The following is a 57,671-nucleotide window of genomic DNA, read 5'->3' on the forward strand; positions in this document are numbered from 1 at the left end:
AATGCATCTATAGAACTAGGAAATGCTTAAAGGTGAAAGTATAGATGTTATCTATAATAACGCTGCTCATGATCGCTTATTGGCTTAAAAACCTTATTCAGTTTTGAGTTAATATCCTCATTAGCTCTGCCTATCAGTTAAGAGTAGATTAACAAAACGGTAATTAAATAAAGTGATCTATATCACGAAAACGCCAAGCTGACTCCTTTCAGCACGTGTGTATATGCACAAGTTGAATAAATGTTGTTCATCTATTACTTAATTTAATATTATCAAAACAATTTGTGCAGATAATTTATGTATACCTAACTAAATGCTAAGCAAATTTAGCAAGTTGAAGAAAATATTGTTTTGCTCAAGGAAATTAATAACATCGGTGGTAAAATCATAAAAGATATCAATGAATCTCTAAAGAGAACTGCTTAAGGAAATGAATGGGTGAGTAGCGCATTACTTGATTTATCGGGTTATATAAAATTCTTTATTGGCTTGTTTGCACTTGTGAACCCAGTTGGCATATTGCCTGTGTTTATTAGTATGACAAACTATCAAAGTAATGCCGGGAGAAATAAAACCAATACTATTGCAAATACATCAGTTGCTATCATTTTATGTACATCATTATTAATTGGTGACTCAATTCTGCAATTATTTGGTATTTCAATTGATTCTTTCCGTATTGCTGGTGGGATCTTGATCGTCACAATAGCGATGTCAATGATTAGCGGTAAAATTGGTGAAGACAAACAGAATAAGCAAGAAAAAACAGAAACTGCGGTTAGGGATAGCATTGGTGTTGTACCTTTGGCTTTACCCTTAATGGCAGGGCCTGGGGCAATCAGTTCTTGTATCGTTTGGTCATCTCGTTGGCATGGTTGGCAAAACTTTTTAGGTTTAGCCTTGACGAGTATCGCATTTGCTTTTTGTTGTTGGTTATTATTTCGTTCAGCGTCTTTATTGGTTCGTTACTTAGGTCAAACAGGGATCAACGTGGTGACGCGTATCATGGGCCTATTACTGATGTCGCTGGGGATAGAGTTTATTGTGACCGGGGTTAAAGCCATATTCCCAGGCTTATTATAATCTAATTTCTTCTCTTTTTATGGCTGCAAACTAAACCTATTTGCAGCCATATCTATCGTTAGTTCCTATCGTATTACATACATCAATTTTGCTCTTCAGGTAGTTTTAATTGGCTTATTAAAATTTTAGTCATCAATAATCACGTATGAAAAAAATGTTCCCTGTAATTATATGTGGCATTTTTTGCTAAAACAGGGATAAAAAGTAAGGAATTGTGAGCTACGTAAATTTATTCACTATTCTAATTGGCGTTTGTTAATGATATGTTTGGATTCGAATTTGAGGTCTATCTTGTATTGTATGATTATTCTTTTGTAATGCATTGTAATTTAAAGATAAACATAATGTTTGGTTGTTATTTTTAAAAGTTATCAAAAGTTTTTAACTAGCGAATGTTAATTAATTGTTTTGAATGTTGGAGTCATAAAGTGGATTGCCCATAAGGAAATAACAGTCTTAGGGCTTAAATATCAGCGTAAATAAGGTTGCTAATGAGGTTATAGCGCCATCAATGAATCGTGAGGGATAGGATGTTCAAATCAACACTTGGTTATGGTGTGCTCTCGTTATTATTTGTTGCGTTACAAGCAAATGGCACGGAAAAAGTAAAACAGGTAATCACAATTAATAATGGCTCAGAAGTAACATCTCTTGATCCCCATAAAGTGGAAGGGGTGCCAGAAAGCAATGTGATATTAAACTTATTAGAAGGCCTCGTGTATACCGATATAGACGGTAAGGCAGTTCCTGGCGTTGCTAAAAATTGGACCAATGAAAATTACACCTCTTGGGTTTTTACTTTGCGGGAAGATGCAAAGTGGAGTGATGGCTCACCTGTAACCGCTGAAGATTTTGTGTATAGTTGGCAACGTTTATCTGACCCTAATACAGGCTCTCCTTACTCAAGTTATCTACAAAATGCGTATATTTTAAATGCAGATGCGATTTTAGCAGGGAAAATGCCTGCAACAGCGCTGGGGGTGAAGGCACTTGATCCGCAACATCTACAGGTTACGCTAAGCCACCCGGTACCTTATTTTGTCGATATGCTTTCTCATACGTCTATGAAGCCTGTGAATAAGTCTGCAATTCAACGACATGGTGATAAATGGACTCAACCCCAAAATTTTATTGGAAATGGGGCATACATATTGGATAAGTGGGTGGTAAATGAACGTATTGTTATCAAACGAAACCCATTTTACTGGGATAATCCCAATAGTCGTATTGAGCAAGCGACCTTTCTAGCGATTAGCTCCGAAGTGAGTGATATTAACCGTTACCGTAGTGGTGAAATTGATATTTCAAATTCTGCAATCCCACCTGTTTTATATAAAAAAATGCAGCAAGAAAGGCCCAATGAATTATATGTTCGGCCATATTTGTGTACGTTCTATTATGAAATAAATAATCAAAAAGCGCCGTTTAATGACCCAAGAGTACGTGAAGCAATAAAATTGGGTTTAGATAGAGAAATAATTACCAATAAAATTATCGCTCAAGGGCAAAAAGTCGCTTATGGTTTTACGCCAAGCTTTATCAATAATGGTGACTTTGCATTACCTGAATGGGCTAATTTATCGGCAGAACAACGTTATCAGCGCGCTAAAGATTTACTTTCACAAGCGGGTTATAACAAAGAAAACCCATTGAAATTTGACTTATTGTATAACACTTCAGATCAAAATAAACAGCAAGCTATTGTTGCAGCATCGATGTGGCAGAAAAATATTGGTGCGCAAGTGACGTTGCAAAACCAAGAATGGAAAACATCATTACAAAGTCGTCATGAAGGTCATTACGATGTTGCTAGGGCAACGTGGTGTGCAGATTACAATGAACCAACTGCATTTTTGAATATGATGTTGTCTCAAAATAGTAATAATACCGCTTTTTATAATAATTCGGACTTTGATGCCTTGCTTGAGCAAGCGCTGACAGCTCCAGATCCTTCATCTCGCCATGCAATTTATCAACAAGCGGAAACCTTGCTAGACAAGAATTCGGCTATTGTTCCTGTTTATTATCGCGTTAGTGCTCGAATGATAAAACCGAGTGTTCGCGGATTTAAAGGTAATGACCACCTTGATTATACGGATATTAAACGGTTATATATAAGTGAACCTAATTAATAATATCTAAATAATTATAAAAAGTGTTCATCTACTGGGTGAACATATATCAACACACAATCATAATAATTATGTATGGGAGTAACCGATAAGATGAGTAAATTAATCAATAAATCGATTATTGCGCTTAGCGTAACGGCTGGGTTAGCAATGGGCTCTATAGCAACAAGTTTTGCAGCAACGGTTCCCGCAGGTGTTGAACTGGCTGAAAAACAGTTAATGGTTCGTAATAATGGCTCAGAACCTCAGTCATTAGATCCACATAAAATTGAAGGGGTGCCGGAATCTGCTTTAGCGAGAGACCTTTTTGAAGGGATCACAATTGTGGGGCCTGATGGTGAAATTTTACCTGGTTCAGCAACAAGCTGGGAAAATAAAGATTTTACAGAATGGACATTTAAAATTCGCGAAGGTGCTAAATGGTCTAATGGTGACCCTGTCACAGCCGAAGATTTTGTGTATAGCTGGCGACGATTGGCTGATCCTGATACTGCATCACCTTATGCGAGTTATTTACAATATGCCCATATCAATAATATTGACGATGTTATCTCTGGAAAGAAAAAACCTGAAGAACTTGGTATTAAAGCTCTCGATGACAAAACCCTAGTTATTACACTGAGTGAAGCTGTTCCTTATATCCCTAAATTATTAGCTCACTCATCTATGTCCCCAGTAAATAAAAAAACTATTGAACAACATGGTGCTAAGTGGACGCAGCCACAGAATTTTGTGGGTAATGGGGCATATAAATTGAAGGATTGGACAGTTAATGAGCGCATTGTATTAGAGCGAAGCCCAAGCTATTGGGATAATGCGAATACCATTATTGACCAAGTGACTTTTTTACCGATTTCCTCAGAAGTTACAGATGTTAACCGCTACCGTAGTGGTGAAATTGATATGACATACAGTAACTTACCTATCGAACAGTTCAAAAGTTTGCAGAAAAATATGCCGAATGAGTTACGGGTAAGTCCATATTTGTGTACTTATTATTATGAGATTAATAATGAAAAACCCCCATTTAACGACCCTCGTGTACGTGAAGCGTTAAAGCTATCTATGGATAGAGACACAATTACGTATAAAGTTAAAGCTCAAGGGGATATTCCTGCGTATGGTTTCACTCCACCATTTACCAGCGGAATGAAAACAGAAAAACCAGATTGGTACGCGAATATGACCCAAGAGCAGCGTAATGAAAAAGCGAAACAGTTGCTAGAAGAAGCGGGATATAACAAAGGGAATCCTCTAAAATTCAATTTATTATATAACACCTCAGACTTACATAAGCGTATTGCGATTGCAGCGTCTTCTATGTGGAAGAAAAATATTGGTGCGGAAGTGAAATTAGAAAACCAAGAGTGGAAAACATTCTTAGATAGCCGACATCAAGGCAACTATGATGTTGCACGCGCGGGGTGGTGTGCGGACTATAACGAGCCTTCATCCTTCCTCAATATGTTACTTTCCTACAGCAGTAATAATACCGTTCACTATAAAAATACAGATTTTGATGCGGTGATGAAGAAAACATTGCAAGTCAAAACAGATGAAGAACGAGCAGAACTCTATCAACAAGCTGAAAAATTACTCGATAAAGACTCAGGGGTTGTTCCGCTTTACTACTATGTTAATACGCGTTTAGTGAAACCTTATGTGGGTGGCTATAGTGGCAAAGACCCATTAGATAATCTGCATACTAAAGATTTATATATTATTAAACACTAATATAGTTGCTCTGGCTCCATTTATTGGAGCCAGATATTCGCCTATTTAGGCAATAGAAGTAGGAAAGAGCGATGTTGAAATTTATTTTTCGTCGGTTGTTAGAAGCCATTCCGACTCTTTTGGTTCTGATTACCATTTCATTTTTTATGATGCGATTAGCTCCAGGGAGCCCATTCACTGGCGAGCGGAAATTGCCACCGGAAGTAATGGCAAATATTGAAGCGAAATATCATTTAAATGACCCTATGTATAAGCAGTATTTTAATTATTTAATTCAGCTTTCCAAGGGTGACTTTGGCCCATCATTTAAATACAAGGACTACAGTGTTAATGATTTAGTGGCTAAAGCATTCCCTGTCTCTGCAAAATTAGGGGCTACTGCATTTATTGTTGCTGTGTTATTTGGGGTATCCGCAGGGGTGATAGCCGCACTCAACCAAAATACCAAATGGGACTTTACAGTCATGGGGTTTGCCATGACGGGGGTTGTTATCCCAAGCTTTGTTGTAGCGCCGTTATTGGTGCTAATTTTTGCCATTCACTTGAAATGGTTCCCTGGTGGTGGCTGGGATGGCGGGAACCTAAAACATATGGTTCTGCCCATGGTTGCGCTTTCATTAGCGTATATCGCGAGTATTTCCCGTATTACACGTGGCTCGATGATTGAAATTATGCATTCAAACTTCATTCGTACTGCCCGTGCAAAAGGATTACCACTAAGAACCATCATTTTACGCCATGCCCTTAAACCTGCGTTGCTTCCTGTGCTTTCCTATATGGGGCCTGCTTTTGTAGGGATCATTACTGGGTCAATGGTCATTGAAACCATTTTTGGGTTACCGGGGATCGGTCAACTCTTTGTTAACGGTGCACTTAATCGTGATTATTCGCTGGTATTGAGCTTAACAATTTTAGTTGGGGTACTGACAATTGCATTTAATGCGATTGTCGATGTTTTGTATGCCGTTATTGACCCTAAAATTCGTTACTAAGTCGGAGAAACACGATGCTATCGAACCAAAAAAATAGTGAAGCTCTGGCGAACTTTTCAGAGCAGCTCGATATTGAAGGGCGCAGTTTATGGCAAGATGCTAGGCGCCGTTTTATGCACAACCGTGCAGCAATTTTTAGCTTATGTGTGTTGTTCTTAATTACTTTATTTGTCATTTTTGCGCCCATGTTGTCGCCTTTTTTGTACGACGACACCGATTGGGAAATGATGTCAATGCCACCTGATATGGCAACTGGACATTATTTTGGTACAGATGCTTCAGGCCGAGATCTATTAGTGCGTGTTGCGATCGGTGGGCGAATTTCCTTAATGGTGGGGGTTGCCGCTGCGTTAGTCGCAGTTGTGGTAGGCACACTGTACGGCTCATTAGCTGGTTACGTAGGTGGAAAAGTGGATTCCATCATGATGCGTATATTAGAAATTTTAAACTCCTTTCCATTTATGTTTTTTGTGATCCTGTTAGTCACCTTATTTGGTACCAATATCTTATTGATTTTTGTGGCGATAGGAATGGTGTCATGGTTGGATATGGCGCGTATTGTTCGCGGGCAAACACTTGGATTAAAACGTAAAGAATTTATTGAAGCAGCGCTTGTTTGTGGTGTGAGTACACGGCAGATTATTCTACGACATATTGTTCCTAACGTTTTAGGTGTAGTAGTCGTTTACGCCTCATTATTAGTTCCAAGTATGATTTTGTTTGAATCATTCTTAAGCTTTTTAGGTTTAGGGACACAAGAACCGTTAAGTAGTTGGGGGGCGTTATTAAGTGATGGGGCGAACTCAATGGAAGTGACGCCTTGGTTACTACTGATACCAGCTGGTTTCTTAGTCATCACGCTATTTTGTTTTAACTTTATCGGTGACGGGCTGCGTGATGCGCTCGACCCGAAAGATCGCTAGAGGGAATAATATGTTAAATAACCCAATGAAAAGCCCTCTGTTATCTGTGAAAGATCTCAGTGTGACATTCGCGACCCAAGATGGTGATGTTACCGCTGTAAATAAATTGAACTTTGAATTAAGTGCGGGGGAAACGCTTGGAATAGTAGGCGAATCAGGTTCAGGAAAATCACAAACCGCTTTCGCACTAATGGGCTTGCTTGCCAAAAATGGCAAAATTAATGGCTCTGCCATGTTTAATGAGCGTGAGATTTTGAATCTAAGAGAAAAAGAATTAAACCGTATGCGGGCGGAAGAGATTTCCATGATTTTCCAAGACCCAATGACATCATTGAATCCTTATTTGAAAATTGGTACTCAATTATCGGAAGTTCTCATGCTACATAAAGGTATGAGTAAAAGGGAGGCTTTCGAAGAATCCGTTCGGATGTTAGATGCCGTTAAAATGCCGGAAGCACGTAAGCGGATGAATATGTATCCACATGAATTTTCAGGAGGAATGAGACAACGAGTCATGATTGCAATGGCACTGTTATGCCAACCAAAGCTGTTAATTGCTGACGAACCCACAACCGCACTTGATGTGACAGTACAAGCGCAAATTATGACGTTGCTCAATGAGTTAAAACAAGAGTTTGATACTGCAATTATTTTGATCACCCACGACCTTGGGGTCGTCGCAGGGGTATGTGATAAAGTTCTAGTGATGTATGCAGGACGTACGATGGAGTACGGTACTGCGAAGGATATCTTTTATCATCCATCTCACCCATATTCACTTGGCTTATTAGCTGCGGTTCCACGCCTTGATGGTGATGACGAGAGTTTAGCAACCATTCCCGGCAATCCGCCTAATTTATTACGTTTACCCAAAGGCTGCCCATTTTCACCTCGTTGCCAATATGCAGTTCAGCAATGTGTTGACCAAGAACCTGCATTAACCACATTTGGTCAAACGCGGTTACGTGCCTGCTTTAAGCCACTGGAGGAATTGGTATGAGTACCCATGAAAATAGGCCAGTTTTACTCGAAGTGAATGACCTTAAAGTCCACTTTGAGATCCGAGATAAAAAACAGTGGTTTTGGCAACCAAACAAAAGTCTTAAAGCGGTAGATGGCGTAACACTGCGTTTATATGAAGGCGAAACATTAGGGGTAGTCGGGGAATCCGGGTGTGGTAAATCCACTTTTGCTCGTGCACTCATTGGGTTAGTCAAAGCGACAGATGGCACAGTAAGTTGGCTTGGGCAGAACTTGTTAGGTAAAACTGACAAAGAATGGCGTAGCATTCGCAGTGATATCCAAATGATTTTCCAAGATCCTTTGGCTTCACTTAACCCGCGAATGACCATCGGCGATATTATTGCCGAGCCATTGAAAACCTATCATCCTAAAATGTCACCATCACAAATCACAGAAAAAGTGAAAAAAATGATGATGCGGGTTGGGTTATTACCAAACTTGATTAACCGCTATCCCCACGAATTTTCGGGAGGGCAATGCCAGCGCATTGGTATCGCAAGAGCATTGATTTTAGAACCAAAACTTGTGATTTGCGATGAGCCAGTTTCTGCATTAGACGTGTCAATTCAAGCGCAAGTTGTTAATTTACTCCAAGAATTACAACGTGAAATGAAGCTATCACTGATATTTATCGCACATGATTTGGCGGTGGTTAAGCATATTTCTGACCGTGTCTTAGTGATGTATTTGGGGCATGCGGTGGAGCTTGGTACCTATGATGAGGTATACAATAATCCCTTACATCCTTATACGCGTGCATTGATGTCTGCGGTTCCAGTTCCTGATCCCGATAAAGAAAAAAATAAGGTGATAGAGCTTTTAGAAGGTGAATTGCCATCGCCAATTAACCCGCCTTCAGGTTGCGTATTTAGAACCCGTTGCCCATTAGCAGATGAAGAGTGTGCAAAAACAAGGCCATTATTAGAAGGGAGTTTCAAACATGCGGTGTCTTGTTTGAAAATTGATCCACTGTAATGGTTTTCTCATGATGGTCAAAAGAGGGCTTTTACTTTAATTAATCTAAAAGGGACAAAATGTCCCTTTTAATCGATTATTTCTTCCACAAAATATGGTGAAACGGTTTGGAAGGGTGGCGGCTAATCAATACGCGAGCAAAAATATCGTCTAATTCGGCATCCGGGCTTTGAGCTAAGCCGATAACGACTTCACTTAGTTGCTCTAATTCAATGTTATCATTAATAATATCTTGCCAGTTATGACTAAAAGGCACAATTTCTGCGGCGCCTAGCTCTTCAAACTGCAAAGCAAAAATTAATTGGTCAGCGGGCTCTAGATTCTCCATTGCCCCGTCAAGAAAAAGGTCATAAGCCATTTCAATGATGTCGTCTTCATCGATTAAAGATGTATTTTGTATTTTGGTCATGACCTTTCCTAATAAACTTAATTTATAACAATGGACTAAAGAAATAACAAATGCGCTCAACGACACGGTTCCAGAACGGGCGTTGTTCCCACTCTTCGATTTCTAAACGCGTTGAACGTGCAATATAATCATACTGAACTAGCGTGAGATCGCTACCAAAACTTTTATCATCAATGACCACGGTGATTTCAAAATTGAGCCATAAACTTCGCATGTCAAGATTGACTGAACCGACAAGGCTGAGCTCGCCATCGACTAATACGCTCTTGGTGTGCAATAAGCCATCTTCAAATTGGTAAATCTTAACGCCAGCAGCTAATAATTCACTGTAAAATGAACGACTTGCCCAGCGGACAAGGAATGAGTCATTCTGCCTTGGCATAATAATGCTGACATCTACACCCCGCATTGCTGCTGTACAAATTGCATGCAATAGGTCATCGCTAGGCACAAAATAAGGGGTAGTCATGATCAGTTGTTTGCGTGCAGAGAACATCGCGGTCATCAGCGACTGTTGAATCAACTCATCAGGGAAACCCGGGCCTGAGGCGATAATTTGTGTTGTATGCCCATTAGCCTGTTCAAAAGGCATAATATTACTATCAGGCGGTGGTGGAAGTACGCGTTGGCCAGTTTCCATTTCCCAGTCAAAAGCATACACAATGCCTAATGTGGTACTCACAGGGCCTTCCATACGCACTAAAATATCAACCCATTCGCCAACCCCTGAATCTTGCTTAAAATAACGGGGGTCAACCATATTCATACTACCAGTATATGAAATATAGTTATCGATAACGACTATTTTACGGTGTTGACGTAAATCCATACGACGCAAGAAGAAACGCATCAAATTAACTTTTAATGACTCTACAAATTCAATACCGGCAGCACGCATTTTTTCAGGGTAATCGCTACGGAAAAAATGCCAACTTCCCGCAGAGTCCACCATAATTCGGCACTTAACACCGCGTTTAGCGGCATTTAGTAAGGCTTCGGTAACTCCATCGACTAAACCACCAGGCTGCCAAATATAGAATACCATTTCAATTGAGTGCTGAGCATTATTGATATCATTGACAATTGCTTTTAATGAATCTTCACATGTGGTCAGAAGTTGAATTCTGTTACCTTTAACCCCCGCGATACCTTGGCGTTTTTCAATTAACTGAAATAATGGTTCAGCAACAGGGCTGTTATCAGTGGCAAAGATATGTTTTGAATTTCGCAGATTTTCTAACCATGTGGCTACAGATGGCCACATGTCATGAGCTTTATCGACTCGACGTTTACCAAGATGAAGCTCACCGAAGGCGACATATGCAATAATTCCGACCAATGGCAGGATATAAATAATCAGGAGCCATGTCATGGCTGAGGTGACAGGCCTTCTTTTGACTAAAATGCGAACTGTAATTGCTGCAATAATTAGCCAATATAGGAAGAACAGAAGCCAACTCATAAGTGTATAGACGGTTGCCATAACGGGTCAGATGCCTCACTGATAAGAAAAAGGTTCAAAAAAAGATAGTTTAGCTAAAAAACTGTTAGCAAAATATCAACTTAATAGAATTTAGCAAAATTCTGCAGTAAAAGCTTCGTGAAATAGCGTAATTTGTTAGGAAAAATAGTTTTATTAGTTGATCTTATCATCATGAAATTAAAAGTGGTGCACTGAAATGACATAAAAAGTTCCTCTTGGTTCTTTTTTTCAAAGGAATATAATATTTTTTTCTAATAATTTTTAGACGATAAAAGGACACAATTAAATGAGACGTAGTAGGCATGAAGTAGGGCGTTGGCGTATGTTAAGACAATCCCTACGTCGCCGTAGACGCTGGTTAGAAGGGCACTCAAGGCGGAACATGCGCATCTATGCAATGCGTAAAATTGACATTTACCATCGTCGACATTCCCTGCTTTTTACCCAATGGATTGAGTAAGGTTATTACAGCGTACACTCACATTTTTCACTTTGTATGACAAACCTTATTGAATATGATTGCTATTTGCATTTAAACTATCAGTCATATTCTTTTTGGTTGACAGGTGTAGGGTAGAAATTGCATATGCGTTGGATGCGTTGGACTTTAATTATCGTCGTTTCATTATCTATTCATGCGGGTCTTGCAATGGCATGGATTTTTAATCAACCTAACTTGGTCAGAGACCCTGAACCATTGACGATTGCTATGGTTGCTTTTGCCGCCCCTGAGCCTGCTTCTGAGCCCGTTGAGCAGGTTGAAACACCGGTAGAGCCCGAACCAGAGCCCGTTATAGAGCCCGAACCCGAACCGGTAGTTGAACCCGTCATTGCATTACCTAAGAAAAAGCCTGAGGTGAAGAAAAAGCCTAAGCCAAAACAGGAAGAAAAGAAAAAAATTAAAGAAGATGTTAAGCCAGTTGAGAAGCAATTGGCGATGAATAATCTTAAATCAGACGTCATTGCACCGAAAACGAATAATAGCCCAATAAAGACTGCAAACAATACAGGGGCAAGTAATAGTCAATCGACTAAGAAAGGTGGCCCTAGGGCTCTGCATAAACAAGCTCCTGCTTATTCAGAACGTGCGCGTCGTTTAGGTAAAGAAGGGTATGTGAAAGTTCGCTATGATATCAATGATGATGGCCGAGTGACAAATATTGAATTTGTTGAAGCTACACCTAAAGGGCTATTTGAGCGAGACGTAAAACGCGCAATGAACCGTTGGACTTTTGAAAAGCAACCCGCAAAAGGCTACGTGACTGAAATTTATTTCAAATTGGATGGCACTGTTAGTCAAGTCTAATGGATATTATTGGGCTGTACAAAAAAGCACCACAGCGATGATGGTGCTTTTTGTTTTTTACATAATGAGTGGAGTAGAAAACTTATGCTTCGTTAGTTTTTTGATCTGAACTTGCTAACTGAAAATGTTGTTTTTCTTTGGGTAATGAACGTGGGGTGCTATCGTCATTAACGGCAACATAGGTGAATACTGCATCAGTTGCACGATAACGTTGGCCAACAGGCTCCGTTGCGACTTTTTTTACCCAAACCTCAATATTAATGGTAATTGAGCTTTTCCCTGTTTTTAGACAGCGTGCATAACAACAAACAACATCGCCTACGGCAACGGGTTTTTGAAATTTAATGCCGTTTACCGCCACAGTGACCACACGCCCTAGCGCAATTTCTTTTGCTAAGATAGCGCCACCTATATCCATTTGTGACATCAACCAGCCGCCAAAAATATCACCATTTGCATTAGTATCTGCAGGCATGGCTAATGTACGTAAAACTAACTCACCGTTCGGCAATTGCATATCTGACTCGTATTAAAAGGGTTATTACTTTTGATTTTGCATTTATAACAAATTACATATGCAATAGTAAACTGGAACCACTCAGTTATTGATTGATAATAGCTATTTAATTGAATTGCTGCAAAAATAAGATAAATATGATACTCATTATTAATAAACGACGTCTAAATTTGGAAAGAAAATCAATTTTTGCAAAGAAACAGCAAGAAGTGTTTTTTATATTTAGTCAATTGATTGAATTGGCTATACTCAATAGTATGAAATTTATTTATTTACTTAGAGGTATGAAATGAGATTGTTATTGGCAATATTATTACCTTGGTTGCAATTTTTTACGATAGGGCGTCCTTTTGCTGGGATCATTTGCTTAATCTTACAAATTACGCTTATTGGTTGGTTACCTGCCGCTATTTGGTCGGTATATGCGCTATCACAGTACAATACAGATAAAAAGATTGAAAAAGCATTTGGTGACAAACGCTATTAACATATAAAAAAACCTGCTAATGGATATGCAATTAGCAGGTTTTTGACGCTATTTTAAATTATTCTTCGTGATTTTCTGCAGGCTCTTTAACCATATTTTTAAAAATATAGACCACACTCAATACTGTAAATATTAGTGTTCCTGCTGTCAGACCAAAGACTTTGAAATTGACCCAGATATCTTGAGCCATCCAAAAAGCAACGTAAATATTCAGCAATGCGCAGAAAATAAAGAAAATAGCCCATGCACTATTGAGTTTGGTCCAATAACTATCGGCTAATTTTATTTCTTGGTTACTGCCTAACATTCGCTGAATTAAAGGCTTCTCAGTAAACCATTGGCTGAAGAGTAGTGCGCCAGCGAATGCAGCATAGATAATAGTGACTTTCCACTTAATAAATGCATCACTATGGAAAATAAGCGTTAAGGCAGCAAAGCCCATCACGATTGCACAGGTAATTTTTGCAACTTTTTCAACCTTCTTATAGATAAGATAAGTTGCTAATAATGCTAAAGGGGTGGTCACCATTAATGCACCACTCGCATAGAAAATATCGTATCTTTTATAGACAATAAAGAAGATTACCAAAGGAATAAAATCAATAAGTTGTTTCATAACAGTGAATGCAGCGCCTCAACGTAAAGGTAATAGCCTAGTTTAACCGATTTTGGCATCAATTGTTAAAAGTTTGCACCTTTTTACCAATAAACATGCTTTGTTACCAATCATATTTGCACTATTTTACGATAATTTGACTTACTTCTAGATAAACTTTATTAGTTCGGATATATATAGTATAGAAAATAATTTAACTTACTAATTTATAGGTACTTTTCCCCCATGATAAAGGCAAGGCTATTTGTCTGGATGCCAGGTTTAAAAACACTGTTTAACTATCAACGTGCTGACTTAGGCCCTGATGTTAAAGCAGGGTTGTCTGTCGCTGCGGTTGCTTTACCTGTTGCTATTGCCTATGCCGAATTAATGGGGGTGAATGCAATTGTTGGATTGTATTCATGTATTTTACCCATGTTGTTCTATGCGTTATTTGGCACGTCGAAACAATTAATTATTGGGCCTGATGCTGCAACATGCGCGGTGATTGCAGCCGCTGTCGCTCCACTCGCAATGGGGGATGAAACTGTTCGTTGGCAGCTGATTATCGTCATGAGCTTTATGACCGGGGTTTGGTGTTTGATTGCAGCAAGATTTCGTTTGGGGACTTTCGCAGATTTTTTATCTAGACCAATATTGCAAGGCTTACTAAATGGGGTCGCCCTCACGATCATCGTTAGTCAAATTAGTAAAGTATTTGGTATTACGACCTTGCCTTCAGGGTTTATTGAGCGATTAATAGCTTTTCCATTAGCGTTAGTGGAAACACATATTCCGACATTATTAGTTGCTATTGTAACATTGGTAATTACCTTAGTGATTAAGCGAGTGCGCAGTAAGTGGCCATCTTTATTAATTGCAATGGTTTTGGCAACAGCAGCGAGTATTTTATTTAATCTTGAGCAATATGGTATTAGCACCGTTGGGGATTTAGGTGAAGGGCTCCCGCATATACCAATGCCTGATTTTCCACCAAGTTTACTCCGAGACCTTGTTATTCCATCATTAAACTTAGCCGTGATTAGTTTTGTCAGTTTTATGATGACGGCTCGCAGTTTTGCGAGCAAAAATGGTTATACCGTCGATGCAGATCAAGAATTAAGAGCGTTAGGGATGGCAAATATTGCTTCTGCTTTTGGCCAGGGGTTCGCGGTTAGTGCTGCGAGTAGCCGCACTGCGGTTAATGACATGATGGGGGGGAAAACGCAATTAGTTTCCCTTGTTGCTGCGGTAACTATCTTAGCTGTTTTACTTTTCTCCATAAATTTATTGGAATATATCCCTATGCCTGCTTTAGGGATGGTTTTAATTATATCTACTTATTCCTTACTCAGTTTCCGTAGTATTTTTTCGATGCGTAAACGCAATAGAGAAGCTTTTTTCTTATGTGTTTTCACATTATGTGCAGTGCTGGTTGTTGGCTTGATCAGTGGTGTAGGCTTAGCGGTTCTATTGGGTTTATTGCAGTTTGTCCGGGTCATATTTAGGCCGACAGACCAACTATTAGGCGTAGATGAACACGGTATGTTGCATTCGATGACATCAGAAAATGATATTCAAGAAGTTGATGGAGTCCTTATTTATCGTTTCAATTCTCCACTCACCTATTTCAATGTGAATTACTTTAAAGAGCGGTTAAATAAACATTTAGATAATCAACGGAAGAGGCCGGCTTGGGTGATTGTGGATGCTGCCGTCAGCTTTACGCATAATGATGTGAGCGTATTTTCCACATTGAATGACATTGTGACATCTTTGAAGGCGAAAGGGGTAACTTTGGTATTAGCGGGTCGGAGAACCTCGCTTAATCGTTGGTTAGAACAAAATAAAATTAATCGTTCAGATGATGACCTATTAGTGGTACCTGATATTTATTTTGCAATTCGTTTAATTCAAAGTAAGCAACAGATCCAAATGAAATGTGTTGAAGAAAGAAAAGCACAAGAGAGCCAAAGGGATTCAGGTATATTAGAGCATGATTGTGAGAATCGAATTACACCAACGGATACTTACTCAGATAACTCTTAAAAATAACGTAAATAGAAAGGTATCTTTTGATACCTTTCTATTTTACTTAATTATATTAATTTTTAGTGATCAACATATATAAACGATAAAAGTAAATTAAAGCGAATGCGGCTACAACATTATTGAGTAAAAAAGAGATGCCATTAATAAGGATATGATTCATATTAAGGTTACCCAATAGCACACTGATAAGCATTTGAGCTGCCATCCAAATTAAAATCATCGGTAAGACAACACGCCAGTTTGCATAGGCCAATTTCCAGCTTTTTCCCATCGCACTGAAGGAGTTGGTACTTTCTGTTATTAAAATTGCTGGCGCTAAGGAAAACCCAATGGCGAGAACAATGCCGGGTAGAACCATAATTGTGATGCCTAATTGGATCAGCAGTGAGCACACAACCAACAGAAGAAACATAGAAGGTGCTTTGTTCAGTGATGATGTTATCGCTTGAAGACCTGTCATATCTTCGCCACGTGACATCCCCGAGATATAGGATAATGTGCCACAAATAAGGAGCAAGCTGCCAAGAGTAACGGAAAGAATCAAACCAAAAGAAACACGCAAAATACTGCTTTTATCTTCTTCAGATAGACTTAGGATCCAGTCTTGTAAGCCCGTATTACCAGACTCAATCATCTTACTCTGTGCTTGTGCAAGAACACCTATCATCTGTTCATTGGGGATCATCATCGCATAAATGACAAGGCTTACCACGGTGGCTAAGAGCACAATGGTGAGGAGGCCACTCAATTGATTTTTAAAGAAATTGATACTATCACTAATGAGTGAGTTGGCCGAAATGGACATGACACTGCTCCTATCTACTAACGTGATCAAAATTTTAATCTAATTGTAACTGAGTATCTCGCCTAGAGGTAGAGAAAGATAATAAAAATCGGGAGGTTAAGAAAAATATATTGTTCATGATGCTCGAATTTAATTAACTAAAAAAATGAGCTTATATAAATTGTATTTTTTATGCATGTTTAAATATTGAAATAAATATTTATATTTAGAAATCAAATTTTTATTTTGTTAGTTACTTTATAAAAATTGATTTAAATCAAAAATAAAAAAACAATAAATGGAATAATAAATCCATATTTATTGGTTTACCTATAAATTAGTAAAAGATGTGATCTTGATTTGAACATCAATTTAAATAATACGGTATATTTTCCTAAAATAAAAACATAGGAATGGGATTGATAATGAAAAAACTCACTGCGCTTGTATTAGCTGCTGCAACTTTAGCTCCAGCAGTTTCTATTGCTCATGAAGCTGGCGACTTTCTTTTCCGCGCGGGTACTGCAACAGTCAGACCTAATGTCGGAGGTGATGATGTTAAAACGGATGCTTTAGGTAATTTGGGTACCTTTGGCGCTAATAATAATACTCAATTAGGTTTAACTTTTGGGTATATGATTACTGATAATATCGGTGTTGAATTATTAGCAGCAACTCCGTTTGAACACAAAGTTGGTACAGGCCCTACAGGTAATATTGCAACGGTAAAACATCTACCACCAACATTAATGGCACAGTATTATTTTGGTAGTAAAGAAGATAAATTACGTCCTTATTTAGGTGCTGGTGTTAACTATACCTTCTTCTTTGATGAGAAATTTAACTCAACAGGGAAAGCTGCTGGCTTATCTGATCTAGATTTATCAAGCTCATGGGGCTTTGCAGCACAAGCAGGTATGGATTACATGTTAACTGATAATTGGATGTTAAATGCCTCTCTTTGGTGGATGAATATTGAGAGTGATGTAAAATTTAAGCAAGATGGAAAGCAATATAAAGTTGATACGCGTTTAGACCCATTTGTATTTATGTTTGGTGCGGGTTACCGTTTCTAAGAATTTGATAGGACGCAATACAGGTACTACCTGAATTCTGAAGGATTAGAGAGAAGTAGGAAATCCGAGAATATTCGTATTCTCGGATTTTTCAATTACTATTAAGCTTGAACATATATTTATAATATATTAATTAGTGTTATAGAGTGATAATAAAGTAAAGGTATTTATTGGTTGTCACTATTTAGGTTGATTAATAAAAATTAAATAAAATATTGAGACTAATTACCTTGAAATAAAAAAGCCGAATACAGGAGCATATTCAGCTTTAAGATATTATTCAAATTTGCAATATTAAATTACCAAAACCATTGCACGTTTAACCCAGCATTGACACTGCTAGTTTCATATTCATCCGGCTTATAAAGTGGTACACCTAGAAATAAGTCATAACTGAATATATTAGCATTACCTCTCATGCCTATAGCCGTACCTAATAATTGGTCATCAGAATAGAGGCCTAGTGGATAAACACCTCCAAATATTCGGCCATAGTCAAGTGCGTAGTAGGGATAAAAGGAGAAGCCAGGGATATAAAAGTTAAATTCATTTCGTAAATAAAACCCCTTATCTCCGATTAGTGAAAACTCTTCATCAAAACCACGTACAGTCCAACGGTTACCTAACGAGAATTGATCTTGGATGGTTAAACGGTCTCGTGAATATTGTACAAATAATTGTGGGTTATAACTCATCACAAAATCATTGAACGCAAAAGGGAGCATTCCTGAAACATCGAGAGTGAATAGTCGCCCCATGGTGCTGACATCACCGTATTTCATATCCCAGCTTTCGTCGGCTCCAAACCAAGGTACGTTACGTTGATAGTAAATTGAAGCGTCAACAGTTGAGTTATCAATATTCTGTCGGTGGCTAACGCCAAGCTTCAGACTGGTTAAGTCGCGTTGTTGTGAAAGTAAGGTGATATCTTCTAATTTATATTTTGATTTACGCTTAATTAGTTGAATAGATGCGGTATCTTTATAAGTTTGTCCACGTAAAAATACATTACTTGCTGTCGTATTATAATATTTACTATCACCATAGTACTTATAACTAGCAATAGTATCATTAATGGTTTGTTTATATTCACTTTTGCTAGCATAGAGAGAGAAAAGCCAATAGTTATAAGGAACTGAATAATAAATCGCAGCATTACTACTATTGCGTGCTTGGTTCTTTAAATTTTTACCCACTGATACATATATAGTATCATTTAAGCTTGTTAGGTTGTTTCCATAAAGGGTAACGCCAACTTGGTCTTTACCCGTTTGCCGGCTGCCTGAGTTATTATAGTAACCACCAGTGTTAAAGTGAGGTGACTTTTCCCTTTGGATTGAAATATCTGAAGTTGAGAATTCTTTACCTGGCGCTAGCTCGATATTGACTTTGGCTCCAGGTATACGCTCAAGGTTTTCTAAACCTTGTTCAATATCGCGAATGTTTAGGATATCGCCTTCTCTAGCAGGTATGATTGCTCCTAAAGTAATATAGGTATCACTGCCTTCCGTTAATTTCACGTTAGCGACCTTACCAGGGATTATTTGCAAAGTTAACGTACCATCGCTAATGTTTTGTTCAGGAATATTAACCCGAGTTGTTACATAGCCTGACTTAATTATTTTATCCTGTAGGCCTTTAGCGAGTGTTTCTACACCGTTAATACCAATACAAACACCAACGACTTGATTTGCATATGTCTCTAAAGGTCGCATTGATGGGAACTTTGGCTCGGAAAGCAAAATAACTCGTTTCATTTCAAAGCAGTCTTTCTCATCATCAAAAACTAAAATATTGTTTGCTTGTTCTCTGTTTTTACCTAAAACGTCTTTAGTTTCTAATTGTGTTTGTTGCTGACGAGATCTATCTTGTGTTGCTTGATTATTGATCTGTTGATCAATGATTTGTGCAGTATTACCTGATACGTATAATGGAAAAGATAATAAAGTTAGTTGCATCTGCATCAACAAAGTTATTACCAGTAATAACATTAATTTCTTTAGCTGTAATATTTCCACGAATAACTGCCGAACGAGCGATGATATCTGTTGGTGAGTCTGACTGTAGACGGTTGTTAATCGTGATTTGGCCATTTGAAACGTTGTAGCCAAGAATATCACCAGCTGCAACAATAGGAATGCCCGTTGTTAAGGTTGCTCTATCTGTATAAAATAAGAGTAAAGCACCTATATTGCTATATATATAGCTATTTATACGTTTGATTATAAAATAATAAATGATATCAATGGGTAATATTTACTCTGCTATGGTTTTGGTAAGGGTAATTATCAAAGTGGTAATGCGTAGCCACTACTTTGAATAAAGCTTGATTTGGTAAGTTTTTTTTATGATTGAGTGAGCTAGTAATTATAATGAAAAATAAATTACGGTTATTTAGAGTATGTAAATATATGTAAGGGAATTTAAGTTAAGAAGTGATTGTGTGAAAAATGAACTTGTCATTTTATCTCTTTATAAAAATGTTTTGAAGCAATCAAGCCATTAATTTTAAATATGGCTTGATTACTATTTATTCTTTATCTATTTTTGTGTTGCTGCTTTCATTTTTACAACAAACTCAGTTAATAAATTAAGCATGATGTCAGGGCGACTAAGATTATTTTCAATAATTTTAACTACCGCAGAACCTGATATTGCACCAGCTGCACCATTTTTAATCGCCTCTTTTACCTGTTCAGGCTCTGATATTCCAAAGCCTTGTAGGGCGGGAGCTGCGCTATATTGGTTTAATTCACTCAATAAATGGGCCAATGGCGTTTCAGCACGTTTTTCTGTGCCGGTCACACCTGCACGTGATACTAAATATGTATAACCTTGGCTATATTTTCCAATTTGTTGAAGTAGCTCATCACTAGCATTTGGTGGACAAATAAAAATAGGCGCAATGTTGTGAGCTCGTGCAGCTTCACGAAATGGCTGTGATTCAGACATAGGAACATCTGCAACTAATACCGAGTCAACGCCTGCTTTTTCGCAGCGAATATAAAAATTTTCGATGCCATTGGTAAATACTAGATTTGCATATACTAATAACCCGATAGGAATAGTAGGGTGTTTTTCTCTAATGCGGCTGAGTAATTCGAAACAAATTGTCGGGGTGATTTCACTTTTAAATGCACGTAAATTCGCATTTTGGATAGTTGGGCCATCTGCCAGTGGATCGGAAAAAGGAATACCAATCTCTAATGCATCAGCACCACCAGCAATCAAGGCATCGACAATTTTTAATGATAATTCAGCATCCGGGTCACCTAAAGTGACAAATGGAACAAATGCGCCTTGGTGGTTCTGAGCTAAAAGTTCAAAAAGTTGGGTGTAGCGTTCCATTAGATTTCTCCTTTGCTGGCTAAAATATCATGTACTGTAAAAATATCTTTATCACCACGGCCAGACAAATTGACGATTAATAACTGTTCTTTATTCGGTTCTTTCTCCGCCATTTTTAATGCATAAGCGAGAGCATGAGATGATTCTAGCGCAGGAATAATCCCTTCCTTACGTGATAATAATTTAAACGCATTTAAGGCTTCATCATCGGTTATGGAAACATATTCTGCGCGACCAATACTGTTTAAATGGGCATGCTGAGGCCCAACGGAAGGAAAATCTAATCCTGCAGAGATGGAATACGACTCTTCAATTTGACCCTCACTGGTTTGCATCATCGGTGATTTCATACCAAAATAAATCCCTACACGACCATGTTTTAATGGAGCGCCATGTTGCCCTGATTCAATCCCTAATCCTGCAGGTTCAACACCAATTAATTTCACATTTTCTTCTGGAATAAAAGAGGCAAATAAGCCTATTGCGTTTGAACCGCCACCGATGCATGCAACTACCGCATCGGGTAAACGGCCTTCTTTTTCGAGAATCTGTTGTTTTGCTTCGTCACCAATCATGCGTTGGAATTCACGTACAATTGTTGGATATGGGTGAGGACCCGCCGCTGTCCCTAATAAATAGTGTGCTTTATCATAGCTGCCAGACCAGTCCCTCAATGCTTCATTACAGGCATCTTTCAAGGTTGCTGAGCCACTGTGAACAGGAATGACTTCAGCGCCCATCAATTTCATACGAAATACGTTGGGAGATTGGCGTTCAACATCTTTTGCGCCCATATAGATACGGCATTTCATGTTCAATAATGCACAAGCAAGCGCTGTTGCAACCCCATGTTGCCCAGCGCCAGTTTCTGCAATAATTTCGCTTTTCCCCATTCGCTTAGCCAGTAGTGCTTGGCCTAATACTTGGTTTGTCTTATGGGCGCCGCCATGTAATAAATCTTCACGTTTTAAATAGAGTTTTGTTTTTGTACCTGCCGTTAAATTTTGACATAACGTGAGTGCAGTCGGGCGACCTGCATAGTTTTTTAGCAAGTCGTGAAACTCACGAATAAATTCAGCATCATTTTGTGCGTCGATAAACGCATCTTCTAATTGGTTTAATGCGGGAATAAGAATTTCTGGGACATATTGTCCACCAAACTCGCCAAAATACGGATCTAATTTGCTCATTATCGATTGTCCATTTTATCAGTTACATTAATTGGTGTTGGAGTTTTATCTTTCGTTGTGTATTAGTGAGCCGTTGATTCGGCTAACAACGCTGACAACACCAAATTTATTTTTTGTTCGCTTTTTATACCAGGTTCAATTTCAACCCCTGAATTAAAGTCTAATCCGTTGCACAGTAACTTTGCCGCGTCTAGGCAGTTATCAGGGGTAAGCCCGCCCGCTATCATTAATTTCTGTGTTGTGAACGAGGGGGTTGCTGACCAATCGAAGGTTTTGCCAGTTCCACCGGAGCCATTATCCAGCAGTAACACATCAATACCTTGTGTGTCGTAGTCATTTAAAGTCGTTCGTGACATATCGAGTGCTTTCCAAACTTCACAGTAGCTTGGTAGAAATGTTCTTAACGTATTGATATAAGAAGCATCTTCTTCACCATGTAATTGCACAGCAGATAAAGCAAGCTGTTTGGCGATATGGGCAACAAAATCGGCAGATTGATTGCGGAAAACACCGACATATTTTAACGGCGCGGCATGGATGATATTTTGCGCCTGTGACAACGTCACTTTTCGGGGGGAGGTTTCAGCAAAAATCAACCCGCCGTAGTGTGCTCCTGCTTCAAATGCGGCTTTTGCGTCTTGTTCGCGGGTTAAACCACAGACTTTATGTTCTCCTACTAACAAGCTTCGAATGGCTTTATCTAGGTCAGCTTGCTCCATTAATGCACTACCAATTAAAAAACCATTCGCAAATTGTCTTAGCGACTGAATATGTTGATGCTGATGAATACCTGACTCACTGATCACAATGGTACCCTCCGCTAAGCGGGGGGCGAGTTTACGAGTTCGATTTAAATCAATAGAAAGATCACGTAAATCGCGGTTATTGATGCCAACAACCTTAGCTTTTAACCGAATAGCTCTCTCTAATTCTTCCTCATTACTGACTTCCGTTAATATTCCCATACTAAGTTGATGAGCAACTTCAGCTAATGCTATATATTCATCATCATTTAAGACAGATAACATCAGTAAGATAGCATCCGCTTGGTAGTAACGTGCAAGGTAGATTTGGTATGGGTCAATGATAAAATCTTTGCATAACACAGGTTGCTTTACGGTATTACTGACAATCGTTAAGTAATCCATTTTCCCTTGAAAATATTTTTCATCAGTAAGAACAGAAATCGCAGATGCGTAGGGCGCATAAGTTTTAGCTATCATTGCAGGGTCGAAGTCAGCACGAATCAACCCTTTTGAAGGAGAGGCTTTTTTGCACTCTAAAATAAAAACAGGGCGTTTTGCGCTTAGTGCGAGATAAAAACTACGCTGACTAGGCTGAATATCAGCAATAAAGCTCTCTAACGGTTGTTTGCCTTTGCGTTCGATTAAATAGTCAACTTTATCATCAACAATTTTTTGTAAGACTGTCGCTTTCATTTTATTGTTTCCTTGCCGCGAGTGCTGTAACGCGATCAAATGCTTTACCGCTACGAATAATTGCGAGTGCGTGTTCGCTGTTCTGTTTTAAGTCTTCATGGCCATTAATACGCATCAACATGGCAACATTGGCCGCTACAGCCGCTTCGTGAGCGGCTTGCCCATGGCCTTGAAGTAAATGACTAAGCAATATGCGGTTTTCATCTGGTGTACCACCTTCTAAGTCACGTAATTGATACGGTTTTAACCCAAAATCATCTGCAGTTAATTGGTAATGTTGTACTTTACCATCTTTTAGTTCAGCGACTTGAGTGACTGCATGTAATGAAACCTCATCCATTCCTCCACTGTGTACCACAGCTGCACGGGTGAAACCAAGCATCTGTAATGTTTCAGACACCGGTTTTACCAATGACGCTTGGTAAACACCGATAAGCGCAATTGGCGGACGAGCAGGGTTAATTAATGGGCCCAATACATTGAATAACGTTCGGGTTTTCAACTGAGTGCGTACAGGTGCAGCATGGCGAAACCCACTGTGATATTGCGGTGCAAATAAAAAGCAAACTCCAAGATCATCTAATGCGTCACGAGCACTTTGTGCACTGAGATCTAGAGCGATACCAAAAGCCGCAAGTAAATCTGAAGATCCTGAACGGCTCGAAACACTACGATTACCGTGTTTGGCAACTTTAATACCACATTCAGCAGCAACGAATGCGCTCGCTGTTGAAATATTGATACTATTTGCGCCATCTCCACCCGTGCCAACAATATCACTGAATGAGTAGTCAGGACGAGGAAAGGGTTGTGCATTTTCTAAACAAGCTAGAGCGGCTCCAGCAATTTCTTGTGGTTGTTCACCACGCATTTTCATGCTGATTAATACAGCGGCTAACTGAGGCTCTGTCAATTCACCTTGAATGATGGCATTAAACAAGAACTGGCTTTCTTGTTGAGTCAGCGGTTGCGCTTTAAATAATTTATCATAAATATTTTGCATAATTGGCTCTTTAGTATTCCGTTAGTGCGAATGAGAGGATTCGATTGCATTGGGAGTAGAAAGAGCCCATGCCACGGTATTTTCTAACAACTGTTTGCCTTGCGTTGTTAAAATGGATTCAGGATGAAACTGGAATCCACAAACTCTATCGCTATCATTACGTACAGCCATGACCATGCCATTTGACTGGGCACAAATGGTCAAGCTTTCAGGAATTTGGCTACCAACAAGAGAGTGGTAACGAGCCACTGATATTGGGTTTTCAAGATGATTAAACATGGCTAAACCATCATGTGTGGCTATTGATGACTTACCATGCAAAATTTCACCTGCGGCAGAGACGGTCCCACCATAGGCTTCTACGATAGCTTGGTGGCCTAAACAAATACCGATAACAGGAATTTTGCCTTTTACTCGCATTAAAACTTCTGGCATTGAACCTGCTTCGCTAGGTTTTCCTGGACCAGGCGATAAGACTAAAATTGGTGAAATCATTTGTTCTAATACAGATAAAATATGTTCTACATTGACGGTGTTGCGGTAAATAACCACGTTATGGCCACCTGCACGCAGTTGGTCTACTAGGTTATAAGTAAAGGAGTCAACGTTATCGAGCAGTAAAATATTCGCCATTAGAATAACTCCTTAACTTGGTGTGCTTGGGCAATTGCGCGGATCACAGCACGTGCTTTATTTCGGGTCTCATCGGCTTCGGCTTGAGGGATGGAGTCTAGAACGACGCCACCTCCAGCTTGTACAGTGGCAATGCCATTTTCTACGTACGCAGAGCGAATAACGATGCAGGTATCAAAATCACCATTTCCTTGAAAATATCCTACGGCTCCGCCGTATGACCCGCGGCGCTCTTGTTCATATTGCGCAATCAGCTGCATTGCTTTTACCTTTGGTGCCCCCGTTAAAGTCCCCATATTCATACAGGCTTGATATGCATGAAAAACATCTAAATCTTGGCGTAATGTTCCCACGACATGAGAAACTAAATGCATTACGAAAGAGTAGCGATCAACTTTAGTTAGGTTGGCAACATAGCGGCTACCCGCTTCACAGATACGTGCTAAATCGTTGCGCGCTAAGTCAACTAACATAATGTGTTCAGCAAGCTCTTTTTCATCTGAACGCATGGAAAGCTCAATTCGGCTATCTAAATCAAGGTCTAATTCACCTTGTGCGTTACGGCCTCGAGGGCGAGTTCCAGCGATTGGGTAAATTTCTACCTTGCGATTTTCTGTCGCATATTTGAGTGCGCTTTCAGGTGAGGCGCCAAAAAGTGTGAATGCGTCATCTTGCATGTAGAACATATAAGGGCTTGGGTTTTGTGCTTTGAGCTTTTGGTATGCAATCAACGGATGCGAGCACGGCATCGTAAATTTACGTGAAGGCACAACCTGGAAAATATCACCACGGTATATGGCTTCTTTTAATGAAGTAACAACATCCCCATATTCTTGGTCATTTTTGTTTATCGATACGGCAAAATCGGGCGCAGTTGCTAAAGGAAGCGCAGGTAAGAATGGCCGACACGAAGCAATAATTTGTGCGTGACGCTGCTTAACAGTTTCGACATCTTGCTCATTTTGGCTAAATAAGCTGCTTTTTAGCCGAGCAGCCTGATTTTGATGGTCAATCACTAAATAATGCTCAGCAACAAAAAAACAATAGTCAGGGCAGTGATTAACGGTATTAACGTTGGGTAAATCTTCAAAACTTGCGACTAAATCATAAGCAAATAACCCACCAACAAACAGATTTTCAGGCTTTGTCGAATAAGTTTGCGCGAGAGCGGGTAGCGCACGTAAAACGTCCAAACAAGATGCCGCCTTTAGACGGCTGTCTTCGTCTAAATCTTGTGCCGGTAGGCTGAACGTCACCGTTAAACTATTTTCTTGCATGCTATGATGCATGATTAAATCTGTTAATTGCGCTAATAGTTTGGGTAATAAAGCCTGACCATTTGGCGTTAACGCTTCGATTTCAACTTTTTGACCAAAAGCACGAATACGTAGTGCGCTGTTGACAACAAGCAAGCTTTGTAAGTTAGCTTTATTATTAATTTCAGCGGATTCCAACAGCATTGTTGATGGAACTTGATGACACAGATGATTAAATAATAATGTTGGATCAGGCTGATAATTAATTGGGCTATCCAGATACGTAAAATGTGCTAATGTGGTGCTTTGTTCGTTCATTTTGTTGCCTTACATTAATTTTTGACATTAAAAAACCCGCCGAGGAAGGGCGGGTTTGGCACTGAAACATACAATAACTATGCGCGTGCGGCTTCCGCCCAATTTGGGAAGTCACGCCACCAACGATTTGATAAGTTAAATAAAGTCATTGTATGCCTCACTGGATAAACTGATTATTTTTGGTCTTGGTTATCTTGCGTACTAGTTAACTAGATCGCATTGTTTGTGTCAAGGGCTTTGTTAATTTATTAGGAAAAATAGTTTTTCATGGAAATTGGAGAAGATATCAATATGTCGACAGCCTCGACGCCATTAGTGACTCGCTATGATTTGCATAGCCATACGACTGCCTCGGATGGTGAACTCACTCCTGCCGCGTTAATCGAACGTGCGATAGAAAAAGGGGTTAATATTTTAGCAATTACCGATCACGACACTTGTGAGGGGGTACTTGAGGCTCGCCGCTATCTTACTGAAAACGAAAGGCCAATTGAGCTAGTCAATGGTGTTGAAATTTCGACACTTTGGGAAAATATTGAAATACATATTGTGGGGTTAAATTTTTCTCCGTCACACCCTGCTATGGTTGAATTGTTAGAAGAGCAATCTGAGCGTCGTTTCGAACGCGGTATTGAGATGGGCAGGCGATTACAAAAAGCAGGCATTGATGATGCGTGGGAGAACGCACAGCGCATTTCTGGTGGTGGGCAGGTAACGCGGGCACATTTTGCACAATATATAGTGCAAATAGGTAAAGAAAAAACGATTAATAACGTGTTTAAGCGCTATTTATCAAAAGGGAAAACAGGATATGTCCCTGCGAAGTGGTGCACAATTCAAGCCTCCATTGACGCAATCCATGCGGCAGGCGGTGTTGCGGTATTGGCTCATCCTGCTAAATATCAACTATCTAATAAATGGTTAAAACGGTTGGTTGCGCATTTTAAACAGTGTGAAGGGGATGCCATGGAAGTTTCTCATTGCCAGCAACCACCAAATGAAAAGCAATATTTAGCTGAATTAGCCAACAATGCTAATTTACATACATCTGTTGGTTCAGATTTTCATCGACCATGTTCTTGGATAGAACTTGGCCGAAACTTATGGCTACCTAATGATGATAATGCAGTTTGGACGCTTTGGAATGCAGTAAAAAGCAGCTAATCAATTGATGTATTAATAATGCGGTGTAAAATAATTATTATAAGTGATGATTTATTCTGAGTAGGTCATCTCATGGAATTAAGAGATAGTAGCATTTATAGGTATTTTTGCCGGGTGATGCTGTCGATACCCAAAAATTAGAGGTATGTATGAGCCAGTTTTTTTATATCCATCCGGACAACCCTCAGGCAAGACTTATTAGCCAGAGTGTTGAAATTTTAAATAAAGGTGGTGTGATTGTTTACCCTACCGACTCAGGGTACGCCATTGGATGTCGTTTAGAAGAAAAAGATGCTCTACAGCGCATCTGTCGTATCCGTCAGCTGGATGCTAACCATAATTTTACATTAATGTGTCGGGATCTCTCTGAGCTATCGAATTACGCACATGTTGATAATACCGTTTTTCGTTTAATTAAAAATAATACGCCGGGTAATTACACCTTTATTTTACGGGCAACGAAAGAGGTTCCGCGGCGTTTAATGAATGAAAAACGTAAAACCATAGGCTTGCGTGTGCCGTCGAACCCGATTGCGCGAGATTTACTCGAAGCGGTTGGTGAACCGTTGATGTCAACGAGTTTGATTATGCCCGGTGATGATTTCACGCAATCAGATCCTGAAGAAATTCGCGATTTACTTGATAAACAAGTCGATTTAGTGATCCACGGTGGCTATATTGGGCAAAAACCCACAACGGTGATTGACTTTACTGATGATACACCAGTTGTAGCACGAGTCGGAACTGGCGATCCAACGCCTTTTGAGTAAATATCACTATTGGAAAGTCTAAGGTTCAGTACTGAATTAAATAAAATAGTATTGAAAGTGCGATATACAGATAAGTAATAGGGGTTCAGGACAAATCTGTGTATAATGCGCGGGTTTTCAAATTCATTGCTTTTTGGTGCGGCAAAAATAACGTGCCAAAAAGGTATTTGACGCCTGTGAAGGCGACAGCAGAGGGTTACATGAGCGTAAAACCGCAAAAAACTGAAAAATTACAGAAAATCCTTGCTCGTTCTGGGCATGGTTCTCGTCGAGAAATCGAAACATTCCTGCAAGCGGGTCGTATTAGTGTTGATGGCAAAATTGCTACACTAGGAGACCGTGTTGAAGTCACACCCGCAACAAAAATTCGTTTAGATGGCCGTTTATTAGCGATCAAAGAAGCTGAAAAGGAAATCTGCCGTGTAATGGCTTACTACAAGCCAGAGGGCGAATTATGCACACGTCATGATCCTGAAGGGCGCCCAACCGTTTTTAACCGTTTACCACGGTTAACGGGTGCTCGCTGGATTGCTGTTGGCCGTTTAGATGTTAACACAAGCGGCTTATTGCTATTCACGACAGATGGTGAGTTAGCTAATCGTTTAATGCACCCTAGTCGTGAAGTTGAACGTGAATATGCAGTACGCGTATTTGGCGAAATTAATGATGCAAAAATTCGCCAGTTAATCAATGGTGTACAACTGGAAGATGGTCCAGCTTCTTTTAAAACGGTTTCTTACCGTGGCGGAGAAGGAATGAACCAGTGGTTTAACGTCACCTTGACTGAAGGGCGTAACCGCGAAGTCCGTCGCCTTTGGGAATCTGTTGGTGTCCAAGTCAGCCGTTTAATCCGTGTGCGTTATGGTGATATCGATTTACCAAAAGGCTTGCCTCGTGGAGGATGGACGGAGCTTGGTTTAGAGCAAACTAACTATCTTCGTGAGCTGGTGGAATTGCCAGTAGAAACGGAAAGTAAGGTTGCTGTTGAGCGTGACCAACGTCGTATTAAAGCGAACCAAATTCGCCGTGCGGTAAAACGCCATACACAAGTCGCATCACGTCAATCATCAAGACCAACAGCGAAACGTCGTACTCGCATCTAGACTGATTGCATATCGAATATTAAACACGCTGGGGCCATCCCCTCAGCGTGTTTTTGTCTAATTTATTGTCTATTAAAATATATTAGCTTTTATATGAGAGAAATTACCTATCTTAGGGTAATGATTGAATTGAACATAACCTTATTAATAATAAGAAAATTAATGGTCTAGTTCACATTATTATGAAACCTATCAATAATAGATAATATTTATGAGACATTTGTCTCATTTTAATGTAACTAAAAGTCTTAGTATGACCTCTCTTGTGAGATATGACTCACAAACATTGGTTTATTAACTGATAATAAAGGCAAAATTACAGATAAACCTATTACTTACCCAGTTTATCCAGATAAATAAAGAATGGTTTAAGTGGATAAACCTGAATAAGGACGAAACATGAAAAAAATAACACTGACTTTGAGTGCGATTGCATTGGCATTAAGTTTTACCGCGACGTCTCAAGCAAAAATTCCAATGCCAGAAACCGTAAGCCCTGGCGTTACCGTTGTTGAACTTGCTCAACAACAGCCTGTCCATTGGGTTTCCATCGAGCAAATTAAACAAAGCCTAGAAGGAAAAGCTCCGATGGCTGTTGGGTTTGATATCGATGATACGGTGTTATTTTCGAGCCCAGGTTTTTACCGTGGTAAATTAGAGTTCTCACCTAACGATTTTAGCTATCTCAAAAATCAGCAATTTTGGGAAAAAATGAATAATGAGTGGGACAAATTCAGTATGCCAAAACAAGTGGGTATTGATTTAGTCAAAATGCACTTAGAGCGCGGTGACACTGTTTATTTCATTACTGGCCGTACGAAAACCAAAACAGAAACAGTAACTAAATACGTTCAGGAAGGTTTAGCAATACCGGCAGATAAAATGCAACCTGTCATTTTTGCGGGTGATGAGCCAGGCCAAAATAATAAAGTAAGCTGGATGCGTGATCACAAACTTACCATATATTATGGTGATGCTGATGCCGATATCGCAGCAGCGCATGAGTTAGGTATTCGCGGTGTGCGTATTTTACGCGCAGCAAACTCATCTTACCAACCATTGCCAAAAGCAGGGCGCTTTGGTGAAGAGGTTGTGATTAATTCAGAATATTAGTTCTGTTATGAGTAGAATGAAGAGGAGGTCAAATGACCTCCCTTTTAAGCGTGAACTATTTTAGTTAGTTAATACAGAATCAATAATCACTCGATTACCTGAAATATTTCCTGTTGTTCCATTCGTGACGATAGGGCTGGTAACTTTAGTGGTATTAGTAGAACGTAAAGTTCCATATTGGTTATTAATGCGGTTTTTTGAATCAATAGTTAGGTTTTTACCGGCTATCACTTCTCCAGAGTAGTTTTCTAATGAACCTATATTAAGCTTTTGGTTATTAGGCGCTGTAATTTTCCCATAATTATTATTGAGTGCTGCTTTGAGATTAATATTAACATCAACATCATTGCGTACTGCAGAATTATTTTTTACATTTGCAACAATAGAACCATTGATATTATGTAACGTATCACCTTTAACTTTAATGATACCATTATTGGTTTGTAAGCCGCCATTTTGGTCTGTTAGCCCAAATTTGGTATTAAATGCCATTAATGGCCACCGAGCGTGCAATTAAATCTGTCGGAGAATTGGTATCTAATCTCCCATTGATGGCAATTTTACCTTGCTGCACATTATAGTTAGCAATAGAACCATCATTTGCTAGCTCTACTTTACCCGTTGTCAGTGTTGTACGGTTCGTATTGATAAAGCCACAGTTGTTACATGTAATACCCGATGCATTAGCAACGATAACTTGTGCTTCTCCTCCTGCAACTTCAATCATGCCATTTAAGGTGGTTGCCGAATTCGAATTTATTTCGTTTAAAATGACTTTAGCTCGCCCGCCAGCAACATTGGTATTGCCACCAATTTTGCCGCCAATGGTCGTATTAGAATTTTTTGCACTGTTATTTAAAATAACGCCTTTTTGATCAACATCGAATTGGCTATAGGTATTATGGGAAACCCTAGCTTGACTCGGTTTATTAATATAAACGACAGTTGGCCCCATTACCTTGATTTAATATACCAGCACCATTAGTTGGCATAATTGCAGCTTGGGCAATAGTAGGGGTTCCAACGATTATTGAAACGCATAAAAAGAGTGGGTTAAATTTCAATTTAGTGAAATTCAAATGAGAGCTTGAAGCGTTTTTCATATATATCCCTTAAAATAAAATAGAAAAATCTAAGATAACTAACAATCCATTATTGCAGATTAATTATGCTTAAATAGAAAAATAAATAAAATTAATAATGTTAACATGGATAAATATATCGTTATTAATTGATAAATAACCAAAGCTGATTAAAAGCGGATGAATATCAGTTATTTTAAAATAATTTCTTTTTTATCATATGGTTGTGTTTAGGGGCTTTTGGTCTAATGAGGGAGTTTTACTGATGTGGTTATACGTATCCAGTTTAATGAAAATGATAAATAACAATGAATATCATTAATTATTTTTATGTTTTGTTTTTCTTGCTATAAATTAATTGTGATATTTTATTTTCTAAATTTATTGAAAGTAATTTAAATTATCTAAAACATTTATTCATTTAATATTTACACCAAATTGGCGTTATAAATGAATAAGAATAAATAATTTTTTATAGATTGATTGATGGAGCAGTTAAATAACTTTAGATTAAAAGTGCAATAACTGTAAAAAACATCGTATTATTGCACTTTATTATCGGATTATTACCAATCAATCCCTTTTTGAGCTTTAATTCCAACATCAAACGCATGTTTTACAGGGCGCATTTCTGTTACTGTATCGGCTAACTCAATTAAGTCTCGGTGGCAACCTCTACCAGTGATCACGACAGATTGATTGGCAGGACGGCTTTGCAATGCCTGGATCACTTCTGCTAATGGGAGGTAATGATAACTCACCATGTAGGTTAGCTCATCTAAAATAACTAAATCGTACTGTGGGTCGCTTAACAATTGCTTAGCGTACTGCCATGTTTCCATACAGGCAAGGGTGTCTGTCTCTTTGTTTTGAGTTTCCCATGTGAACCCGGTTGACATAACATAGAAGGGAACCCCTTGAGGCTCTAGTAATTCACGTTCGCCATTATCCCAGCCGCCTTTAATAAACTGAACAACGGCCGCTTTTTTACCATGACCTACCGCACGGCAGACAGTACCAAAAGCAGCAGTTGTTTTGCCTTTCCCATTTCCAGTAAAGACAATCACGATACCCCGTTCAATTTGTGCAGCTTCGATTCGGGCATCCACTTTTTCTTTTAAACGTTGTTGGCGTTCTTCGTGTCGGCTTTGAGACATTGTTTTTACTCCGCAGCACCCGGTTTTCGCCCTGGTTGAGCATCATAGCTTCCCCCTGTTTTACGCAGGCTATCATCACCCATCAAATAGATATAAATAGGCATGATATCGGTAGGGGTTTTTAATTTAAGTGGATCTTCGTCAGGGAATGCACTTGCTCGCATTGCGGTTCGAGTACCGCCTGGATTAATACAGTTTACTCGAAGATTGCTCTGCTTATATTCTTCGGATAACACTTGCATCAAACCTTCAGTTGCAAATTTGGAGACAGCGTAGGCTCCCCAACCCGCGCGACCCTGTTTACCTACACTTGAACTGGTAAAAATCAATGAGGCATTAGGTGCTTTGAGCAATAGAGGGAGCAAAGCTTGGGTTAGCATAAATGTGGCATTAACATTTATTTGCATAACATCATGCCAGAGGTCGCTTGGTTGCTCAGTGATAGGGGCAACCACACCAAGTATTCCAGCATTGTGTAAAACGCCATCTAAATAAGGTGCAATGGAGGCAACTTGCGAGGCGAGTGAATGGCAGTCATCAATCGTTGCTGTTAATAAATCTAACGTAAAGCACGGCGAATTCTTTCCACCTAATGCCGCTATTTCATCACTAACGGCTTGTAATTTATGCTGCGTTCGACCAACAAGGATAAGGGATGCACCATAGCGAGCATAAGTGAGTGCCGCTTCACGGCCAATGCCATCACCGGCACCAGTCACAAGGATTGTTTTACCTTTCAATAGGTCTTGTCTAGGCTGATATTGGAGCATATTCTTTCCTACTATAGTGATTAGCATGTATGGTTATCATCGCACTGATTGCGATAATTGGCTAATCTAACATAGTTATTAACGAAGTTTGTCGTGCTAACTCTGTTTTTTTCTGGTTGTTTGCGCGTAATCGTGAGATTATTTTTTGTATTGAAGATAAACATCAAAAGGATCAGATTGTGGAGTATTTCTCATTATATGGGCTATTTTTAGCAAAAATCGTCACAATTTTGGTGGCGGTGGTTTTGCTAGCTGTTTTTGTGTTTGGCGTAGGCATGCGTCGACAAGGGGCAAAAGGTGCTTTGAAAATCACAGATTTAGGTGAGAGTTATCGTGAGCGTCAGCGCCAAATGCAACAGATAAAAATGAATGAGTCAGAACATAAAGCGTGGCTAAAAGCATTTAAAAAACAGCAGAAAGCAAAATCAAAAAGTGAGAAAACAGGGGCTAAGTTAGGCCAAACAGGGGTTAAAAAGCCTTGTTTATATGTATTAGACTTCAAGGGTAGCATGGATGCCCGTGAAGTCGCTTCTTTACGTGAAGAGATCAGTGCTATTCTTGCAGTTGCTGATCAACAAGACGAGGTTTTACTAAGACTTGAAAGCCCTGGAGGGATGGTTCATGGTTATGGTTTAGCAGCCTCGCAATTATTAAGGATCAAAGAAAAAAATATCCCGCTGACTATTGCGGTCGATAAAGTTGCGGCGAGTGGCGGATACATGATGGCTTGCATTGCAGATAAAATCATTGCAGCGCCATTTGCCATTATTGGTTCGATCGGTGTTGTCGCTCAAATTCCGAATATCCATCGGTTACTAAAAAAACATGATGTTGATGTAGAACTTCATACTGCGGGTGAATACAAACGCACATTGACCATGTTAGGTGAGAATACGGAGCAAGGCCGTAAGAAGTTTGTTGAAGATTTAAATTCAACACATGAATTATTTAAACAATTTGTGCATCAAAATCGCCCATCTTTAGATATTTCCGCTGTTGCAACGGGGGAGTATTGGTATGGTTCACAGGCGCTTGATAAAGGGTTAGTGGATAATATCGGTGTTAGTGATGATTTTATTATTAATGCAATTGATACTAAGGAAATAGTTAGTATTCGTTATGTATTAAGTAAAAAAATGATGGATAAGTTTATGGGAAGCGCGGCAAAGAGCGTGGATAACTTATTATTACGCTGGTGGCAACGCGGACAAAAACCACTCTTGTAATTTTGAATTTCGCCTAGCGAATAAGCGTTTTTAAATCTACTATTAATTTACCGGCTTGTTAGCCGGTAAATTTTATACAAAGAGCAAACGTGTTAACTAGTTATTATCACTCAATTGGTATTGTTCTGATAGTACATGAGCGAGGTGCTTGTACATATTAAAAGCAGCTGTACTCTTTAAAGTAGGAATATTGTTCTCATCCAAGAAGAACTCCCCTTTAAATACCAGAGTACCTCGATGTTGCTCAACGGTATCAACAAACATACCATGAATGTAATCATCATGTTTCTTTATGATATCATTAGCTTTTTCAAGTAACTCTTTCTTTGTGATGAATGGTAAACTGTCTTGCATAAGTTGGCTTCCTTGAAAAAATAATTGGTTGCTTCTAGCATTTTATCAGGTAGAGTGTGTGGTTTTCAATTATGGCTAAACATCTTTATATGGTTAAAATCAGTCGACTAGAAGACACTTTGTGCTTTTTAGAATAACGTGATTGAATTTATAAGTTTTGTTTCAACACAAATAATTGTTTAAAAATATATTGATATATTGTGATTGTGTCGCAATATAAAAAAGAGATCCTCATTTTGCGCATTTTAATGTAGAAATGCGCCATTATTGATATTTAGGTAAAGGTAAATATGGGTAAAGCTCTTGTTATAGTGGAGTCCCCGGCAAAGGCCAAAACGATTAATAAGTATCTTGGCAGTGGCTACGTTGTAAAAAGCAGCGTTGGCCACATTCGTGATCTGCCGAAAAGCGGCTCTGGTTCACAAACCGGCTCACAAAAGAGTACAGGCTCATCTACCGACAAAACAAAGAAAGTAAAAAAAGATCCGCGTGACGCATTAGTTAAGCGTATGGGGATTGACCCTTACCAGGGTTGGAAAGCGAATTATCAAATTCTACCTGGTAAAGAAAAAGTAGTTTCTGAACTTAAATCACTGGCGGAGGATGCTGATCACATCTACCTCGCAACGGACTTGGACCGCGAAGGGGAAGCCATTGCGTGGCATTTACGCGAAGTGATAGGTGGAGATGATACTCGTTTTAGTCGAGTTGTATTTAATGAAATTACGAAGAATGCGATCACTCAGGCATTTGATAGTCCTGGGGAATTAAACATAGATAGAGTTAACGCACAACAAGCGCGTCGTTTTATGGACCGAGTTGTGGGTTACATGGTTTCTCCACTGTTGTGGAAAAAAGTGGCTCGAGGCTTATCTGCTGGTCGTGTCCAATCCGTTGCAGTGAAACTCATTGTTGAACGTGAAAGGGAAATTAAAGCCTTCGTTCCTGAAGAATATTGGGAACTGCATGCCGATTTAGCGGATAAAGATGTCGCTAACTTGCGTATGGAAGTCACTTCACAAGGTGGTAAGGCATTTAAACCGGTCAATAAAGCGCAAACAGAAGCAGCGGTTAAGCTCCTTGAGAAAGCGCGTTTTTCGGTTGTTGACCGTGAAGATAGGCCGACGTCAAGCAAGCCGAGCGCACCGTATATCACGTCAACGCTACAACAAGCCGCCAGCACCCGTTTAGGTTTTGGCGTGAAAAAAACCATGATGATGGCTCAGCGCCTTTATGAAGCTGGGTACATCACCTATATGCGTACTGACTCAACAAACTTGAGCCAAGATGCACTCGACATGGTTCGTGGTTATATTAATGATAATTTTGGCGCGAAATACCTGCCAAAAGACGCGAATGTTTATAGTAGTAAAGATAATTCGCAAGAGGCGCACGAAGCCATTCGTCCTTCGAGTGTCGATGTTTTACCTGAATCACTAAAAGACATGGAGAACGACGCGAAAAGGTTGTATCAATTGATTTGGAACCAATTTGTGGCGTGTCAAATGACACCTGCGAAATATGATTCAACAACCTTAACGGTCAAAGCAGGGGATTTTGAACTAAAAGCCAAAGGGCGTACTCTGCGCTTTGATGGTTGGACGAAAGTCATGCCTGCATTGCGTAAAAATGATGAAGATAAAACATTACCGCCAATACAAGTTGGTGTGGAATTGTCATTAACTGAGTTATTGCCTAGCCAGCACTTTACCAAGCCGCCAGCACGTTTTAGTGAAGCATCTTTGGTTAAAGAGCTAGAAAAACGCGGTATTGGTCGTCCTTCAACGTATGCAGCGATTATTTCGACGATCCAAGATAGAGGTTATGTCAAAGTTGAAAATCGTCGTTTCTATGCAGAGAAAATGGGTGAAATCGTAACCGATCGATTAGAGGAAAACTTTAACGACCTGATGAACTACGATTTTACTGCGCGTATGGAAGACCAGCTTGACCACGTTGCTAATCATGATGCCGAATGGAAAGCGGTGTTAGATGAATTCTTCTCTGACTTCAGTAAGCAGCTAAACGTTGCTGAAAAAGAACCGGAAGAAGGTGGAATGCGCACCAATCCAATGGTGATCACTTCAATCATTTGCCCTGATTGTGAACGCCATATGGGTATTCGTACCGCATCAACCGGGGTGTTTTTAGGTTGTTCTGGTTACGCTTTACCACCAAAAGAACGTTGTAAAAAAACAATCAACCTTATCCCTGAAGATGAAGTCTTAAATGTGCTTGAAGGGGATGATGCGGAAACTAATGCGTTAAGAGCAAAACGTCGTTGTCCAAAATGTGGCACCGCGATGGACAGCTATTTGATTGATAATGGCCGTAAATTACATGTCTGTGGTAATAACCCGGCATGTGAAGGCTATGAAATCGAAGAAGGCGAATTCCGTATTAAGGGTTACGATGGCCCAGTCATTGAATGTGACAAGTGTGGTTCGGAAATGCACCTGAAAATGGGGCGTTTTGGTAAGTACATGGGGTGTACCAACGAAGAGTGTAAAAATACGCGTAAAATTTTACGAAGTGGTGAAGTCGCACCACCGAAAGAAGATCCGGTTCCATTACCGGAACTTCCATGTGAAAAGTCCGATGCGTATTTTGTGTTACGTGATGGCGCAGCTGGGGTTTTCCTTGCGGCAAATACATTCCCTAAATCACGGGAAACACGTGCACCATTAGTTGCAGAATTACAACGCTTTAAAGACCGTTTACCTGAAAAACTTGCTTATTTGGCGGAAGCACCAGCTGAAGATGGCGAAGGTAACCCAACTGTCGTCCGTTTTAGCCGTAAAACGAAGCAACAATATGTTTCTTCAGAAAAAAATGGCAAAGCAACGGGTTGGAGTGCGTTTTACGTTGACGGTAAATGGGAAGTGAAAGAGAAATAATTGTTCTCTTTTGTTTTCAAGAAAAAAAGCCAATCATTTAATTTGATTGGCTTTTTTGTTAACTTGTCAATTTCATATCAATGCCTATCGGTGAATAACCCACTGTTATACTGTCATTTCCTTTATTTCTTATCGCTCACTGTGATATAACCGCCAATTTTCAACTAAACTCAAATGTAGCACCAAAGTGATAACTAATTTGTGTTAACTTAAGATAAAGTCGTTGTGGTTATCAATTGACAGTAATAGTTCTTACCTTGTTAAGGTGTTTAGGTAAGTCGATGGAATGATAGATAAAAGTTATACACCGGAGGCAAAATGAAGTTAAAAATGTGTTTACTGGCTGCATTATTGACAGCGGGGACAGCATATGCTGCTCAATCTACTGTTGTATTAAAAGAAGCGACCCCAACAGGTGATGGTAAAACAATAGGTGAGGTTGTTATCTCAGAAACGGAATATGGATTACTGTTCACGCCCAAATTAACGGGCCTGCAAGCTGGCATTCATGGGTTTCATATTCATGAAAACCCAAGCTGTGAACCCGGAGAAAAAGACGGTAAATCAGTTCCAGCATTAAAAGCAGGTGGTCATCTAGACACAGCTAAAACAGGTGTCCATAAAGGCCCTTATGATAATACTGGGCATTTAGGCGATTTACCTGGCCTTGTTGCAGATAGCCAAGGTAATGCTGATTATGCGGTATTAGCACCACGTTTAAAATCACTCAAAGATGTTCAAGATCGTGCATTGATGGTGCATGTGGGTGGTGATAACTATTCTGATAATCCAGAAGCGTTAGGCGGTGGTGGGGCTAGAATGGCCTGCGGCGTCATCAAATAATACGCGTCATATTTCAAGCTGTGGCGTTGTTAGCTGCGCTTGCTAACCCTAGTCACATACTTATGTATGCTCCTAGGGCTTAGCGCCGCTTGCTGCCTAGCCACAACTTGAACTATTTAGCGTATTGTATTGATTAGAAAATTATTTAAACAACAGTATTGTTAGTTGGGCTTACTAATTTTAATCGCATACTTATGTATGCTCCTAGGGCTTAGCGTCGCTTGCTGCCTAGCCACAACTTGAACTATTTAGCGTATTAAAACGTTTATTTGAGTAATATTTCAAGTCACAGTGCTATTGGCTGGGGGTGCTAATTTTAATCATATACTTATGTATGCTCCTAGGGTTTAGCGCCGCTTGCTGCCTAGCTATGAAGGGCTCAGAAAATAATCTGAGCCTTTTTTATATTACCAAATCCGAATACGTTGCTCTGGCGCCAAATACAGAGCGCTATTTTTATCGACACCGAATGTTTGGTACCAATCATCAATATTGCGTACTACACCATTAGCACGGAATTGGTTAGGACTATGAGGGTCAGTCATAATCTTATTACGTTCAGATTCTTTATTTGACAGTTCTTGCCATGTACGAGCCCAAGCGATGAAGAAACGTTGTAACCCAGTTGTTCCGTCAATAATTGGGGCCTCACCATTTGGATAGTTTTCTTTGGCGAATTGTTTATAAGCACTCAAGGCAATATTTAACCCACCGAGGTCACCGATATTTTCCCCTAATGTAAGCTCGCCATTTACATTTAAACCATCAACAGTAAATGCGTTATATTGATCAACAAGCTTAGCGGTCTTTTCTTTAAAGTGAGTTTTGGCGCTCTCACTCCACCAGTTACGTAATTGCCCAGTACCGTCATATAGACTACCTTGGTCGTCAAAACCATGGCCCATTTCGTGGCCGATTACGGCACCTATTGCACCATAGTTATAGGCAGGGTCAACATTAGGGTCAAAGAAAGGGGCCTGCAAAATAGCAGCAGGGAATACAATTTCGTTTTGAACTGGGTAGAAATAGGCATTGACTGTTTGTGGCGTCATTCCCCATTCCCATTGACGAACAGGTTGGCCAATTTTGCCAATCATATCATCATATGACCAAGCTAGAACTTGCTTATAATTCTCTAATAATGAATCGGGCTTGAGGTTAATCGAACTAAAGTCATTCCATTGATCGGGATAACCCACTTTAACCGTAAATTGTTCCAATTTTTTAAGGGCTTCTTGGCGAGTGGGCTCATCCATCCAGTCATTGACTTTTAAGCGTGAATTAAATGTTCCTCTCACATAACTGACCAAATCTTTAATTTTTTCTTTTGCTTGTGGGTCGAAATATTGTTCGACGTAAATTTGCCCTAAAGGCTCACCTTGGAGTGAGTTAACGGTTTGCAACGCACGTTCTTGGCGGGTGCGTTGCTTTTCAATACCATTAAGTTTCTTCGAGTAAAAATCAAACTGCGCATCTGCGATGGTTTGGTTTAAATAACGTGCATGTTCACTAATGTACTGAAAGGTTAAGTAATCTTTTAATGTTGAAACTGGGGTATCTGCAAAAATTTTTGCGGTTTGTTCCACTGCGCTGTCGGTTTCAACGATCACTTTCTCAAGTTGTTTATCAGTTAACTTGCGGCTAGTAATAAAGCTATCCCAATCAAAACCTTGAGTATGGTTTTTCATTTCAGCTAAGCTCATCGCGTGGTAGTTTTTGATCGTGTCACGGCGGGCCTCAGGGCTCCAATGTACAGTTGCAATTGCTTTTTCCAAATCAAAAATTTTCTGTGCTTTTTGTGTGACATCTTTTTCACCGGCTAGCTCTAGCATGGTAGCGATATAAGCGATATAACTTTTTCGAATATCTTCCATTTGCGGTGTGTTATCGAGGTAATAAGTACGGTTAGGTAGCCCTAAACCGCCTTGGCCGATATAAAGTACATAGGTATCAGGTGCTTTGGCATCTAAGTCTACCCAGTAGGAAATCAGCGATTTATAGTCGGGTTGTGTCATTAATTTGCTAATATCATTATGGTTTTTAGCTTTAGAAATGGCATCTAAATCGGATTTTATTGGGGTAATTCCAGCTTGCTCAATAGCTTTTTCATTCAGGTAACTGAGGTATAAATTTCGAATATTTCGTTGATTATGCGTGAGCTTGTTTTCAGGGATCTGCTGTAGTTGGTCAATAATCGATTGAATTTGTTTTTCTGTGTTTAAATATAATTCCACAAAAGAGTTAATGCGTGGCATACCAGTAGGGATTTGTGCTTTATTTATCCAATCGTCATTAACATAACGATAAAAATCATTTCCGGGTTCAATTGCATCAGACAAAACAATTTTTTGTTGTCCATAACTGACTTCTTTCGCCAATAGCGTAGGGGCAAAAGAAATAGTTGACATACCAATTAATAAAGCCAAAACATTCAAACGCATGTAACCACCTCTCTTCGTTGAGAATTACGATATCCACTCCAATACGTTAAACCTTGCAGTAAGGGTCTTGCAAAATTCATTTCACTTATTGAAGCACATAATGAAATAAAGTTAATCCGTCTTTGCAGAATCTTACTGCTTTTCATCGTTGTGGATAGCACTTAGATGAAATTTTATCATCATACTGTTTATTCTTATGATAATGATGTTATATTTGTTATATCAAATTAGTCCATTATAACTTTTGATTATATCTAATATTCTTTAGCTATAGATAGCAAAAGCACACTATCCATGTATGAGGTAGACTGAAATATGAAATTGCAGCAATTACGTTATATTGTTGAAGTGGTTAACCATGACTTGAATGTCTCCTCAACTGCTGAGGGGCTTTTTACATCGCAGCCCGGTATCAGTAAACAAGTGCGGATGCTTGAGGATGAGCTGGGGATCCAAATTTTTGCACGTAGCGGTAAGCACTTAACGCATGTTACCCCTGCAGGGGAAGAAGTCGTGCGGATCTCTCGCGAAGTGTTATCAAAAATAGAAGCGATCCGCTCGGTTGCTGGGGAACATACTTATCCAGATAGAGGCAGCTTGAGTATTGCCACGACACATACACAAGCTCGCTATGCTTTGCCTCCAACCATCAAAGGTTTTATTGAGCGTTATCCACATGTTTCATTGCACATGCAGCAAGGCTCACCAACGCAAATCGCTGAGGAAGTTTGCAAAGGTAACAGTGATTTTGCGATAGCAACCGAAGCATTACACCTTTATAACGATTTGATTATGTTGCCATGCTACCATTGGAATCGCTGTGTGGTTGTGCAAAAAGACCATCCACTTGCGGAGAAAAAAAATGTCACTATTGAGGATATTGCTGAATATCAAATTGTAACCTATACCCATGGGTTTACTGGTCGTTCAGAATTAGATGTGGCATTTCAGAAAATTGGTCTTGAGCCTAAAATTATTTTTACCGCAACCGATGCAGACGTGATCAAAACCTACGTTAGATTAGGCCTAGGGATTGGTATTATTGCGAGTATGGCGGTTGATCCTGTTAGTGATAGCGATTTAGTTGTAATTGATATGCGTGATAAGTTCAGCTATAGCACAACTAAGATCGGTTTTAAGCGTACCAGTTTCTTACGTAGTTATATGTACGATTTTATGTGGCGTTTCGCACCGCATCTAACGCGTGATGTGGTCGATAAAGCGGTGGCTATTCGTAACAATGACGAAATTGAAGAATTTTTTAAAGATATGAAACTGCCTATTATTTAATTTCTTTATATTTTTGCATTGTCTTAATTTGTAAGAAGGAACCCTAGTGATCGTATTTCTAGGGTTTTTATTATTAATACCTAGCTGGTGTTCTCGGTTCTTTTCTGACTTATTTCCATTCTTATCTTAAATTTTCTATTATTAATAGAGATAAATTCAATATTTGGCACAAAATCTATAAATCAAATCTCTAGAGCAACTATGATTACAATTGGTTAACAAAAAATAATAGTGGTAAATACACATATTGCCATAGCCATAAAAACCAAGGAGGAGTTATGTCGTTGAGTCTAAAAACAACGAGTGCCTCGACACTCAATGTTGGAAACAAGCAGTATAATTACTTCAGTTTAGCGCTTGCTGAAAAAAAGCTCGGTGAGGGGACGAAGTTACCTAAGTCATTAAAAGTCTTACTCGAAAACCTATTACGTCATATTGATGGGAGCTCAGTTGTCGAACAAGATTTACAAGCCATCATTGACTGGCAAAAAAACGCGCATGCAGATAGGGAAATTGCTTATCGCCCCGCGCGTGTTCTCATGCAAGATTTTACCGGAGTTCCGGCGGTTGTTGACCTTGCTGCGATGCGTGAAGCGGTTAAATCACTGGGCGGTAATGTTGAGCAAGTGAACCCGTTGTCTCCCGTTGATTTAGTGATTGACCACTCTGTTATGGTGGATGAGTTTGCCACGCAATCTGCTTTTGATGATAACGTTGAAATTGAAATGGCGCGTAACCATGAACGTTATTTATTTCTACGTTGGGGGCAAAAAGCATTTAACCGTTTTCAAGTGGTGCCACCGGGTACCGGTATTTGTCACCAAGTTAATTTAGAATACCTAGGTAAGGCGGTATGGCATGAAGAAATTGACGGTAAATTATATGCTTACCCGGATACCTTAGTCGGAACAGACTCCCATACAACCATGATCAACGGGCTCGGTGTACTAGGATGGGGTGTCGGTGGTATTGAAGCTGAAGCCGCGATGTTAGGCCAACCGGTTTCAATGCTGATCCCTGATGTTGTGGGCTTTAAATTAACAGGGAAATTACCCGAAGGGATAACGGCAACCGACCTTGTATTGACGGTAACACAAATGCTACGTCAACATGGTGTAGTGGGTAAGTTTGTTGAATTTTATGGTGATGGCTTGGCCGATTTGCCATTAGCAGACCGAGCAACAATTGCGAATATGTCCCCTGAATATGGCGCAACGTGTGGCTTTTTCCCTGTTGATGAAGTAACACTGTCTTATATGCGTTTAACTGGGCGCAGTGATGATGAAATTGCGCTGGTGGAAGCTTATAGTAAAGAGCAGGGTTTATGGCGTTATGCAGGTGATGAACCGATTTTTACCAGTACACTTGAGTTAGACATGTCAACGGTGGAGTCCAGCTTAGCAGGGCCTAAACGTCCACAAGACAGAGTTGAACTCAGCCAAGTACCAAAAGCATTTCGCGGTGCAGTCGAGTTAGAAGTTAACAAGAAAACCCCATCAAGCTATCCTTCCGTTAAATATCAAAATAAAACCTTTGAGTTAACCGATGGCGCAGTCGTTATTGCAGCAATTACATCTTGTACAAATACGTCGAACCCAAGTGTATTAATGGCAGCGGGGCTATTAGCAAAAAAAGCTGTTGAAAAAGGGTTAGTTCGCCAGCCATGGGTTAAATCTTCATTGGCACCGGGCTCTAAAGTGGTTACTGATTATCTTGCCGTTGCGGGCTTAACGCCGTATTTAGATAAGCTTGGATTTAACCTTGTTGGGTATGGATGTACAACCTGTATAGGTAACTCAGGGCCATTACCAGAACCAATAGAAGAAGCGATTAAACAAGTAGATCTTACTGTTGGTGCCGTGCTGTCAGGTAACCGTAACTTTGAGGGGCGAATTCACCCACTGGTGAAAACCAACTGGTTAGCATCACCGCCACTTGTGGTTGCCTATGCGCTGGCAGGTAATATGAATATCAACTTGAAAACCGATCCTATCGGTGTCGATAAATCAGGTAACGATGTTTACTTGAAAGATATTTGGCCATCGAGTGCTGAAATTGCGCAAGCAGTACAGCAAGTTAAAACGGATATGTTCCGTAAGGAATATAATGCGGTTTTTGAAGGTGATGACGCTTGGAGAGCATTAAAAGTTGAAAGTTCTTCCACTTATTCTTGGCAAGAAGACTCAACCTATATTCGCCATCCACCTTTCTTCGAGGGGATGAAAGCCCAGCCAGCACCGGTCAACGATATTCATGGTGCAAATATTTTAGCGATCCTCGGCGACTCGGTAACTACTGACCATATTTCTCCTGCGGGGAATATCAAAAAAGAGAGCCCTGCTGGGCGATATCTGCAAGAGCACGGTGTTGCTGTCGCAGATTTCAACTCTTATGGTTCGCGTCGTGGTAACCATGAAGTGATGATGCGGGGGACATTTGCAAACATTCGTATTCGTAATGAAATGGTGCCCGGTGTTGAAGGGGGCTATACCTTACATATACCGACTGGCAAACAAATGGCGATTTATGATGCGGCAATGTTGTATCAGCAAGAAAATCGCCCACTGGCCATAATCGCAGGTAAAGAATACGGTTCAGGTTCTAGCCGAGATTGGGCTGCGAAAGGCACGAATTTATTAGGTGTGAGAGTCGTTATTACTGAATCATATGAGCGTATCCACCGTTCTAATTTGATTGGCATGGGGGTTATACCTCTAGAATTCAAAGATGGGGTATCTCGCAAAACGCTCGGGTTAAAAGGTGATGAACGCATTGATGTCACAGGGTTACAATCAATTACCCCAGGGCAGGATATCACAGTGAGGATCACTTATGGCAATGGTGATATAAAGGAAGTTATAACTCGCTGTCGTATTGATACGTCAACTGAGATGGATTATTACCGTCATGGTGGTATTTTGCATTATGTGATAAGGCAGATGCTACATTAATCATTAAACCGTAATAGCTAAACGCCTGTATGATTGTATCCTACGGGCGTTTTTGTTTTTTAATATTTAATCTTATTTATCAATCTTGTTTTTTCTCAATATTTTTGATGGCAATCTACGTTATGGTGTTAAATAGACGGTAGATTAAAGGAGAAAATAGTCGCAACTAGGCTAAATGAAAATAGGGTGAAGTTCGCCATAAATAAGTTTCTTTGTGCAAAATAATTGAATGTAATAGCTTTAGTACAGGTCACCATGTGACTGAGCTTATCGAAAACACTATAAAGGAAATGAGTATGGCAGATATCAATGAAACCGATTTCTATAAAGGGGCATTGTGGGCAGCAGATATCTTATTAACCACATCCCATTTTGATGGTGCGAACGAAGAGGTTCGTGACATTTTGGAGCACATACCTAACTTATATTCTATTGTGATGAGAACACCTGAAACGGAAGTTCATGATTTGCGTCTATATGCAGATAAAGAATTTCCATTGGGCTTAAATGCAGATTACACCGCCATTACTATTGCACCATTACAAGACTACTTTGATATTTTGCCAATGCCAGATCAAAACCCTGAAAGTATTACAGTTGAAGTTGATTACTGGGGAGTGGTTGCAACGACATCTGCGGGTAAACAAGATTTATTAATTGCCGGTTTGGCAACGGCAGAACAGGCGAAGCATTATGCCCAAACTTTAACTCAACAACTTGAATTGCAAAGAGTAAAATAGCCATTTGGTTATAAGTAAGGCAGTTTAAGTATTATTATTCACCAAAAATGGCAAAAAACCGCACTACTGTAATTATGTACAGTGGTGCGGTTTTCTTTAACGGAAAGAGGTTATAACGCGTTGGCTTCGGCTAATTGTAAAGCAAAATAAGTGAAAATGAGGTCAGCCCCTGCGCGTTTGATTGACCCGAGTGTTTCAAGAGCCACACGCGTTTCATCAATTGCACCCGCTTGAGCAGCAAATTTAATTTGCGCATATTCGCCACTGACTTGATAAGCACCGATAGGTAATTGAGTATGTTCGCGTAAATCACGAATAATATCCAAATAGGCTCCCGCAGGTTTTATCATCAATGCGTCAGCACCTTCACGTTCATCAATTAATGACTCATGGAGTGCTTCACGGCGGTTCATTGGGTTCATCTGATACGTTTTTCTATCCCCTTTAAGACATGAACCCGCTGCATCTCGGAATGGGCCATACAGCGCTGAAGCAAATTTTGTGGAGTAAGACATAATTGCGGTGTCTGTAAAACCAGCTTCATCAAGTGCATGGCGAATTGCCGCTACCTGACCATCCATTGCGGCAGAAGGGGCAATAAAATCAGCACCTGCGCGTGCAGCGGCAACCGCTTGTAAACCTAGGTTATGGATGGTTGCATCGTTATCAACGAGATGGCCGTGCATGACTCCACAGTGGCCATGGGAGGTGTATTCACAAAAACAGGTGTCAGACATCACTATCATTTCAGGAACGGTTTCTTTACAGATACGTGACATACGTGCCACTAAACCATTTTCTTGCCATGCATCACTACCATTATCATCAAGATGATGGGAGACTCCAAAGGTCATCACTGATTTTATTCCTGCATTTGCGATACGCTCAATTTCATAAGCAAGACGTTTTTCTGGAATACGCATAACACCCGGCATACTATTGATTGGCATATAGTCGTCGAGTTCTTCTTCAACAAAAATTGGCAAGCAAAGGTCATTAACGGAAAGATGTGTTTCTTGGAATAAAGTGCGGAGTTTTTCAGTTTTACGCAATCTTCTCATGCGTTGAATGGAATGCAGGTTGTTCACAGTATCTCCTGGTAGTATGCGGAATAAGCCTCAATAATTCAGTTTATTCGTCAGGGTAATCAGATGGCTAACAGTATAAACCTTATGGAAAGAAAGTGAATATAGTAGCCAATAAATGACACACTTTGAGAGGTTATTATGAAATAGGAGAAACAAAGGGAAGAGCAGAACACTCTTCCTTTGGTGAGATCACTGGTGCTTAAATAGCATATGCCCCATTTTTTCTGCTTTAACGTCAAGATAATGTTCATTACTTGGGTTGCGGCCGACAATCAGTGGAACACGCTCTACAACGTTAATTCCTGCTTCACGCATGATGTCGATTTTTTTCGGGTTATTCGTCAATAAGCGAACTTCATTAATCCCCAATAACTTATACATATCAGAGCATAAGGTAAAATCACGCTCATCGGCTTTAAATCCGAGTTTGATGTTGGCTTCAACCGTATCGAGGCCTTGATCTTGTAATGCATAAGCGCGAATTTTATTCAGCAAGCCAATGTTTCGGCCTTCTTGACGATGATAAAGTAATACTCCTCGGCCTTCTTTACTAATCTGAGAGAGCGCGGCTTCTAATTGAAAACCACAATCGCAGCGTAGACTAAATAACGCATCTCCGGTTAAACATTCGGAGTGGATCCGGCTGAGAACCGGTGTATTTCCAGAGATATCGCCAAAAATTAACGCTACATGATCACGACCGGTTGCGATTTCTTCAAAACCCACCATTAAAAATTCACCGAAAGGTGTTGGGAGCTTTGCTTCAGCAACGCGTTTTAGCTGCATATTTTCTTTCATTAGTTAAAGTAACTCTTGCTTAATTAATAACGTTTATCGATATAAAATAGCTTAACTATATTACATCGATGCTATATGACGTTTAGCATATAGAGGTTGGTATTCTTTGCACACGACCAACACTGTATTACTATAACAGAGTTAATAATGTGTGAATGTAATATTTGTATATTTAATAGAACTTTACTTGGAATACATTGAATGAAAAAAACTGTTTTGGTCGTTTGTGCTTTTGCATTGTTATTAATGACACCTCCCATGTTGATGATAATCACAGGCTGGCATTGGTCACCAGAAACCCAGTTTAACTCAATGAAATGGCTTCTTTGGCTGACAGACACTGCGGGAGCGCCTTACAGTGTTTTAACGGCTCTGTTATTTCTAGGGGCGGTTGCATTTGTTTTTCGTTCAAAAAAGAAACAGCGACTAAAAATTCTGTTTGTTCTTATCTGCGTTGTATTACTGCAACAAGGTTTGAAGAGCGCATTGAAAAGCACATTTAAAGAGCCGCGCCCTTATGTAGAATGGCTGGCAACCGAATATCAAATTCCTTCATCAGATTTTTATGAGTTAAAACGTAGTATACGAGCGAAATTAATTAAAGACACAGTTAAACAAGATGAAAATGTACCTAAATGGCAGCGTAAGCATTGGCAAGCAGAAACAGGGTATTCTTTTCCTTCTGGTCATATGCTATTTGCAGCTGGCTGGGCATTGTTTTTAATCGCGCTCTTTTGGCAACAACGCTTATATGCGTTATCGATAGGGCTTGCTATTTGGGCTGAGGGTATTGCATTTAGTCGTATGCTGTTGGGCATGCATTGGCCTATTGATATAATTACTTCCGTGATCATCAGTGCCTGTTTTACCATATTTGGTTATTATATTTTGCGGACATGGGGGGTATTTAACAAAGCCGATTAATCTTTCATCAAGTTAACCATTATTAGAGGGGATATAGCTTAAATCTCTCATTGTATAAAATAAATTGCTTTGTCTGAATGCGCTGGAAATGCTACCTTAACAGGTAGATATTATTGGATGAATAGAACTGATAACGGGAATAAATGTGAAATATTTTCTGATTTTATTACTAGCGGTCGCTTTTTTTATTATTTCGATTACGCTAGGTTCAAGCAATGATCAGGTTATTACATTTAACTACCTGATTGCAAAAGGGGATTTTTCATTATCAACCCTTCTTGCATCACTTTTTGGTGTCGGTTTTGTGCTAGGTTGGCTAGTCTGTGCTGCGTTTTATTTACGGGTCATTGTTAGCCTGAAAAATGCACGTCGTAAAATTAGACGTTTAGAATCACAATTAGGTGCTGGAGAAAATAATATTTCCGAATCAACCTCATTAGTGACGACTCAGAACAAGGAATAATCCTGTATGTTCGAGTTGCTGTTTCTGCTGCTACCGGTTGCTGCTGCTTACGGTTGGTATATGGGGCGCAGAAGTGCTCAACAAGATAAGCAACAACATGCGAATCGCTTGTCACGTGATTATGTGACAGGCGTTAACTTTCTATTATCTAATCAACAAGATAAAGCTGTCGATTTGTTCCTCGACATGCTAAAAAATGAAGACAGCTCCGCTTTTGAGGCTCATCTCACTTTGGGAAATCTATTTCGCTCTCGAGGTGAAGTTGAACGTGCCATCCGTATTCACCAGTCGCTGGTGGAAAGTGCCGCTTTATCATTTGAACAACGTTTATTAGCAACTCAACAACTTGGTCGAGATTATATGGCTGCAGGCGTTTATGACCGTGCAGAAAATATGTTCCAGCAATTAACGGATGAAGTTGATTTCAAACAAAGTGCTTTACAATCCCTATTAAATATTTACCAACTAACCAGTGACTGGACTAAAGCCATTGAAACAGCAGGTAAACTGGTTAAATCAGGGCATCCAGAACTACGAGAGCAAATTGCCCATTTTTATTGCGAATTAGCGACCCAACAACTCGCGAGTGATGATCTTGAAGATGCTCTGACATTGTTAAATAAAGCAGAACAAGCCGATAACCACTGTGCTCGGGTTTCAATTATGAAGGGGCGGTTATTTATCGAACAAGGTAATTACGATAAAGCGATTCATGTTCTAAAACAAGTCTATGAACAAGATAGAGAGCTAGTCGCTGAAACATTACCTTTACTGTTTGATTGCTACCAACATACCGGCCAAGCAGATGAATGGGAAGATTACCTACGTCAGTGTGTTGCAGGTAATTCAGGGGCTATCGCAGAACTTTATTTAGCTGATATTATTGTTGAAAAACAAAACCATGAAGCTGCTGCAAATTATATTAATGACCAAATTCAACGCCATCCTACAATGCGTTTATTCTATCGTTTAATGGACTACCATCTTGAAGAAGCCGAAGATGGAAGGGCAAAAGAAAGTTTGATTTTGCTTCGTAAAATGGTAGGAGAACAAATTCGTACAAAACCCGATTATCGTTGCCATAAATGTGGGTTTACATCGCGTGCATTATATTGGCATTGCCCATCTTGTCGCTCTTGGGACACAATTAAGCCTATTCGCGGGCTGGATGGGCAGTGACAGCGTCACCTTCTTAAATAATAACGACTCTTTAAAGGCTAAGAAATGATTTCCTCAACTGAGAACCACACACATTCGCCAATTATTGTGGCACTTGATTATGAAGATGCTAATGAGGCTTTGGCTTTTGTGGATCGCATTGACCCACGTGATTGTCGCTTGAAAGTAGGCAAAGAAATGTTTACTTTTAATGGTCCTCAATTTGTTAAGTCACTCCATGAGCGTGGTTTCGATATTTTCTTAGATTTGAAATTCCATGATATTCCTAATACTGTCGCCCGTGCGGTTGCAGCTGCGGCTGAAATGGGGGTTTGGATGGTTAATGTTCACGCTGGTGGAGGTGCTCGCATGATGGAAGCTGCACGTCAATCACTTGAACATTATGGCAAAGATGCACCATTACTTACCGCAGTAACCGTATTAACGAGTATGGATGAGTCTGATCTTATCGGTATTGGGATTAACGCTTCACCGGCAGATCATGCCGAGCGTTTAGCCTTATTAACTAAGCAATGTGGGTTAGACGGTGTTGTTTGCTCAGCCCATGAAGCACAACGCTTAAAGCAGCTATGTGGTGCTGATTTCAAATTAGTTACCCCAGGCATTCGCCCTACGGGGAGTGATGTTGGGGATCAACGACGTATCATGACACCACAAGATGCAGTAAAAGCGGGTGTCGATTATATGGTGATTGGTCGTCCGATTACGCGCAGTGAAAACCCAACAGTCACATTACAACAAATCAATCAATCTATTGAAGGTTTGCTATGAGTGATTCAAATAGTCGTCTTGTTTACAGTACTGAGACAGGGCGTATTGCTGAAGATAAGCCCAAAGTTGAAAGACCTAAAGGCGATGGTATTGTGCGAATTCGCCGTGAGACTTCAGGCCGTAAAGGAAAAGGGGTTTGTGTTGTAACTGGTCTTGACCTTGAAGACAGCGAATTGTCTAAACTAGCGGCTGATCTTAAAAAAAAATGTGGTTGTGGCGGTGCAGTCAAAGACGGTAATGTTGAAATTCAAGGTGATAAACGTGATGTTATCAAACAGTACCTTGAGGCGAAAGGTTTTCAAGTTAAGCTAGCTGGTGGCTGATTGACTTGAGAGTTTTTTATCATGAGTGGCTATTAGAGAGCCACTCATTTGATAAAGATTGAAATGATTAAATTTCTGCTAATTCAGCAAACAAAGCCGGATTACGCTTAATGGCGATGAGTATTTTAGCCGCTAATCCTGTTGGGTTTCGTCGTTTAAGCTCCCAACTTTTAATGGTATCGATGCTCGTGCCTAGTGCATGGGCTAATTCGCTTTGTGAGACATTCAGTTGTTCTCGAATAGCTTTGACATCAGTAATTTCGTAACGAGTAACATTAGCGGCTTTTTGATGACCATGTTTTATTTCAACAGCTTCTTCTAAAGAGGCTTTTAATTCGTTGAATATACTCATTTTACACCTCATTTTTTAGTAATTTCGTTAGTTTCTTTAATTCTGCTTTTTCTAAGTCACTTAGCGTGTCTTTGACATTTTTTTGGTAAGCCATTATAAAATAAATAATTTCTGCTGTAGCTAGGAAGTAAATAACGCGTACACTTGCACTTTTCCCTTTATTACCTGTTGCCATCCTAATTTTACGTAGCCCACCTGTTCCTTGGATGATATCGCCTTTATCTGGCCATGCGATAAGTTCATTTTGTAATATCCTAAGTTCTTCTTGTGTGGCGATAGATTGGATTTGTTTGGTAAAAAAGCTGGTTTCAATAAATTCAATTGCGTGACTCACAGGGTTCCCTCCCTTTGTATTAATCATAAGTGTACTTTGTACACTTTTTGGCGTCAATAGTTTAATCGATTATCGGATATGAAAAATAGAATAGCGTTCATGAGGAACGCTATTCTAGATTAAGGGGAGCAGCTATAGGAGATGATGAGATTTATTTGCCTACTTGGTGGCCAATTATTCCGCCAATAGCAGCACCGCCAACGGTACCTATAGAGCTCCCGCCAGTCAGTACCGCGCCACCAACAGCACCTACACCGGCACCAATCGCTGTGTTTTTATCGCGCTTAGACATATTTGAACAGGCACTGACACTGATAGCGACAGTGGCTACCACCACAAATGATAAAATACGTTTGTTTACTGTGTTCATTTTATTGACCCTTAGTGCAGATTTAACAGTTAATAAAATATCACGATAGGTAAATTTACGAATAAGAATAATCAGGAAAAAATATGGGAAAACGCCTGCAGTTTAACGCTTAACCGAATTTGAGGTTGAAAAATAACAGACAGAGGAATAAAAGACCATAGGTATCAAAAACTATGGTCTTTTAAGAGTAGCACAAAAGTTATTATTCGGCAGGTCTAGCGACGATATTACGTGTTTCCATGCGAACTTCATTAATGGTGACATTGATAATATCATTAAGCTGATAAGCGATTTCACCTTTCACAAGAACATTACCTGTTTCTTGGCTACATTGGATTTCATCACGAACGCTATGAATGAAGGGGGCGGGAACAAATGCGACAGCTCCATTGTCGACTAAACGGACTCGTACTCCACCACGGGTGATATCAATAATTTCAGCTGGGAATTTTGTATCCGTACCTTCAAAAGGTTTTAAGTAACGAGAGTAGAGCCAATCACCAACATCGCGTTCAGCCATACGGTTTGCACGGCGGCGTTCTGCTAATTTGATTGATAACTCTTCGGAGGGTTTATCCGCGGAAGGTTTACCCGCAATAATCGACTTGATTAAACGGTGATTGACGATATCTGTGTATTTACGGATTGGTGAAGTCCATGTCGCATAAGCATCAAACCCTAAACCAAAATGCGGGCCAGGATCAGCTTTGACTTCTGCAAACGTTTGGTAGCGACGAATACGGCTATCAAGGAATTGAGTTGGCTGAGCATCTAATTGGCGACGTAGTTGACGGAAGCCTTCTAGTGTTAATAGCGATTCTGCCGTTGTTTCAATGCCATTGTCTTTTAGTGTTTGAACAACTTGGTCAATTTGCAGAGGTTCAAACCCCATATGTACATTAAATACGCCAAACCCTAGCTTTTCTTTTAGTACCGCTGCAGCACAGAGGTTAGAAGTAATCATCGCTTCTTCAACAATGCGATTAGAACTGCGGCGACGTTCGGTCACGATATCAACCACATTTCCGCTATCATCTAATACAAAGCGGTAATCAGGGCGATCTTTGAACACGAGTGCATTGTTTTCACGCCATTGCAAACGCCTGTCAGCCATTTCTTTAAGCAGTAAAATTTGTTGCTTATCAATATCATTTTCTGGCTGCCAACTACCTGTATTTTCAAGCCAATCAGAGACTTCGTCATAAACTAATTTAGTTTTTGATTCAACCCAAGCACTGAAAAATTCAATGTTATCATCAATGCGTCCATCTTCTTTGATGAGTGCAATGCAGACTAAAGCAGGGCGACGTTCATTTGGGCGCAAAGAGCATAGGTCATCTGACAATTTGCGCGGTAACATTGGAATATTAAAACCAGGCAAATAGTTGGTATATCCACGGGCTAAAGCCAGTTTATCTAGCTCGCTTCCTTCTGGGATATAGCTTGTTGGGTCAGCAATAGCGATATACAGTTTTAAGTCACCGTTATCGATTCTTTCGACATAGAGTGCGTCATCCATATCTTCAGTGCTAGCGCTGTCAATCGTCGTAAAGTGTAAGTGAGTTAAATCAACGCGTTCAATGCCTTGGTCATCTCGTTCGCTATCAACCATTTGAGGCTCATCACGGTCTAATTGGTGACGGCGTAACGTTACCCACCATGGGGCAAAATGGTCGTCACCATCGGTGATAAACTCAGTAATTTCAGCGTAGAAAGTTTTATCACCTTTTAATGGGTGGCGACGCATTTGTGCAACCACCCAATCATCTCGCTTAAATTCATGAGTAATGCCATTGACTGGGCGGCAAGAAATCATGTCCTTAAGTAAGGGATGGTCAGGGATCACAAATAAGCGGTTATCATTTTCTTTTTTTTGTATTTTCCCAACAAACCTGTCTAAGAAAGGTTCTACCAGTTCTTCTGGCTCTGCGAATTCACGGTCTTTATCTGTATGAACAGCAGCGACAACACGGTCACCGTGCATGACTTTTTTCATTTGAGGCGGTGGAATAAAATAACTTTTTTGGCCATCAACTTCGAGAAAGCCAAAGCCTTTTTCAGTGCTTTTCACCAGCCCTTCGACGCGTGGAGTCTGGGCATGTAATGTTTGTTTTAGTTGCGCGAGCAGTGGGTTGTCTTGGAACATACTTACCGTTTTATTGATGTTGGGTTTGGCTCTATTGTTACGTAAGACAAAGTCTTAGAGCAAGGAAAAAATGCGTTACAGACTAGATTCTTTATTAAAAATATCGATTATCTGTAACCTATAAAAATAGTACCGTGGTTAATCTTCTGGATAAATTTTTTCTTTAAATTCGCATAAATCTTCGATAATACAAGAGCCACAGCGAGGTTTGCGGGCAATACAAGTATAACGTCCATGCAAAATAAACCAATGGTGACAATCGACTTTAAACTCTGCTGGTACAACTTTAAGGAGTTTTTCTTCAACTTCAACGACATTCTTACCAGGGGCAAAGTTAGTGCGGTTACAGACACGGAAAATATGCGTGTCAACCGCGATAGTCGGCCAGCCAAATGCGGTATTAAGAACCACATTTGCCGTCTTGCGACCGACACCCGGTAAAGCCTCTAAGGCCTCTCGGTTTTCAGGAACTTGGCTGTTGTGTTTTTCAATCAAAATTTGGCAGGTTTTATAGACACTTTCAGCCTTGGTATTAAATAAGCCAATGGTTTTAATGTACTCTTTTATCCCATCTACACCGAGCGCCATAATAGTTTCAGGCGTATTAGCAACTGGGTAGAGCTTTGCTGTCGCTTTATTGACGCTCACATCAGTGGCTTGAGCTGATAATAAAACGGCGATTAACAGCTCAAAGGGGGAGTTAAACTCTAACTCCGTTGTAGGGTGTGGGTTGTTATCCCGTAGACGAGTTAGAATTTCAATGCGTTTTGATTTATTCATTGCTCACAAAATATCACTGTTAAGAAATATGGCTGCCGCAACCTTGCTGTTTTTCATATTCACGTTCGGGTTGGATACCGGATTGTCGTGCGGCTCTTTTTTTCATTTTTTCATCAATTAAATACTTCGCTGCTAAGAGTAGCGCGAGGCCAATAAAGGCACCAGGTGGTAGCATAGCGAGTAAAAATGGCGAATCAAGGTGTAACACTTCAATACGAAGAGAGGTGGCCCAAGACCCTAGAAGTAAGTCAGCACCATCAAATAAGGTCCCATTTCCTAAAATCTCACGAATTGAACCTAAAACAAGCAAGGTCGCCGTTGCACCTAAGCCCATGGCAAACCCATCAAGGGCTGATAGCCCAACAGGATTACGAGAAGCGTAGGCTTCTGCGCGTCCAATAACAATACAGTTGGTGACGATTAGCGGAATAAAGATCCCAAGAGATTCATATAAACCAAAAGCATATGCATTGATTAACATTTGTACTGCGCTGACAACAGACGCAATAATCATCACATAAATAGGGATTCGAATTTCCGAAGGAACCCACCTGCGTAAAGCAGAAACGGTAACATTAGTGCAAACTAAGACTAATGTTGTCGCTAAGCCTAGCCCTAATGCGTTTGTTGCTGTCGATGAAACAGCAAGAAGAGGGCAAAGCCCTAATAATTGGACTAATGCAGAGTTGTTTTTCCACAAACCTTGCATTAATAAGTCCTTAGATGAATCGCTCATTATTCGTCCCCACAGCGTGGATAATTCGATAATTGTTGTGGAATTTGTTGCATAAATACAGCGGTACGCTTAGTCGCGTTGACGACTGCTCTGGGTGTAATTGTTGCGCCAGTAAACTGATCAAATTCACCTCCATCTTTTTTAACGGCCCATTTAGGGTCATTGTCAGAGGTTATTTTTTTACCACTAAAATAGGTGATCCAATCAGATATTCGAGTCTCAATCTTGTCACCAAGCCCAGGGGTTTCATGATGTTCTGTTACGCGAGTACCTAGTACGGTACCGTGAAAATCGGTTCCAACTAATAGATGTATAGCCCCAGAGTAGCCGTCTAGTGCTGTTGTTTCTAATGCGGCAGCAACAGGTTCGCCATTTTTACGGGCGAGATACAAACGTCTAGGTTGTTTATTACCCAGTATGGCCTCATTAGTGACTAAATAACACTCTTTTGCGAGGTCGTTATCGTATAAATCACTTGGTATTACTTGGTCGAGTAGTTTTTTCTGAACAATAGCTGCTTGCTCAGCAATAGTCCCTTTCGTTAACGTGTATACAGCAGCACTAAGCGCAGTGGTTCCTGCTGCAAAGATGGCTAACGTTACCCCATGGCGTCTCATCGTGTTCAACATACGGTTATCCTTACTTATGTCCATGACCGTACGCACGAGGCTGCGTATAGTAATCAATTAATGGGACGGTAATATTGGCGAGTAACACGGCAAAGGCGACAGCGTCAGGGTAACCACCG

Annotated in this window: 54 protein-coding genes, 1 pseudogene and 1 other annotated feature (1 of these 56 running past the window's edge); of the genes and pseudogenes, 27 read left to right on the forward strand and 28 right to left on the reverse strand. The window is 39.9% G+C overall.

The window, feature by feature from the left end; genetic code table 11:
- Positions 1 to 438: 438 nt before the first annotated feature.
- From G6Q48_RS05525 to oppF, 7 genes are all read left to right on the forward strand, one after another.
- Positions 439 to 1,083 carry a YchE family NAAT transporter gene (locus tag G6Q48_RS05525; RefSeq protein WP_004254112.1) on the forward strand — a complete coding sequence of 215 codons (645 nt, stop codon included), beginning with the start codon at positions 439 to 441 and terminating at the stop codon, positions 1,081 to 1,083.
- 530 nt (positions 1,084 to 1,613) lie between these two features.
- Positions 1,614 to 3,215: an ABC transporter substrate-binding protein gene (locus tag G6Q48_RS05530; protein ID WP_242685782.1), complete on the forward strand. Its 1,602-nt coding sequence runs from the start codon at positions 1,614 to 1,616 to the stop codon at positions 3,213 to 3,215.
- 93 nt (positions 3,216 to 3,308) lie between these two features.
- Complete coding sequence (gene oppA / locus G6Q48_RS05535) at positions 3,309 to 4,949, forward strand: oligopeptide ABC transporter substrate-binding protein OppA (protein WP_166264883.1); 1,641 nt, start codon at positions 3,309 to 3,311, stop codon at positions 4,947 to 4,949.
- A gap of 71 nt (positions 4,950 to 5,020) precedes the next feature.
- On the forward strand, positions 5,021 to 5,941 hold the full coding sequence (gene oppB, locus G6Q48_RS05540) for an oligopeptide ABC transporter permease OppB (RefSeq protein WP_102138645.1): 921 nt from the start codon (positions 5,021 to 5,023) through the stop codon (positions 5,939 to 5,941).
- A gap of 14 nt (positions 5,942 to 5,955) precedes the next feature.
- Entirely contained in the window at positions 5,956 to 6,864 is a 909-nt protein-coding gene (oppC, locus tag G6Q48_RS05545; protein ID WP_004911132.1) for an oligopeptide ABC transporter permease OppC, read from the forward strand.
- Between the two features lie 10 nt (positions 6,865 to 6,874).
- A complete protein-coding gene (locus G6Q48_RS05550; protein WP_166264886.1) occupies positions 6,875 to 7,864 on the forward strand; it encodes an ABC transporter ATP-binding protein in 990 nt (329 codons plus the stop codon).
- Positions 7,861 to 8,862 carry a murein tripeptide/oligopeptide ABC transporter ATP binding protein OppF gene (gene oppF / locus G6Q48_RS05555; protein WP_102138643.1) on the forward strand — a complete coding sequence of 334 codons (1,002 nt, stop codon included), beginning with the start codon at positions 7,861 to 7,863 and terminating at the stop codon, positions 8,860 to 8,862. Before G6Q48_RS05550 ends, oppF begins: the two co-directional genes overlap by 4 nt.
- A 76-nt stretch (positions 8,863 to 8,938) precedes the next feature.
- Here the strand turns inward: oppF and G6Q48_RS05560 are convergent, their stop codons facing one another.
- Positions 8,939 to 9,271, reverse strand: a complete 333-nt coding sequence (locus tag G6Q48_RS05560; protein ID WP_166264889.1) for an HI1450 family dsDNA-mimic protein — start codon at positions 9,269 to 9,271, stop codon at positions 8,939 to 8,941.
- Positions 9,272 to 9,293: 22 nt separating this feature from the next.
- A complete protein-coding gene (cls, locus tag G6Q48_RS05565; RefSeq protein ID WP_166264892.1) occupies positions 9,294 to 10,754 on the reverse strand; it encodes a cardiolipin synthase in 1,461 nt (486 codons plus the stop codon).
- A gap of 286 nt (positions 10,755 to 11,040) precedes the next feature.
- On the opposite strand from cls, the gene G6Q48_RS05570 reads away from it, so the two are divergent.
- The gene (locus G6Q48_RS05570) at positions 11,041 to 11,214 is read left to right on the forward strand and encodes a YciY family protein (protein ID WP_004254127.1); all 174 of its coding nucleotides are present in this window, start codon (positions 11,041 to 11,043) and stop codon (positions 11,212 to 11,214) included.
- A 126-nt stretch (positions 11,215 to 11,340) separates the two neighbouring features.
- Positions 11,341 to 12,060: a TonB family protein gene (locus G6Q48_RS05575; RefSeq protein WP_166264895.1), complete on the forward strand. Its 720-nt coding sequence runs from the start codon at positions 11,341 to 11,343 to the stop codon at positions 12,058 to 12,060.
- A gap of 82 nt (positions 12,061 to 12,142) precedes the next feature.
- Here the strand turns inward: G6Q48_RS05575 and yciA are convergent, their stop codons facing one another.
- Positions 12,143 to 12,577 carry an acyl-CoA thioester hydrolase YciA gene (gene yciA, locus G6Q48_RS05580; RefSeq protein ID WP_102138639.1) on the reverse strand — a complete coding sequence of 145 codons (435 nt, stop codon included), beginning with the start codon at positions 12,575 to 12,577 and terminating at the stop codon, positions 12,143 to 12,145.
- A 289-nt stretch (positions 12,578 to 12,866) separates the two neighbouring features.
- Between yciA and G6Q48_RS05585 the strand changes: the two genes are divergently transcribed.
- On the forward strand, positions 12,867 to 13,064 hold the full coding sequence (locus G6Q48_RS05585) for a YqaE/Pmp3 family membrane protein (protein ID WP_004911118.1): 198 nt from the start codon (positions 12,867 to 12,869) through the stop codon (positions 13,062 to 13,064).
- A 58-nt stretch (positions 13,065 to 13,122) separates the two neighbouring features.
- On the opposite strand, the gene G6Q48_RS05590 is transcribed toward G6Q48_RS05585, so the two are convergent.
- Positions 13,123 to 13,680 carry a septation protein A gene (locus G6Q48_RS05590; RefSeq protein ID WP_166264898.1) on the reverse strand — a complete coding sequence of 186 codons (558 nt, stop codon included), beginning with the start codon at positions 13,678 to 13,680 and terminating at the stop codon, positions 13,123 to 13,125.
- Between the two features lie 225 nt (positions 13,681 to 13,905).
- On the opposite strand from G6Q48_RS05590, the gene G6Q48_RS05595 reads away from it, so the two are divergent.
- On the forward strand, positions 13,906 to 15,708 hold the full coding sequence (locus G6Q48_RS05595) for a SulP family inorganic anion transporter (protein ID WP_166264900.1): 1,803 nt from the start codon (positions 13,906 to 13,908) through the stop codon (positions 15,706 to 15,708).
- A 55-nt stretch (positions 15,709 to 15,763) separates the two neighbouring features.
- Here the strand turns inward: G6Q48_RS05595 and G6Q48_RS05600 are convergent, their stop codons facing one another.
- Complete coding sequence (locus G6Q48_RS05600; RefSeq protein ID WP_102138636.1) at positions 15,764 to 16,516, reverse strand: YciC family protein; 753 nt, start codon at positions 16,514 to 16,516, stop codon at positions 15,764 to 15,766.
- A gap of 404 nt (positions 16,517 to 16,920) precedes the next feature.
- On the opposite strand from G6Q48_RS05600, the gene ompW reads away from it, so the two are divergent.
- Positions 16,921 to 17,571 carry an outer membrane protein OmpW gene (ompW, locus tag G6Q48_RS05605; RefSeq protein ID WP_166264903.1) on the forward strand — a complete coding sequence of 217 codons (651 nt, stop codon included), beginning with the start codon at positions 16,921 to 16,923 and terminating at the stop codon, positions 17,569 to 17,571.
- Positions 17,572 to 17,870: 299 nt separating this feature from the next.
- On the opposite strand, the gene G6Q48_RS05610 is transcribed toward ompW, so the two are convergent.
- From G6Q48_RS05610 to G6Q48_RS05640, 6 genes and pseudogenes are all read right to left on the reverse strand, one after another.
- Positions 17,871 to 19,682 carry a ShlB/FhaC/HecB family hemolysin secretion/activation protein gene (locus G6Q48_RS05610; RefSeq protein ID WP_166264906.1) on the reverse strand — a complete coding sequence of 604 codons (1,812 nt, stop codon included), beginning with the start codon at positions 19,680 to 19,682 and terminating at the stop codon, positions 17,871 to 17,873.
- Between the two features lie 430 nt (positions 19,683 to 20,112).
- On the reverse strand, positions 20,113 to 20,919 hold the full coding sequence (trpA, locus tag G6Q48_RS05615) for a tryptophan synthase subunit alpha (protein ID WP_166264909.1): 807 nt from the start codon (positions 20,917 to 20,919) through the stop codon (positions 20,113 to 20,115).
- Complete coding sequence (gene trpB / locus G6Q48_RS05620) at positions 20,919 to 22,109, reverse strand: tryptophan synthase subunit beta (protein WP_102138632.1); 1,191 nt, start codon at positions 22,107 to 22,109, stop codon at positions 20,919 to 20,921. The genes trpA and trpB overlap by 1 nt, the downstream gene beginning before the upstream one ends.
- 62 nt (positions 22,110 to 22,171) lie before the next feature.
- On the reverse strand, positions 22,172 to 23,548 hold the full coding sequence (trpCF, locus tag G6Q48_RS05625; protein WP_166264912.1) for a bifunctional indole-3-glycerol-phosphate synthase TrpC/phosphoribosylanthranilate isomerase TrpF: 1,377 nt from the start codon (positions 23,546 to 23,548) through the stop codon (positions 22,172 to 22,174).
- 1 nt (position 23,549) lies between these two features.
- Positions 23,550 to 25,184 (reverse strand): annotated as a pseudogene (trpD, locus tag G6Q48_RS22180) (bifunctional anthranilate synthase glutamate amidotransferase component TrpG/anthranilate phosphoribosyltransferase TrpD).
- Positions 25,184 to 26,758 (reverse strand): anthranilate synthase component 1, encoded by a 1,575-nt coding sequence (locus G6Q48_RS05640; RefSeq protein ID WP_166264918.1) that lies wholly within the window; start codon positions 26,756 to 26,758, stop codon positions 25,184 to 25,186. Before G6Q48_RS05640 ends, trpD begins: the two are co-directional and overlap by 1 nt.
- A gap of 26 nt (positions 26,759 to 26,784) precedes the next feature.
- Positions 26,785 to 26,886, reverse strand: a sequence feature (Trp leader region).
- A 163-nt stretch (positions 26,887 to 27,049) separates the two neighbouring features.
- On the opposite strand from G6Q48_RS05640, the gene rnm reads away from it, so the two are divergent.
- The 4 genes from rnm to aphA all read left to right on the forward strand — a co-directional run bounded on the left by rnm (position 27,050) and on the right by aphA (position 30,908).
- On the forward strand, positions 27,050 to 27,922 hold the full coding sequence (gene rnm, locus G6Q48_RS05645; protein WP_166265040.1) for an RNase RNM: 873 nt from the start codon (positions 27,050 to 27,052) through the stop codon (positions 27,920 to 27,922).
- 149 nt (positions 27,923 to 28,071) lie between these two features.
- Entirely contained in the window at positions 28,072 to 28,692 is a 621-nt protein-coding gene (locus G6Q48_RS05650; RefSeq protein WP_036957701.1) for an L-threonylcarbamoyladenylate synthase, read from the forward strand.
- A gap of 200 nt (positions 28,693 to 28,892) precedes the next feature.
- Positions 28,893 to 29,795 (forward strand): 23S rRNA pseudouridine(2605) synthase RluB, encoded by a 903-nt coding sequence (gene rluB, locus G6Q48_RS05655; protein WP_166264921.1) that lies wholly within the window; start codon positions 28,893 to 28,895, stop codon positions 29,793 to 29,795.
- 399 nt (positions 29,796 to 30,194) lie between these two features.
- Positions 30,195 to 30,908 (forward strand): acid phosphatase AphA, encoded by a 714-nt coding sequence (gene aphA, locus G6Q48_RS05660; RefSeq protein WP_102138627.1) that lies wholly within the window; start codon positions 30,195 to 30,197, stop codon positions 30,906 to 30,908.
- Positions 30,909 to 30,968: 60 nt separating this feature from the next.
- Here the strand turns inward: aphA and G6Q48_RS05665 are convergent, their stop codons facing one another.
- The 5 genes from G6Q48_RS05665 to G6Q48_RS05685 form a co-directional block, all read right to left on the reverse strand.
- Positions 30,969 to 31,400: a hypothetical protein gene (locus G6Q48_RS05665; protein WP_166264924.1), complete on the reverse strand. Its 432-nt coding sequence runs from the start codon at positions 31,398 to 31,400 to the stop codon at positions 30,969 to 30,971.
- Positions 31,390 to 31,863: a two-partner secretion domain-containing protein gene (locus tag G6Q48_RS05670; RefSeq protein WP_166264927.1), complete on the reverse strand. Its 474-nt coding sequence runs from the start codon at positions 31,861 to 31,863 to the stop codon at positions 31,390 to 31,392. Before G6Q48_RS05670 ends, G6Q48_RS05665 begins: the two co-directional genes overlap by 11 nt.
- Positions 31,838 to 32,011, reverse strand: coding sequence for a hypothetical protein (locus G6Q48_RS05675; protein WP_166264930.1), 174 nt, complete (start codon positions 32,009 to 32,011; stop codon positions 31,838 to 31,840). The genes G6Q48_RS05670 and G6Q48_RS05675 overlap by 26 nt, the downstream gene beginning before the upstream one ends.
- A gap of 545 nt (positions 32,012 to 32,556) precedes the next feature.
- A complete protein-coding gene (cobO, locus tag G6Q48_RS05680) occupies positions 32,557 to 33,147 on the reverse strand; it encodes a cob(I)yrinic acid a,c-diamide adenosyltransferase (RefSeq protein WP_102138625.1) in 591 nt (196 codons plus the stop codon).
- Positions 33,148 to 33,152: 5 nt separating this feature from the next.
- A complete protein-coding gene (locus tag G6Q48_RS05685; RefSeq protein ID WP_102138624.1) occupies positions 33,153 to 33,917 on the reverse strand; it encodes a YciK family oxidoreductase in 765 nt (254 codons plus the stop codon).
- A gap of 179 nt (positions 33,918 to 34,096) precedes the next feature.
- Here G6Q48_RS05685 and sohB point away from each other — a divergent pair, with 179 nt between their 5' ends.
- Complete coding sequence (gene sohB, locus G6Q48_RS05690; RefSeq protein WP_102138623.1) at positions 34,097 to 35,143, forward strand: protease SohB; 1,047 nt, start codon at positions 34,097 to 34,099, stop codon at positions 35,141 to 35,143.
- Between the two features lie 96 nt (positions 35,144 to 35,239).
- On the opposite strand, the gene G6Q48_RS05695 is transcribed toward sohB, so the two are convergent.
- Positions 35,240 to 35,497, reverse strand: coding sequence for a DUF2498 family protein (locus tag G6Q48_RS05695; protein WP_102138622.1), 258 nt, complete (start codon positions 35,495 to 35,497; stop codon positions 35,240 to 35,242).
- Positions 35,498 to 35,787: 290 nt separating this feature from the next.
- On the opposite strand from G6Q48_RS05695, the gene topA reads away from it, so the two are divergent.
- Positions 35,788 to 38,394: a type I DNA topoisomerase gene (topA, locus tag G6Q48_RS05700; RefSeq protein WP_102138621.1), complete on the forward strand. Its 2,607-nt coding sequence runs from the start codon at positions 35,788 to 35,790 to the stop codon at positions 38,392 to 38,394.
- A gap of 318 nt (positions 38,395 to 38,712) precedes the next feature.
- Complete coding sequence (gene sodC / locus G6Q48_RS05705) at positions 38,713 to 39,237, forward strand: superoxide dismutase family protein (protein WP_166264933.1); 525 nt, start codon at positions 38,713 to 38,715, stop codon at positions 39,235 to 39,237.
- Between the two features lie 407 nt (positions 39,238 to 39,644).
- Here sodC and G6Q48_RS05710 read toward each other — a convergent pair whose 3' ends face one another.
- The gene (locus G6Q48_RS05710) at positions 39,645 to 41,678 is read right to left on the reverse strand and encodes a M13 family metallopeptidase (protein ID WP_166264936.1); all 2,034 of its coding nucleotides are present in this window, start codon (positions 41,676 to 41,678) and stop codon (positions 39,645 to 39,647) included.
- A gap of 315 nt (positions 41,679 to 41,993) precedes the next feature.
- Here G6Q48_RS05710 and cysB point away from each other — a divergent pair, with 315 nt between their 5' ends.
- The 3 genes from cysB (at position 41,994) to G6Q48_RS05725 (ending at position 46,659) form a co-directional block, all read left to right on the forward strand.
- Positions 41,994 to 42,968, forward strand: a complete 975-nt coding sequence (cysB, locus tag G6Q48_RS05715) for an HTH-type transcriptional regulator CysB (RefSeq protein ID WP_102138618.1) — start codon at positions 41,994 to 41,996, stop codon at positions 42,966 to 42,968.
- Between the two features lie 278 nt (positions 42,969 to 43,246).
- Positions 43,247 to 45,919, forward strand: a complete 2,673-nt coding sequence (gene acnA / locus G6Q48_RS05720; RefSeq protein ID WP_166264939.1) for an aconitate hydratase AcnA — start codon at positions 43,247 to 43,249, stop codon at positions 45,917 to 45,919.
- A gap of 296 nt (positions 45,920 to 46,215) precedes the next feature.
- Positions 46,216 to 46,659, forward strand: coding sequence for a hypothetical protein (locus G6Q48_RS05725; RefSeq protein ID WP_166264942.1), 444 nt, complete (start codon positions 46,216 to 46,218; stop codon positions 46,657 to 46,659).
- Between the two features lie 110 nt (positions 46,660 to 46,769).
- Here G6Q48_RS05725 and hemB read toward each other — a convergent pair whose 3' ends face one another.
- Positions 46,770 to 47,747 carry a porphobilinogen synthase gene (gene hemB / locus G6Q48_RS05730; protein WP_102138615.1) on the reverse strand — a complete coding sequence of 326 codons (978 nt, stop codon included), beginning with the start codon at positions 47,745 to 47,747 and terminating at the stop codon, positions 46,770 to 46,772.
- Positions 47,748 to 47,936: 189 nt separating this feature from the next.
- The gene (gene ribA / locus G6Q48_RS05735) at positions 47,937 to 48,533 is read right to left on the reverse strand and encodes a GTP cyclohydrolase II (RefSeq protein ID WP_102138729.1); all 597 of its coding nucleotides are present in this window, start codon (positions 48,531 to 48,533) and stop codon (positions 47,937 to 47,939) included.
- 213 nt (positions 48,534 to 48,746) lie between these two features.
- On the opposite strand from ribA, the gene G6Q48_RS05740 reads away from it, so the two are divergent.
- The 5 genes from G6Q48_RS05740 to yciH all read left to right on the forward strand — a co-directional run bounded on the left by G6Q48_RS05740 (position 48,747) and on the right by yciH (position 52,205).
- Positions 48,747 to 49,469 (forward strand): phosphatase PAP2 family protein, encoded by a 723-nt coding sequence (locus G6Q48_RS05740; protein WP_166264945.1) that lies wholly within the window; start codon positions 48,747 to 48,749, stop codon positions 49,467 to 49,469.
- A 145-nt stretch (positions 49,470 to 49,614) separates the two neighbouring features.
- Positions 49,615 to 49,932: a LapA family protein gene (locus tag G6Q48_RS05745; protein WP_102138613.1), complete on the forward strand. Its 318-nt coding sequence runs from the start codon at positions 49,615 to 49,617 to the stop codon at positions 49,930 to 49,932.
- 6 nt (positions 49,933 to 49,938) lie between these two features.
- Positions 49,939 to 51,111, forward strand: coding sequence for a lipopolysaccharide assembly protein LapB (gene lapB / locus G6Q48_RS05750; RefSeq protein ID WP_102138612.1), 1,173 nt, complete (start codon positions 49,939 to 49,941; stop codon positions 51,109 to 51,111).
- Positions 51,112 to 51,156: 45 nt separating this feature from the next.
- Positions 51,157 to 51,882, forward strand: coding sequence for an orotidine-5'-phosphate decarboxylase (pyrF, locus tag G6Q48_RS05755; RefSeq protein ID WP_102138611.1), 726 nt, complete (start codon positions 51,157 to 51,159; stop codon positions 51,880 to 51,882).
- Entirely contained in the window at positions 51,879 to 52,205 is a 327-nt protein-coding gene (yciH, locus tag G6Q48_RS05760; protein WP_102138610.1) for a stress response translation initiation inhibitor YciH, read from the forward strand. Before pyrF ends, yciH begins: the two co-directional genes overlap by 4 nt.
- 67 nt (positions 52,206 to 52,272) lie before the next feature.
- Here yciH and nadS read toward each other — a convergent pair whose 3' ends face one another.
- The 8 genes from nadS to rsxD all read right to left on the reverse strand — a co-directional run.
- Positions 52,273 to 52,557 carry a NadS family protein gene (nadS, locus tag G6Q48_RS05765; RefSeq protein WP_166264948.1) on the reverse strand — a complete coding sequence of 95 codons (285 nt, stop codon included), beginning with the start codon at positions 52,555 to 52,557 and terminating at the stop codon, positions 52,273 to 52,275.
- A gap of 1 nt (position 52,558) precedes the next feature.
- Entirely contained in the window at positions 52,559 to 52,891 is a 333-nt protein-coding gene (locus tag G6Q48_RS05770; protein WP_166264951.1) for a type II toxin-antitoxin system RelE/ParE family toxin, read from the reverse strand.
- 151 nt (positions 52,892 to 53,042) lie between these two features.
- Complete coding sequence (gene osmB, locus G6Q48_RS05775; RefSeq protein ID WP_102138608.1) at positions 53,043 to 53,261, reverse strand: osmotically-inducible lipoprotein OsmB; 219 nt, start codon at positions 53,259 to 53,261, stop codon at positions 53,043 to 53,045.
- Between the two features lie 202 nt (positions 53,262 to 53,463).
- Positions 53,464 to 55,407, reverse strand: a complete 1,944-nt coding sequence (locus tag G6Q48_RS05780) for an exoribonuclease II (protein ID WP_166264954.1) — start codon at positions 55,405 to 55,407, stop codon at positions 53,464 to 53,466.
- 138 nt (positions 55,408 to 55,545) lie between these two features.
- Complete coding sequence (nth, locus tag G6Q48_RS05785) at positions 55,546 to 56,187, reverse strand: endonuclease III (protein WP_102138606.1); 642 nt, start codon at positions 56,185 to 56,187, stop codon at positions 55,546 to 55,548.
- Positions 56,188 to 56,206: 19 nt separating this feature from the next.
- A complete protein-coding gene (locus tag G6Q48_RS05790) occupies positions 56,207 to 56,923 on the reverse strand; it encodes an electron transport complex subunit E (protein ID WP_102138605.1) in 717 nt (238 codons plus the stop codon).
- Complete coding sequence (gene rsxG, locus G6Q48_RS05795; protein WP_102138604.1) at positions 56,923 to 57,552, reverse strand: electron transport complex subunit RsxG; 630 nt, start codon at positions 57,550 to 57,552, stop codon at positions 56,923 to 56,925. Before rsxG ends, G6Q48_RS05790 begins: the two co-directional genes overlap by 1 nt.
- A 10-nt stretch (positions 57,553 to 57,562) precedes the next feature.
- Positions 57,563 to 57,671, reverse strand: the 3' portion of a protein-coding gene (rsxD, locus tag G6Q48_RS05800) for an electron transport complex subunit RsxD (RefSeq protein ID WP_166264957.1). Its footprint extends 977 nt past the window's final position; the window shows 109 of its 1,086 coding nt (coding positions 978-1,086); its start codon lies beyond the right edge, outside the window; its stop codon occupies positions 57,563 to 57,565.

The organism is Providencia sp. M-27 (assembly GCF_011077905.1).
Classification (GTDB): domain Bacteria; phylum Pseudomonadota; class Gammaproteobacteria; order Enterobacterales; family Enterobacteriaceae; genus Providencia; species Providencia huaxiensis.

Excerpts from the sequence above, each read along its gene's own strand:
- topA (WP_102138621.1), top strand. The coding sequence starts at position 35,788 with ATGGGTAAAGCTCTTGTTATAGTGGAGTCCCCGGCAAAGGCCAAAACG.
- G6Q48_RS05725 (WP_166264942.1), top strand. The coding sequence starts at position 46,216 with ATGGCAGATATCAATGAAACCGATTTCTATAAAGGGGCATTGTGGGCA.
- ompW (WP_166264903.1), top strand. The coding sequence starts at position 16,921 with ATGAAAAAACTCACTGCGCTTGTATTAGCTGCTGCAACTTTAGCTCCA.
- G6Q48_RS05570 (WP_004254127.1), top strand. The coding sequence starts at position 11,041 with ATGAGACGTAGTAGGCATGAAGTAGGGCGTTGGCGTATGTTAAGACAA.
- G6Q48_RS05780 (WP_166264954.1), bottom strand. The coding sequence starts at position 55,407 with ATGTTCCAAGACAACCCACTGCTCGCGCAACTAAAACAAACATTACAT.
- pyrF (WP_102138611.1), top strand. The coding sequence starts at position 51,157 with ATGATTTCCTCAACTGAGAACCACACACATTCGCCAATTATTGTGGCA.
- G6Q48_RS05595 (WP_166264900.1), top strand. The coding sequence starts at position 13,906 with ATGATAAAGGCAAGGCTATTTGTCTGGATGCCAGGTTTAAAAACACTG.
- trpA (WP_166264909.1), bottom strand. The coding sequence starts at position 20,919 with ATGGAACGCTACACCCAACTTTTTGAACTTTTAGCTCAGAACCACCAA.
- G6Q48_RS05590 (WP_166264898.1), bottom strand. The coding sequence starts at position 13,680 with ATGAAACAACTTATTGATTTTATTCCTTTGGTAATCTTCTTTATTGTC.
- G6Q48_RS05550 (WP_166264886.1), top strand. The coding sequence starts at position 6,875 with ATGTTAAATAACCCAATGAAAAGCCCTCTGTTATCTGTGAAAGATCTC.
- nth (WP_102138606.1), bottom strand. The coding sequence starts at position 56,187 with ATGAATAAATCAAAACGCATTGAAATTCTAACTCGTCTACGGGATAAC.
- G6Q48_RS05675 (WP_166264930.1), bottom strand. The coding sequence starts at position 32,011 with ATGAAAAACGCTTCAAGCTCTCATTTGAATTTCACTAAATTGAAATTT.
- G6Q48_RS05560 (WP_166264889.1), bottom strand. The coding sequence starts at position 9,271 with ATGACCAAAATACAAAATACATCTTTAATCGATGAAGACGACATCATT.
- G6Q48_RS05710 (WP_166264936.1), bottom strand. The coding sequence starts at position 41,678 with ATGCGTTTGAATGTTTTGGCTTTATTAATTGGTATGTCAACTATTTCT.
- G6Q48_RS05530 (WP_242685782.1), top strand. The coding sequence starts at position 1,614 with ATGTTCAAATCAACACTTGGTTATGGTGTGCTCTCGTTATTATTTGTT.
- G6Q48_RS05575 (WP_166264895.1), top strand. The coding sequence starts at position 11,341 with ATGCGTTGGATGCGTTGGACTTTAATTATCGTCGTTTCATTATCTATT.
- acnA (WP_166264939.1), top strand. The coding sequence starts at position 43,247 with ATGTCGTTGAGTCTAAAAACAACGAGTGCCTCGACACTCAATGTTGGA.
- trpCF (WP_166264912.1), bottom strand. The coding sequence starts at position 23,548 with ATGAAAGCGACAGTCTTACAAAAAATTGTTGATGATAAAGTTGACTAT.
- trpB (WP_102138632.1), bottom strand. The coding sequence starts at position 22,109 with ATGAGCAAATTAGATCCGTATTTTGGCGAGTTTGGTGGACAATATGTC.
- G6Q48_RS05670 (WP_166264927.1), bottom strand. The coding sequence starts at position 31,863 with ATGGGGCCAACTGTCGTTTATATTAATAAACCGAGTCAAGCTAGGGTT.
- G6Q48_RS05695 (WP_102138622.1), bottom strand. The coding sequence starts at position 35,497 with ATGCAAGACAGTTTACCATTCATCACAAAGAAAGAGTTACTTGAAAAA.
- G6Q48_RS05790 (WP_102138605.1), bottom strand. The coding sequence starts at position 56,923 with ATGAGCGATTCATCTAAGGACTTATTAATGCAAGGTTTGTGGAAAAAC.
- lapB (WP_102138612.1), top strand. The coding sequence starts at position 49,939 with ATGTTCGAGTTGCTGTTTCTGCTGCTACCGGTTGCTGCTGCTTACGGT.
- G6Q48_RS05585 (WP_004911118.1), top strand. The coding sequence starts at position 12,867 with ATGAGATTGTTATTGGCAATATTATTACCTTGGTTGCAATTTTTTACG.
- G6Q48_RS05665 (WP_166264924.1), bottom strand. The coding sequence starts at position 31,400 with ATGGCATTTAATACCAAATTTGGGCTAACAGACCAAAATGGCGGCTTA.
- nadS (WP_166264948.1), bottom strand. The coding sequence starts at position 52,557 with ATGAGTATATTCAACGAATTAAAAGCCTCTTTAGAAGAAGCTGTTGAA.
- osmB (WP_102138608.1), bottom strand. The coding sequence starts at position 53,261 with ATGAACACAGTAAACAAACGTATTTTATCATTTGTGGTGGTAGCCACT.
- G6Q48_RS05740 (WP_166264945.1), top strand. The coding sequence starts at position 48,747 with ATGAAAAAAACTGTTTTGGTCGTTTGTGCTTTTGCATTGTTATTAATG.
- rnm (WP_166265040.1), top strand. The coding sequence starts at position 27,050 with ATGTCGACAGCCTCGACGCCATTAGTGACTCGCTATGATTTGCATAGC.
- oppB (WP_102138645.1), top strand. The coding sequence starts at position 5,021 with ATGTTGAAATTTATTTTTCGTCGGTTGTTAGAAGCCATTCCGACTCTT.
- ribA (WP_102138729.1), bottom strand. The coding sequence starts at position 48,533 with ATGCAGCTAAAACGCGTTGCTGAAGCAAAGCTCCCAACACCTTTCGGT.
- rsxG (WP_102138604.1), bottom strand. The coding sequence starts at position 57,552 with ATGTTGAACACGATGAGACGCCATGGGGTAACGTTAGCCATCTTTGCA.
- yciA (WP_102138639.1), bottom strand. The coding sequence starts at position 12,577 with ATGCAATTGCCGAACGGTGAGTTAGTTTTACGTACATTAGCCATGCCT.
- oppC (WP_004911132.1), top strand. The coding sequence starts at position 5,956 with ATGCTATCGAACCAAAAAAATAGTGAAGCTCTGGCGAACTTTTCAGAG.
- G6Q48_RS05685 (WP_102138624.1), bottom strand. The coding sequence starts at position 33,917 with ATGCTCCAATATCAGCCTAGACAAGACCTATTGAAAGGTAAAACAATC.
- oppA (WP_166264883.1), top strand. The coding sequence starts at position 3,309 with ATGAGTAAATTAATCAATAAATCGATTATTGCGCTTAGCGTAACGGCT.
- cls (WP_166264892.1), bottom strand. The coding sequence starts at position 10,754 with ATGGCAACCGTCTATACACTTATGAGTTGGCTTCTGTTCTTCCTATAT.
- cobO (WP_102138625.1), bottom strand. The coding sequence starts at position 33,147 with ATGTCTCAAAGCCGACACGAAGAACGCCAACAACGTTTAAAAGAAAAA.
- sodC (WP_166264933.1), top strand. The coding sequence starts at position 38,713 with ATGAAGTTAAAAATGTGTTTACTGGCTGCATTATTGACAGCGGGGACA.
- G6Q48_RS05600 (WP_102138636.1), bottom strand. The coding sequence starts at position 16,516 with ATGTCCATTTCGGCCAACTCACTCATTAGTGATAGTATCAATTTCTTT.
- rluB (WP_166264921.1), top strand. The coding sequence starts at position 28,893 with ATGAGCGTAAAACCGCAAAAAACTGAAAAATTACAGAAAATCCTTGCT.
- G6Q48_RS05640 (WP_166264918.1), bottom strand. The coding sequence starts at position 26,758 with ATGAACGAACAAAGCACCACATTAGCACATTTTACGTATCTGGATAGC.
- cysB (WP_102138618.1), top strand. The coding sequence starts at position 41,994 with ATGAAATTGCAGCAATTACGTTATATTGTTGAAGTGGTTAACCATGAC.
- oppF (WP_102138643.1), top strand. The coding sequence starts at position 7,861 with ATGAGTACCCATGAAAATAGGCCAGTTTTACTCGAAGTGAATGACCTT.
- yciH (WP_102138610.1), top strand. The coding sequence starts at position 51,879 with ATGAGTGATTCAAATAGTCGTCTTGTTTACAGTACTGAGACAGGGCGT.
- aphA (WP_102138627.1), top strand. The coding sequence starts at position 30,195 with ATGAAAAAAATAACACTGACTTTGAGTGCGATTGCATTGGCATTAAGT.
- G6Q48_RS05650 (WP_036957701.1), top strand. The coding sequence starts at position 28,072 with ATGAGCCAGTTTTTTTATATCCATCCGGACAACCCTCAGGCAAGACTT.